This window comes from Pseudoalteromonas sp. 5Ae-yellow, assembly GCF_014077565.1.
In the GTDB taxonomy this organism is placed as follows: domain Bacteria; phylum Pseudomonadota; class Gammaproteobacteria; order Enterobacterales; family Alteromonadaceae; genus Pseudoalteromonas.
This window is the reverse complement of record NZ_JACGWD010000030.1, coordinates 1-46,994: the sequence shown is the minus strand read 5'-3', so window position 1 is coordinate 46,994 and position 46,994 is coordinate 1. Positions and strand designations below refer to the sequence as shown.

General features: G+C 38.7%; 40 protein-coding genes. 32 read left to right on the top strand and 8 right to left on the bottom strand.

Going from position 1 to position 46,994, the window contains the following annotated elements; genetic code table 11:
* Positions 1-131 precede the first annotated feature (131 nt).
* Positions 132-2,552 (bottom strand): TonB-dependent siderophore receptor, encoded by a 2,421-nt coding sequence (locus H4J63_RS09965; protein ID WP_138490081.1) that lies wholly within the window; start codon positions 2,550-2,552, stop codon positions 132-134.
* A 218-nt stretch (positions 2,553-2,770) separates the two neighbouring features.
* Positions 2,771-4,048: an amidohydrolase family protein gene (locus H4J63_RS09960; RefSeq protein ID WP_182196284.1), complete on the bottom strand. Its 1,278-nt coding sequence runs from the start codon at positions 4,046-4,048 to the stop codon at positions 2,771-2,773.
* Positions 4,049-4,202: 154 nt separating this feature from the next.
* On the opposite strand from H4J63_RS09960, the gene H4J63_RS09955 reads away from it, so the two are divergent.
* From H4J63_RS09955 to H4J63_RS20305, 19 genes are all read left to right on the top strand, one after another.
* Positions 4,203-6,044: a DUF885 family protein gene (locus H4J63_RS09955; RefSeq protein ID WP_182196281.1), complete on the top strand. Its 1,842-nt coding sequence runs from the start codon at positions 4,203-4,205 to the stop codon at positions 6,042-6,044.
* A 97-nt stretch (positions 6,045-6,141) separates the two neighbouring features.
* A complete protein-coding gene (locus H4J63_RS09950) occupies positions 6,142-6,654 on the top strand; it encodes a YcgN family cysteine cluster protein (RefSeq protein WP_004334734.1) in 513 nt (170 codons plus the stop codon).
* Positions 6,654-7,166: an RNA methyltransferase gene (locus H4J63_RS09945; RefSeq protein WP_182196279.1), complete on the top strand. Its 513-nt coding sequence runs from the start codon at positions 6,654-6,656 to the stop codon at positions 7,164-7,166. Before H4J63_RS09950 ends, H4J63_RS09945 begins: the two co-directional genes overlap by 1 nt.
* A 78-nt stretch (positions 7,167-7,244) precedes the next feature.
* Complete coding sequence (locus H4J63_RS09940) at positions 7,245-8,135, top strand: ABC transporter substrate-binding protein (protein ID WP_149603708.1); 891 nt, start codon at positions 7,245-7,247, stop codon at positions 8,133-8,135.
* 88 nt (positions 8,136-8,223) lie between these two features.
* Complete coding sequence (locus H4J63_RS09935; RefSeq protein ID WP_138490084.1) at positions 8,224-9,480, top strand: sugar MFS transporter; 1,257 nt, start codon at positions 8,224-8,226, stop codon at positions 9,478-9,480.
* 256 nt (positions 9,481-9,736) lie between these two features.
* Positions 9,737-11,626: a methyl-accepting chemotaxis protein gene (locus tag H4J63_RS09930; protein WP_004334742.1), complete on the top strand. Its 1,890-nt coding sequence runs from the start codon at positions 9,737-9,739 to the stop codon at positions 11,624-11,626.
* A gap of 5 nt (positions 11,627-11,631) precedes the next feature.
* Positions 11,632-12,714: a GGDEF domain-containing protein gene (locus H4J63_RS09925; protein ID WP_033020915.1), complete on the top strand. Its 1,083-nt coding sequence runs from the start codon at positions 11,632-11,634 to the stop codon at positions 12,712-12,714.
* A 13-nt stretch (positions 12,715-12,727) separates the two neighbouring features.
* On the top strand, positions 12,728-13,342 hold the full coding sequence (locus tag H4J63_RS09920; RefSeq protein WP_039487734.1) for a DsbA family protein: 615 nt from the start codon (positions 12,728-12,730) through the stop codon (positions 13,340-13,342).
* Between the two features lie 250 nt (positions 13,343-13,592).
* Positions 13,593-14,345, top strand: coding sequence for a DUF3450 domain-containing protein (locus H4J63_RS09915; RefSeq protein WP_004334751.1), 753 nt, complete (start codon positions 13,593-13,595; stop codon positions 14,343-14,345).
* Between the two features lie 10 nt (positions 14,346-14,355).
* Complete coding sequence (locus tag H4J63_RS09910; RefSeq protein ID WP_182196276.1) at positions 14,356-15,723, top strand: MotA/TolQ/ExbB proton channel family protein; 1,368 nt, start codon at positions 14,356-14,358, stop codon at positions 15,721-15,723.
* Between the two features lie 3 nt (positions 15,724-15,726).
* Entirely contained in the window at positions 15,727-16,254 is a 528-nt protein-coding gene (locus H4J63_RS09905) for a MotA/TolQ/ExbB proton channel family protein (RefSeq protein WP_024605227.1), read from the top strand.
* Positions 16,255-16,307: 53 nt separating this feature from the next.
* Entirely contained in the window at positions 16,308-16,721 is a 414-nt protein-coding gene (locus H4J63_RS09900; RefSeq protein ID WP_004334764.1) for a biopolymer transporter ExbD, read from the top strand.
* 12 nt (positions 16,722-16,733) lie between these two features.
* Positions 16,734-17,339, top strand: coding sequence for an energy transducer TonB (locus tag H4J63_RS09895; protein WP_024597386.1), 606 nt, complete (start codon positions 16,734-16,736; stop codon positions 17,337-17,339).
* Between the two features lie 45 nt (positions 17,340-17,384).
* The gene (locus H4J63_RS09890) at positions 17,385-18,713 is read left to right on the top strand and encodes a lipopolysaccharide assembly protein LapB (RefSeq protein WP_182196274.1); all 1,329 of its coding nucleotides are present in this window, start codon (positions 17,385-17,387) and stop codon (positions 18,711-18,713) included.
* 284 nt (positions 18,714-18,997) lie between these two features.
* Positions 18,998-23,086: a hypothetical protein gene (locus tag H4J63_RS09885; RefSeq protein WP_182196271.1), complete on the top strand. Its 4,089-nt coding sequence runs from the start codon at positions 18,998-19,000 to the stop codon at positions 23,084-23,086.
* A 64-nt stretch (positions 23,087-23,150) separates the two neighbouring features.
* A complete protein-coding gene (locus H4J63_RS09880; protein WP_182196268.1) occupies positions 23,151-25,853 on the top strand; it encodes a TonB-dependent receptor domain-containing protein in 2,703 nt (900 codons plus the stop codon).
* Between the two features lie 220 nt (positions 25,854-26,073).
* A complete protein-coding gene (gene asd, locus H4J63_RS09875) occupies positions 26,074-27,213 on the top strand; it encodes an aspartate-semialdehyde dehydrogenase (protein ID WP_024598173.1) in 1,140 nt (379 codons plus the stop codon).
* Between the two features lie 339 nt (positions 27,214-27,552).
* Positions 27,553-28,254: a hypothetical protein gene (locus tag H4J63_RS20310; protein ID WP_241763415.1), complete on the top strand. Its 702-nt coding sequence runs from the start codon at positions 27,553-27,555 to the stop codon at positions 28,252-28,254.
* A gap of 41 nt (positions 28,255-28,295) precedes the next feature.
* Positions 28,296-29,441, top strand: coding sequence for a bifunctional diguanylate cyclase/phosphodiesterase (locus H4J63_RS20305; RefSeq protein WP_241763416.1), 1,146 nt, complete (start codon positions 28,296-28,298; stop codon positions 29,439-29,441).
* A gap of 233 nt (positions 29,442-29,674) precedes the next feature.
* On the opposite strand, the gene H4J63_RS09865 is transcribed toward H4J63_RS20305, so the two are convergent.
* The gene (locus H4J63_RS09865; RefSeq protein ID WP_182196266.1) at positions 29,675-30,850 is read right to left on the bottom strand and encodes a GGDEF domain-containing protein; all 1,176 of its coding nucleotides are present in this window, start codon (positions 30,848-30,850) and stop codon (positions 29,675-29,677) included.
* A gap of 489 nt (positions 30,851-31,339) precedes the next feature.
* On the opposite strand from H4J63_RS09865, the gene H4J63_RS09860 reads away from it, so the two are divergent.
* Positions 31,340-32,464: a DUF748 domain-containing protein gene (locus H4J63_RS09860; protein ID WP_182196263.1), complete on the top strand. Its 1,125-nt coding sequence runs from the start codon at positions 31,340-31,342 to the stop codon at positions 32,462-32,464.
* Positions 32,465-32,551: 87 nt separating this feature from the next.
* On the opposite strand, the gene H4J63_RS09855 is transcribed toward H4J63_RS09860, so the two are convergent.
* The gene (locus H4J63_RS09855; RefSeq protein WP_182196261.1) at positions 32,552-33,361 is read right to left on the bottom strand and encodes an ion transporter; all 810 of its coding nucleotides are present in this window, start codon (positions 33,359-33,361) and stop codon (positions 32,552-32,554) included.
* A gap of 100 nt (positions 33,362-33,461) precedes the next feature.
* Here H4J63_RS09855 and H4J63_RS09850 point away from each other — a divergent pair, with 100 nt between their 5' ends.
* The 5 genes from H4J63_RS09850 to H4J63_RS09830 all read left to right on the top strand — a co-directional run bounded on the left by H4J63_RS09850 (position 33,462) and on the right by H4J63_RS09830 (position 35,658).
* Positions 33,462-33,674 carry a hypothetical protein gene (locus H4J63_RS09850; protein WP_004334789.1) on the top strand — a complete coding sequence of 71 codons (213 nt, stop codon included), beginning with the start codon at positions 33,462-33,464 and terminating at the stop codon, positions 33,672-33,674.
* A gap of 15 nt (positions 33,675-33,689) precedes the next feature.
* Entirely contained in the window at positions 33,690-33,962 is a 273-nt protein-coding gene (locus H4J63_RS09845) for a hypothetical protein (RefSeq protein WP_182196258.1), read from the top strand.
* 77 nt (positions 33,963-34,039) lie between these two features.
* On the top strand, positions 34,040-34,231 hold the full coding sequence (locus tag H4J63_RS09840) for a YwbE family protein (protein WP_004334795.1): 192 nt from the start codon (positions 34,040-34,042) through the stop codon (positions 34,229-34,231).
* On the top strand, positions 34,231-34,749 hold the full coding sequence (locus tag H4J63_RS09835; protein WP_004334799.1) for a DUF4240 domain-containing protein: 519 nt from the start codon (positions 34,231-34,233) through the stop codon (positions 34,747-34,749). Before H4J63_RS09840 ends, H4J63_RS09835 begins: the two co-directional genes overlap by 1 nt.
* 447 nt (positions 34,750-35,196) lie before the next feature.
* Positions 35,197-35,658 carry a hypothetical protein gene (locus H4J63_RS09830; RefSeq protein ID WP_010552920.1) on the top strand — a complete coding sequence of 154 codons (462 nt, stop codon included), beginning with the start codon at positions 35,197-35,199 and terminating at the stop codon, positions 35,656-35,658.
* A gap of 20 nt (positions 35,659-35,678) precedes the next feature.
* On the opposite strand, the gene H4J63_RS09825 is transcribed toward H4J63_RS09830, so the two are convergent.
* The 3 genes from H4J63_RS09825 to H4J63_RS09815 form a co-directional block, all read right to left on the bottom strand.
* Complete coding sequence (locus H4J63_RS09825) at positions 35,679-36,938, bottom strand: Y-family DNA polymerase (protein WP_182196254.1); 1,260 nt, start codon at positions 36,936-36,938, stop codon at positions 35,679-35,681.
* A complete protein-coding gene (locus tag H4J63_RS09820) occupies positions 36,926-37,339 on the bottom strand; it encodes a S24 family peptidase (protein WP_004334808.1) in 414 nt (137 codons plus the stop codon). Before H4J63_RS09820 ends, H4J63_RS09825 begins: the two co-directional genes overlap by 13 nt.
* 81 nt (positions 37,340-37,420) lie before the next feature.
* A complete protein-coding gene (locus tag H4J63_RS09815; protein ID WP_024605139.1) occupies positions 37,421-37,840 on the bottom strand; it encodes a MarR family winged helix-turn-helix transcriptional regulator in 420 nt (139 codons plus the stop codon).
* Positions 37,841-38,135: 295 nt separating this feature from the next.
* On the opposite strand from H4J63_RS09815, the gene H4J63_RS09810 reads away from it, so the two are divergent.
* The 3 genes from H4J63_RS09810 (at position 38,136) to H4J63_RS09800 (ending at position 41,307) form a co-directional block, all read left to right on the top strand.
* Positions 38,136-38,879 (top strand): siderophore-interacting protein, encoded by a 744-nt coding sequence (locus tag H4J63_RS09810; protein ID WP_182196251.1) that lies wholly within the window; start codon positions 38,136-38,138, stop codon positions 38,877-38,879.
* 141 nt (positions 38,880-39,020) lie between these two features.
* Complete coding sequence (locus H4J63_RS09805; RefSeq protein WP_024605141.1) at positions 39,021-40,010, top strand: LLM class flavin-dependent oxidoreductase; 990 nt, start codon at positions 39,021-39,023, stop codon at positions 40,008-40,010.
* 283 nt (positions 40,011-40,293) lie between these two features.
* Complete coding sequence (locus H4J63_RS09800) at positions 40,294-41,307, top strand: patatin family protein (RefSeq protein WP_004334895.1); 1,014 nt, start codon at positions 40,294-40,296, stop codon at positions 41,305-41,307.
* Between the two features lie 229 nt (positions 41,308-41,536).
* On the opposite strand, the gene H4J63_RS09795 is transcribed toward H4J63_RS09800, so the two are convergent.
* Positions 41,537-41,968, bottom strand: coding sequence for an Lrp/AsnC family transcriptional regulator (locus H4J63_RS09795; RefSeq protein WP_004334897.1), 432 nt, complete (start codon positions 41,966-41,968; stop codon positions 41,537-41,539).
* 171 nt (positions 41,969-42,139) lie between these two features.
* Between H4J63_RS09795 and H4J63_RS09790 the strand changes: the two genes are divergently transcribed.
* From H4J63_RS09790 to H4J63_RS09775, 4 genes are all read left to right on the top strand, one after another.
* Positions 42,140-43,213 (top strand): ornithine cyclodeaminase, encoded by a 1,074-nt coding sequence (locus H4J63_RS09790; RefSeq protein WP_024597587.1) that lies wholly within the window; start codon positions 42,140-42,142, stop codon positions 43,211-43,213.
* A complete protein-coding gene (ctlX, locus tag H4J63_RS09785; protein ID WP_182196248.1) occupies positions 43,210-44,121 on the top strand; it encodes a citrulline utilization hydrolase CtlX in 912 nt (303 codons plus the stop codon). The genes H4J63_RS09790 and ctlX overlap by 4 nt, the downstream gene beginning before the upstream one ends.
* A 126-nt stretch (positions 44,122-44,247) precedes the next feature.
* Entirely contained in the window at positions 44,248-45,654 is a 1,407-nt protein-coding gene (locus tag H4J63_RS09780; RefSeq protein ID WP_182196246.1) for a sodium:alanine symporter family protein, read from the top strand.
* Positions 45,655-45,783: 129 nt separating this feature from the next.
* The gene (locus tag H4J63_RS09775) at positions 45,784-46,815 is read left to right on the top strand and encodes a patatin-like phospholipase family protein (RefSeq protein WP_182196243.1); all 1,032 of its coding nucleotides are present in this window, start codon (positions 45,784-45,786) and stop codon (positions 46,813-46,815) included.
* Positions 46,816-46,994: the final 179 nt, after the last annotated feature.

Sequence of the window (46,994 nt, the reverse complement as noted above, 5' to 3'; positions counted from 1 at the left end):
AATCTTTTTGCTATGTCTAAACCAATTGTTGTAATCTTCATTTTGGTCTTCTCCCTTTGATTATTGTAACCACTTTAATCATGGCACATAGATGCCGTATAGGGAGGAGACCATTACATCAGGTTAACAAGTTAAAGAGTGTAACTAAAACTTAGTTTTGCATTACGCTCTTCCCCTGGCATACCACCTAAAAACATCGCTTTTGAATAATACTTTTTGTTGAACAAGTTATTTAAGTTTAACTGCATATGCCATTTATCAGTTGTATACGATACAGCTGTATCGTAAGTCGTATAGCTTGGTACATAACCATCAGGAATCGAGAATGAACTTGAATTAGTACTTCTGTTATCTACAAATGTAATACCACCACTTATATTTACAGCTTCAGGTAAATTAAACATATCTGCGTAGTAGGTTACCCACGTACTTGCTGTTACGTAAGGCACACCTTTTTGGCGTGTGTCGTAACTACTGCTGTTAGGATTACTTTTGTCACGTGCATCTTGATAAATACCATTTACGTTTACTTTCCATTTATCGTTCAAGTAAGCATTTAAATCAAGCTCAACACCTTTTGTTTGCTCTTTACCATCATAATAGCTTTCAGGTACATCTGAGCTTGATGTTAAAGCGTCATAAAGCGGGTTTGCGTATTCTAAATTAGTACGAGAGCTTTCAAATATAACAACAGATGCGAGTAGTTGGTCATCAAATGCTTTAAATCTAAAGCCTAGGTCGTTACTTATAGACTCTGAATCTTCTCGGTCAGCTTCGTTACCTGCCACAGAGCCTAATACACTATACGCTGTACGTCCTTTTGAATGATTTACAAATACAGATAAATCTTCAGATGGCTGATACGTTGCACCAAGGTTATACGTTAAGCCAGAATCTGATGTACTCGCTTCAGGTGTTGGCTCTGCACGGCTAGAACTGTAACGCTCATCAACACCAAAGTGCTCATAAGTTTGCTCAATTCGGTTATATGCCACACCAATACGCGTTGTAAGTTCTTCAGTTATGTAACCAACATGTTGAATGCCTAAGCCCCATGCTTGTACTTTTTTATTGTAGTCACTTGTTTTAAGCGGATCGTAATCTTCAAAGTTACCGGTTGGCCAATTTGGTTCTCTTATATCGTAAATATACGGCAAAGAACCTTGGTACGTTACATCACCATCATTGTTTGTGAGTACGTAATCTTGATCCCATATTGAGAATTGTTTAAAACGAATATCTCTATCTTCGTAGTTGGCGTTAACTAGTAATTCGTTATCTACGTCGCCTAACATAAAGTCATAACGTAAATCTAAGAAGTACTGCCACGATTTCTCATCTGCTTCTACTTGGCGGTATTCTTGGCGGCGTGCTGCATACGGGTATAGTACACCGTCTTCAACTAATGGAGCACGAGGGTCGTTATTAATTATTCCATCGCGTGTTGAATAGACGTAGTTATATGCACCTGTTTGGCGCGCAAAACTTGATGTGTAGTTACGGTACTGTAGCTGCTGGTTTAAAAACAAATCGTCAGTAATGTAATAGTTATGCGTTAATTTAAAACGCAACTCTTCACCTTCGTTAGCATCAGCCATTGGTGAAATAATACCATTTGTGCCAAAGCTATAAGGTGTTAAGCCATCAGATGCAGATAATGAATTAGCAAGTTGGTCGCGTTGTGCATCACTTAACTGTACGCCGCTTCCTGTTGGATCGTTTACTAAATCGGCACCGGTTACTTCACCCGCGCTTAAACCATTTGCAGTTTCTGCATTGTAAATACGAATAGGGTGACCAATAGAATCAACCGCTATTTCATCTTTTATATAGGCTGCAGAAAGCATGATGTTTTGTCTGTCATTAAGCACGTATTTAAGCGAGGTATAAATTTCGTCGCGATCCTCTTTTAAATCGCGAAATCCGTCACTTGACGCTGTTTTAGCCATAACACGATAAGCTAAATCATCTGTTATAGCGTTAGTGCTATCAAACGATAATGAATAGCTATCCCACTGGCCAAGCTCAGCCGATACTTTGTGTTTTTCTTCAAACTCTGGCTTTTTTTCAATTAGGTTAATTACGCCACCTGCGCTACCAATGCCATATAAACCTGTTGCAGGGCCTTTTAAAACCTCAACAGATTCAACATTTGTAAGTGAACGAGTTGGGTTAAATGTATTACCCAGGCCTGCACCACCGTACATACCATCGTAGGTGTAGTTTGCATCTAAACCACGAATTACTAAGTTATCACCAATACCGTAATTATTACCTGCTTGTGTTAAGCCACTTACGTTTCTAACTAAATCTTGTAAGCTATCTACACCTTGAGATTCAATCAGTTCTCGGTCAATAATTACAACCGGTGCAGGTGTTTCCATTAAAGACATGTCTGATTTAGTAGCAAGACCAGAGCTCATCACCACGCGGTTTTGCTTTTCGTATACGCTGATGCGTTCAATATCAGCATCAACTTGTGTATTTTGGGCAAATGCCATATTTGCATTTAAACAAGCAAGAGTAATAAGAGAGTACTTAAACGTTTTCATAGAGTGATAACTATTCGCGTTATTGAATTTGCGCGAATGATAATGGTTATTGTTTTTAAAGTGAATAGAAAGTTCATTTTATTTGATTAAATAAAACTGTTCGGATAATTAATAGACAAAAGCGAGTCTAATAGGGGGACGGTGTCCCTTTTATGGCATATTCAATATGGGTGAGAGTTTTATTAAGGCTGAGTAAACTCAGCCTTAATAGTGTGTATTTACAACTGGTTTTTATAAACAACACCTGCTTTCATTACAAAAGGTACTGCCTCTAAGGTTTTAATACTTTTAAGAGGATTTGCTTTTACCGCAATTATATCAGCTGCAAATCCGGTTTTAATTTGTCCTAACTGAGTATCCATTTTTAATAACTTAGCGCTATTAATAGTGGATGCTTGAATGGCTTGTAGTTCTGTCATGCCAAATTCAACCATGCGGCTAAACTGTTTTGCATTATCTCCGTGCGGGTAAATTGCTGCATCGGTACCGAACACCATTTTAACACCCGCTTTTACAGCACGGCTAAAGCTATCACGTTGCCTTTTAGACACTTGGCGCTCTTTATTTAGGTTTTCTTCGTCTACGCCGTTTTGCTCGCCATAAGTTAGCGTATATTCGGTGTTATAAATATCCATAGAAAGCCAAGTTCCATGCTCTTTGGCAAGTGCTATCGCTTCGTCATCTAAAAAGCTGGCGTGCTCTACGCTATCAACACCCGCTTTAATGGCCGTTTTAATCCCGCTTGTGCCGTGTGCATGGGCAGCTACTGGTAAATCTCGCATATGGGCTTCATCAACAATGGCTTTCATTTCTTCAAAAGAATACTGCTGTGCACCTACTTTAGTCCCTTTTGAAAATACTCCACCTGTGGCGCAAAACTTAATAGCATTTGCCCCGTATTTAATATTTTCGCGTACTTTTATACGCGCAGCCCATGGACCGTCTGCGACGCCACTTGAAGTATATTTAAGCTCAGGAGGTAGGCGGTTGTTATCACAGTGCCCGCCAGTAATGCCGAGTGATGGGCCTGCAGCCCAAATACGAGGGCCAACTATGTCACCCGCATTTATGCCGTCACGCACCGCTATAACGCTGTAACCTTCTGCGCCAACATTACGTACTGTTGTAAATCCAGCTTCTAAGGTTTTTTTAGCAAAATGAGCCGCTTTAATCGCCATTCTAGGTACTGATTGACCCAAGCGTTCACTGCGCGGAACCGTAGGGTCGCTTGTTAGATGCACATGCATATCCATTAAACCTGGCATAAGGGTTAAATCAGGGAGTTGAATATGTTTATCATCTTTAGACAGCGTTGGTTTTTTATTTTGTTCAATGTTTGTAATTACGCCATCATCAATAGTAATTAAAGGGGATTTAATTAGCTTGCCATCTTCAACATCAACCATGGCTTTAGCCGATAGGTATGTAACTGCATGGGTATTAAATGTGGTTAAGCAAAGTAAGGCAATAGAGGTGCTGAGTAGTTGTTTTTTCATTTTATTTTTCTTTTAAATCATATTTGAATTAATAGAAATGTAACAAGTTCAGATAAAAGTGCAAATTTAATACGATGAATGCAATCTATCGTAATTTCTTTATTAAGCACGGTTTAATGCGCATAATTAAGAAACGATATTAAAAAGGATTAACATGAAATCAATTAAATTAGCATTAGTTGCCAGTGGCGTTATGTTTGCTTTAAGTGGCTGTATGAATACTGAGCTTAGTACACAGACTAATACCAGTACACAGTTAAACACAGTTAACGCATCGGCAGGTATTGTTTCAGAGCTTTCAGCAGAGCAACAGCTCGATGTACTTGTTGCACAGTATTACGATGAATCGCTCACATATAGCCCTATCAGCGCAACGTACAATGGTCGTAACGAGTTTAACGATCAATTTACGCCTGAGATTTCAAAAGAAAATAGAGCTAAAAAAGCGGCTTTTTATAAAAAATATCAACAGCGTTTAAACTTTATAGATAAAGCACAGTTAACAGGGCAGTCGCTTTTAAGTTTTGAAATATTAGAGCGCGACCTTGCACTTAAATTAGAAGGCATGCAGTTTCCTGATTATTTACTACCAATAAATCAAATGGCGGGTGCGCATAACACCTTTGCAGGTTTTGGTTCAGGTCAAAGTGCTCAGCCGTTTAATACCGTTGAAGATTACACCGCTTTTATCTCGCGTAGCGAAGGTTTTGTAAAGTGGCTTGCCAGTGTAGAGCGTTCAATGGCGCAAGGCATTAAACTAGGTATTACGTTACCAAAACCACTTGCTGAAAAATTACAGCCACAATTTGCAGCTCATGTAGTTAAAAATGCCGAAGATTCATTATTTTGGGGACCAATTAAAAAATTACCAGAATCGTTTAGCGCACAGCAAAAGCAAAAAATTACAGCGCAGTATCGTCAATTGATTATGCAGCACTTAGTACCGGCTTATAAAAGCATGAGCGACTTTTTAGCTAATCAGTATATTCCTAATAGTCGAGAAAGCGTAGGTTACAGTGACTTACCAAACGGTAAAGCGTGGTACGAATACCAAATTAAGAAAAACACAACGCTTAGCTTATCTGCAGACGAAATTCATGACATTGGTTTAAGTGAAGTGTCGCGCATTTTAAGCGAAATGAAAAAAGTAAAAGAAACCGTAGGCTTTAAAGGTGAGTTATCAGAATTTTTTGATCATTTACGTGATTCAGATGAATTTTACTACGACACGCCTGAGGAGTTAATTGCGGCATATGAAAACGTTAAGAAAAAAATAGATGCGCGTTTGCCTCTACTTTTTAACATAGCCCCCAAAGCACCTTACGTTGTAAAAGCAGTTGAAGCATACAGAGCGCAGTCGGCAGCAGGTGCATCCTATGCATCTCCGGCGCCTGATGGCTCTCGTCCTGGTATTTTTTATATCAATGCTTATAACTTAAAAGCGCAGCCTAAATTTTTACTCGAAACTTTATCGATTCACGAAGCAGCCCCGGGTCATCACTTTCAAATAGCACTTCAGCAAGAAATTGAGGGCTTACCTGATTTTCGTAAATTTGGTGGTTATACCGTGTTTGCAGAAGGTTGGGCGCTTTACGCAGAAAGCTTAGGCAAAGAGCTAGGCTTATTTACCGACCCTTATATGTGGTATGGACGTTTATCGGATGAGCAATTACGCGCAATGCGTTTAGTGCTTGATACCGGTTTTCATGCAAAAGGGTGGACGCGTCAACAAGGTATAGATTACATGCTTGCAAATTCATCTATGGCCAAGAGTGATGTAATTGCAGAGGTTGAGCGATATATTGCATGGCCAGGACAAGCGCTTTCTTACAAGTTAGGGCAATTTAAAATTCAAGAATTACGTGATTTTTCTAAAAAACAACTGGGTGATAAATTTGATATTAAAGCGTTTCACACGCAAATATTAATTGATGGCGCATTGCCAATGCCAATTCTAGAGGAAAAAATTAAGCGTTGGGTTAAATCTCAAAGCTAATTTGTAGCGCAAAGCCAGTACTTTGAAAGGGTATTGGCTTTGCGCCATTTACAGCAATACGGTAGAATGCGCGCTCTTTAGGGGGCACGAGTAAACTATGTTTGATCAACAATTAGCAAATACACAATTTTGGCTTAAAAAAAGCTTAAGCGACATGAGTCAAAACGAATGGGAAGCCATTTGTGATGGATGCGGAAAATGTTGTTTAAATACGTTTATTGATAGCGAAGATGAAGACGAATTTACCGCCACCGATCAGTTACGCGAAGGTGAGCAATTAATATTTACTAATATTGTATGTCAGTATCTTGATAACAACACCTGTGGTTGTAGCGAATATGAAAACCGCCAAACGCTTGTTCCTTCTTGTGTAAAACTCACAAAAGAAAACCTTAAAGACATCTTTTTTATGCCACAAAGCTGCAGTTACCGTCGTTTACATGAAGGTCGTGGTTTGGCTTCTTGGCATCCGTTATTAAATAATGGTGATAAAACAAAGATGCATGAGCTAGGTATTTCTGTAAAAGACAAAACAGTAAAAGATTGCGATGTAAAGCTCGACGACTTTGATTTGTACATTGCAGAATGGCCAACAAAGGACGTAGATTAATGAGTAAACAACAAGCCGTAATTGGTTTAATCAATCCTAAAAGCCCGACTAATGTTGGTGGTGTATTGCGAGCAGCTGGCTGTTATGACGCTAAACAAGTTTTTTTTACAGGCAATCGCTACTTAAATGCCAAAAAATTCCATACAGATACAAAAAATGTAGTGGAGCGTATTCCTTTAACCGAAACAGATAATTTAGAAGCAATAAAGCCACAAGGCGCAAAGGTTGTGGTTATTGAGCTTATTGAAGGTGCAACACCTTTACCTGAGTTTAAACATCCTGAAAATGCATTTTATGTATTTGGGCCCGAAGATGGTTCTGTATCAAAAGACGTCTTAAAGTGGTGCGATGAGGTTGTTTATATTCCAACTATTGGCTGTATGAATTTAGCGGCAACCTGTAATGTAGTTTTGTATGACCGCTTGGCTAAATTAGGCGGCGTTGAGAGTAGTGACGATACTATTATTAGCTCTCGTGATACAAACAATAAAATGAGGTGGCAAAAAAGCTGATTAGTTAAGGTTTATTTGTGCAAAAGTGTTAGTAGTAGCTAAACTTAAAAACACTATTAATCACAAATAGATACTAAAATGCGCTGGTTTTATTTTATATTATTGCTAACAACTAGTAATAGTTTTGCTGAAACATCGGTTGAGTATTTTCAAAACGGTACTCAACACACTTTAAATGGGCATTCCCATAAATCAGGGGTGCTCTATGAAGCTAAAAACTCCAAACAAACACTTCATCTAGCCACACTCGATTGGCCTCCCTATATTGGTAATAATGTATGTAATAAAGGCTGGGTTTATCAATTTTCAATTGCCTTGTTAAATAGTAAGGGCTACAGCGTATATATTGAATTTTTGCCTTGGGCAAGAGCGGTAAGAAATGTAGAACTAGGCAGGGCTGACATACTAATGCCTGAATACTTTATAGAAGATACAGCCCCCTCCGATTACGTTGATGGTAAAACACGTCGAGAATTACTCGGCTTATCTAATTCGTTTAAAGGTGGCGAAATTGCTTTTTTAAAAAGGAAAGGCGATACAGACCATTTCACAGGAAACTTAAAATCACTTAAAGGGCAAAAGATTGGTGTTGTTCGAGGGTATCAAAATACGCCAGAGTTTGATGCCATGATGGACAATGGCGAGTTTGAAGTTATCACCTCTGTTGATGATTTACAGCTTGTTAAGCTACTGACTGCTAAACGTGTTGATTTGGTTATAGGCGATCCTCAAGCTTTGAAATCATCTGTGGCTTACTCCTCTTTAACTAAACCTGAAAAACAGTCTTTGCTTTCTTCCATTGAGCAAGAAAGCATTCCTTTGCAATATAACTCGTTATATTTTGCCATTAGTAAGCGTGCGCATAATTGGCTTTTAGTATTAGAGGATATAAACGAAGGGCTTTATCAGTTTAATAACAGTGGCGAAATTGACCGAATTATTAGTGCGACCAACACGCAATGTGAATAACGTTACTGGAACGTTCCATAAGTGCGCTGACTAATTTATATTTAAACATGTAAAATCGTTTTCAACTTGTTAATGGAGTGAAAACGACGTGAGTGAAATAAATACAAACCAATCATTCGCGGTCAACGAACAGCCAAATAAAAATTATCTGTTTCCACTGACTGCAATGACGACCCTATTTTTTTTATGGGGTTTTATTACTGTTTTAAACGATGTACTAATACCACGCTTAAAAGGCGTATTTGATTTGAGCTTTTTTGAAGCGATGCTAGTACAGTTTTGCTTTTTTGGGGCTTACTTTATTGTTTCTATTCCTGCGGGGCTTTTAGTTAAGCAATTTGGTTACAAAAAAGGGATTTTAACTGGTTTAATTGTGGCTTCAATGGGGTGTATGTTGTTTTACCCTGCTGTTGTAGTACATGAATATTGGCTATTTTTAGGCGCTTTATTTGTACTTGCTGCAGGCGTAACAGTACTTCAGGTTTCTGCCAATCCTTATGTTGCTGCTCTTGGCAGCGAAAAAACAGCTTCTTCTCGTCTAAATTTAGCACAAGCACTTAATGCGCTTGGTACTACCGTTGGGCCTTATGTTGGTGGTTTATTATTTTTCGGTACGGCAGGTAGTTTAGCCGCATCGGCAGCAACTGCTGAATCTGTAAAAGTGCCTTATTTAATGCTTGCGGGCGCTTTATTACTTATCGCTATTGTATTTGCCTTTATAAAGCTTCCAGAAATTGAAGCCCACAAAGAGGAAAATAATACAGCAATTGAATCTCGTTCGTTATTGCAAGCACCGCACTTAACTATGGGTGTACTTGCTATATTTTGCTACGTAGGCGGGGAAGTTGCCATTGGCAGCTTTTTAGTTAACTACTTTGGTGAGGCGCACATAGCAGGGCTTGAAGAGCATACTGCGGCCGCACTTATTAGTTATTACTGGGGCGGGGCAATGGTAGGGCGTTTTATAGGCTCTGTATTATTACAAAAGATTGCACCTTCTAAAGCTATAGCGTTTAATGCATTTAGTATTATTGCGCTATTATTGATCACTATTTTTACTCAAGGTGACGTAGCTTTATACTCAGTATTGGCTATTGGTTTATTTAACTCAATTATGTTCCCGACTATATTTTCAGTTGCAATCGAGCGACTAGGATCATTGACGAGCAAAGGTTCTGGCTGGTTATGTTTAGCAATTGTTGGTGGTGCACTTGTACCATTACTGCAAGGGTTTATAGCTGATACAGTAAATATACAGCAAAGCTTTTTTGTTCCAATGTTATGTTATGTATTTATTGCATGGTATGGTTTAAATGTTGTTCGCTTAGCAAATAAGTGGAAATAACAGACTATACAAGAGTGACTGAATACGTATTCAGTCACTTATAAAGCTACATTTAATAGGAACGTTCCATAAAAAATAAATCTAGTCATTAATTATTTTAATATTAGCCAGTTACCCACCAAAGCCTTTTGTTTTACAATCCTTCATTCTTATTTTTCATCAATAACCTAACTGTAAGTCTCTTTTACTAGGACATTTAGCTAAATTTTTGCTAAAACAGTAAGGCTAATAACGATAAATAATAAAAAGGATGTATATGCTTAACTCGTTGAAATTTACTTCCAAAGTGACTATTGCAGCCTCTTTAATTTTGGTTTTGGTGCTAGGGTTATTTACTTTTAATAACTACATTGCGATGCGCAAGCAAACCGAGCAGCAGTTAAGCCTGGTATTGCAACAAAATTCCGAATCTGTTTCACAAAATATAGCGAGTTGGTTAAATGCAAAGTTGGCGATTGTAATATCAATTGCTAAAACCCATAAAGCTAATGATTCTAAAGCACTCACCCTTTCACAATTAAATACAGCAGAGCTTGCTGGAAGCTTTAAAAATACGTATATAGGTAAATCCAGCGGCACGTTTATATTAAACGATCAATCAGTCGTTTTACCTCCAGATTTTGATGCGACTTCTCGCCCTTGGTATAAATTAGTCGAAAACAAATCAAATACCGCTTTTACAACTCCTTATATTGATGTAACCACTAACGAGCTTACAATTTCAGCGGTAGTACCCATACTCCAAAATGGTCAGTTTAGCGGCGTTGCAGGTGCCGATATTGATATGCAGACCGTGACAAAAATTATCAACGATATTGACTTTTTAGGACTCGGTTATGGTTTTTTACTCGATAATAAAGGTCAAGTGTTAAGCCATCCAAATGCTCAGTTAAACTTAAAAAATACATCTGACATCTTTGGCACCAATACGCCTTTACAAAGTGAGTTTACCCAGTACGAGATAAACGGAGAGTCTAAGCTTATTTCGTTTACAAAAATTAGTGGTATTGAAAACGTAGATTGGTACCTAGGTGTTGTTATAGACAAAGATAAAGCGTATGCCAGTGTCTCTAATTTTGGCCAAACCGCAGCTGTTTTTATGGTGATAGGAATTATCACTATTATAATTATGATGCAGCTTTTATTACGCTATTTAATGCAGCCAATGAATCGTTTAAACGATGCTATTAAAGATATAGCACAAGGTGAGGGCGATTTAACAAGGCGTTTAACCGTTGAAAACGATGATGAATTTGGCGATTTAAGCTATTCATTTAATATTTTCATCGAAAAAATTCAGCATTCAATAGAACAAGTAAAAGAGTCTACAAAGCAATTAGATACAGCTATTGAGAGCTTGGTATCACAAACACATTCTTCGCTGTCTATGTATGATGATCAAAGTAAACGAACCGATAGCGTTGCTGCGGCTATCAACCAGTTTTCTGCCACATCAATGGATATTTCAAGTAACGCAGAGAGTGCATCGCAGCTTGCTAAAAATGCAGATGAACATTCAACACAAAACCAAGAAGCATTAAGCCACAGTGTTGCAACTATCCACCAGCTCTCGGGTAATATGGAAAAAGCTCAGCAAACTATAAACAGTTTAAATGCGCATACAGCCAGTATTGGCCAAGTGCTTGAAGTTATTAAAGGTGTAAGTGAGCAGACGAATTTATTGGCACTTAATGCCGCAATTGAGGCTGCTAGAGCAGGAGAGGCGGGACGCGGTTTTGCCGTTGTAGCAGATGAAGTTCGCCAATTAGCGCACCGCACTCAACAGTCAACGCAAGAGATTGAAGACACGGTTAGTCAGTTGCAAAAAGGCTCAAACCTTGCGGTAGAGCTTATGAAAACAAGCCTTGAAGGCAGTGAAAAAAGCGTGCAACAAGCCGATGCTGTTGGCAATTTAATGAGCCATGTTATACAAGCGATTCAACAAATTAACGATGCAAATCACTCTGTGGCCACTGCAACAGATGAGCAAAACCAAGTTGTTAAGTTATTAGATACAGATATTCAAACAATTAATTCGCTTTGTATACAAGGCAAGGCCAACTTAAATGACACGCTTGACGAATGTACCAAACTAAAACAACAGTTTAGTGCTTTAGAAAATATGGTTCAAAAGTTTAAAGTATAAAATTAATGACTAAAAAAAATGTGAATAAACCAAATTGGCTCAGTCTAATAAATATCGACAGTGTTTATAGCTCAGACATGCAACGCAAAGCGTTTTCTTTATTTACCATGATTGGGATTTCAATTGTGGTGATCGCAGTATTAGTGTTTTTTAATTATAAGCTTTATTCGCCACTACTAACCGCTTCATTAATTATCGTTAACATTACAAATATAAGCTGTTCTATCTATTTTATAAAAACGGGTAATCTGCAAGTTGTGGCATTAATAAGTATGAGCATTGTGTGCATGATGTTTGTTGCACTTGTTTATACCGGCGGTAAAGATAATACCGCGCTATATTGGCTAATGTTTTATCCTGTCGTAACGTTTGCATCTTTAGGGGTTAGATTAGGTGCTTGGTTAGGCTGTACCTTACTGTTTTCTTGTATTGTTATTTTATACGGCCCTGACTTTGGTCAAGTTAGCTATGGCAACGTAGAAAAAACACGTTTTATAGCGTCCTTTTCTATGGTGTTTTTATTCTCATTTATTGGTGAGTATTTTAGGCATAAAAGCCACATGGCTATTGCCGATATTACGCTAGAGCAAAAACAAGATGCTTATACTGACCCCCTTACTGGCATAGCAAATAGACGTTTTATTACCTCTCATTTTTTAAAGCTTGCTCAAACACGCCCAGAGCAGTACTTACCTTTTTCAATATTGTTAATTGATTTAGATAATTTTAAATCTTTAAACGATACGCATGGCCACGATTTTGGTGATACGGTATTGATAGAATTTACCAAACTTCTTGAGTCTCAATTTTTGGCAACTGCGTTAAAGGCCCGTTATGGCGGTGAGGAATTTGTTGTTATTTTACCGCAGCTCACTGCCTCTACAGCCACTGTAATTGCGAACAAATTTCGAGAAGCCGTGGCAGGTCATGTTATATTTACTGATGACAAGCAGCGTATTTCAATCACCTGTAGCATTGGTATTTCCCAAGTAAATAAAGTAACTGATTATGATGATTCATTAAAGCAAGCTGATGAAGCTCTTTATAGTGCAAAGGCTGCTGGTCGCAATAGAGTCGTCTCAAACTAGTTGAAGGATTAATATGTCTCAAAGTAAGTTAATATATGTCCATGACCCAATGTGTAGTTGGTGTTGGGGTTACTCACCAACCTGGCTTAAGCTAAAATCAGAGCTTGCTGGTAAAGTGGCAATAGAATATAAAGTAGGTGGCCTAGCACCCGATAGCCAAGACCCAATGCCACAAAATATGAAAGAGATGCTTGAGGGGACTTGGCATAAAATTTCAGCTCAGTTAGGTACGCAATTTAATTATGATTTTTGGCGCAATTGCCAGCCAAGGCGTTCAACGTATCCCGCATGTAGAGCCGCTCTTATAGCGCGTAAAGCGGGTAAAGAAGCTCAAATGGTGGCTGCTATTCAACACGCTTATTACCTAAACGCACAAAACCCGTCTGATGAAAGTACATTAATTAGTTTGGCTGAAAAAATTGGCTTAAATAAAGATGAGTTTTCGGAGCAGCTAACATCAAGCGAGCTTAATGAGGAGCTCAAAGCGGAGTTATCCTTTGTTCGCACTTTACCAATTCAAGGTTTTCCCTCACTAGTGCTTATTAAAGATAATAAAGCTTACCCTATAGAAATTAATTATACCGATTGGCACTATTGCCTTAATCAAATTAATTCAATTTTGGATTAACCACCTTCTTCCATCTTCTTAATAGGGGTATTTGGCCAGCAAGTCCCCTTATTCGCGTTAAAACCTCCTCGTAAGTCTTAATTGTTACCATTGTCATAAAAGCGACTTTTTTGCGCAACATCCTTGTCATGTTTCACCTATAAACTCCTGCTCATTGAATTATTAAGTCATAAATTATTTATATAACAAAGTTTATGACCTAAAAAAACAAACTAGCAAATCCGCTAACTAACGAGTAAAGGTGTATGCGATGAAAGGCGTTAAACCATTAATCTTAGCTGGTATTGTGGCCGCAAGTGCAGCAGTACACGCAAACGATTTAGATAAGGTTATTGATAAAAGCAGTGAAATTAATAAATCAGCTGCGCAATCACAAACAAAAATAGACAAGATTGCAGATTCAATGCAAGGACGTTTACAGCAATTTAAAACCCTCAATAAAGAGATTGATGGTTTAGCTGTATACAACGCCCAGCTAACTAAACAATTAAATAATCAAATAGAAGAGATGGAATCTTTAAACCTGTCAATGGATCAGGTTTCTATTATTGAACGTCAAATTACGCCGCTAATGCTTAGAATGATTGAAGGTCTTGAGCAGTTTGTATCTTTAGATATTCCATTTTTAGCTGATGAGCGCACTAAGCGCGTTACGTCTTTAAAAGAAATGATGAATCGTGCTGATATTAACTCAAGTGAAAAATTCCGCCGTGTACTTGAAGCGTATCAAGTAGAAGTAGACTACGGGCGCACTATTGAAGCTTATACCGCACTTTTAAATGTGGATGACAAAGAGCGTGAAGTTGATTTTTTACGCATTGGCCGTTTAGAGCTTATTTACTTAACACGCGATGGCAAAAAAGCAGGTAGTTGGAATGCAGATACAAAGTCATTTGAAGCATTACCAGACTCTACAATAAGCCAAATTAATAAAGGTTTACGCATTGCGCGTAAACAACTTGCCCCAGATATGTTAACTCTGCCAGTACATGCAGCAGAATAAGAGGTTGAAAATGAAATTGTTTACTCAAATGACAAAAATAGCTCTTTTTGCTGCAAGCCTAAGCATTACTGGTGCAAGTATAGCGGCAGAGCCAATGAACTTAGATTCATTACTTAAAACGCTTGAAAATGGTAAATCAGCTCAAAGCGAGCAAAATAAACAACGTGAACAAGAGTTTGCTGCTCGCCAAAGTGAGCAAGTACAAATGCTTAAAAATACCCAAGCAAAGCGCAATCAAATGCTGGTGGAATCTGAACGTCTAGAAACGCAATTTGAAGAAAACGAAGTAAAACTTGCTAACTTAACAGACACGCTTTCTAAACGCATGGGTTCGCTTAAAGAGTTGTTTGGCGTTCTTCAACAAGTTGCAGGGGATTCTAGTAATAAATTTGCGACATCAATAGTATCTGCTCAGATTGCTGGGCGCAGTACGTTTATGGATGACCTTGCTCAAAAGATGGGCTCAACTTCAAAACTTGCGTCAATAGAAGATATTGAAAAAGTATGGTTTGAATTACAACGCGAAATGACCGAGCAAGGTAAAGTAAGTCGTTTTAACGCAAGTGTTATTGTTGAAGGCGGTACTAAAGCACAGCAAGAAGTTGTGCGAGTGGGCGCATTTAACCTCGTATCAAACGGCAAGTATTTAGAGTTTAATCCTTCGACTAATTCTTTGAGTGAATTAACTCGCCAACCTGTATCGCGCTTTACTGCAACAGCAGAAGAGCTACAAAGCACTAAAAGTGGCGTGGTGCAATTTGCACTTGACCCAACAGGTGGCTCTATACTTGGTTTATTAGTACAAGCACCGGATACCCAAGAGCGTGTTCATCAAGGTGGCACAGTGGGTTATGTGATTTTAGGCGTAGGTGTTATTGCACTTCTTATATCACTTGAGCGTTTTTTCTCATTATTGATTATGGGCGGTAAAATTCGTCGTCAACTTAAAGATACAGTTGCACGTGATGACAATCCGCTTGGACGCGTAATGAAAGTAAAAGATCAATTTCCAAGTGTTTCACACGACACACTGGAGCTTAAACTAAGTGAAGCTATTTTACGTGAAATGCCAAAAGTGACGCGTAATTTAACACTTATCAAAATCATCTCTGTTGTTGCGCCACTACTAGGTTTATTAGGTACGGTAACCGGCATGATCAACACATTCCAAGCAATCACCTTATTTGGTACTGGGGATCCTAAATTAATGGCGGGTGGTATTTCTCAAGCACTAGTAACAACGGTATTGGGCTTAGTGGTCGCCATACCAACGGTATTTTTATACACCTTACTTAATACGCGCGCTAAAAATATCTTGTTAACTATCCAAGAGCAGAGCGCCGGTATTATTGCAGAGCGTAGCGAGAAGGGAGCATAAACCATGGTGCTATTGATTGATTCAATCAATGCTATCCGTGATTTTCTCGACACTGGTGGCCAAGTACTCTTGGTCATCGGGGTGTTAATCTTCGCGATGTGGTTATTGATACTCGAGCGATTTATTTACTTTTTCAACGGTTTTCGAAGCTATAAACAGGGTGTGAAAACCGATTGGATTAACCGTTCAGAACGTAATAGCTGGAATGCAGAGCAAATACGCGAAGCGATGATATCGCGAGCAGGTATGCGCTTAAACACCAATCTTTCTTTGATTAATGTGATGGTTGCTTTGTGCCCACTACTTGGTTTGTTAGGCACTGTAACGGGCATGATAGAAGTGTTTGATGTAATGGCAATTACCGGCACAGGGAGTGCGCGTTCAATGGCATCAGGGGTATCTAAAGCAACTATCCCGACAATGGCAGGCATGGTAGGTGCGTTATCTGGGGTATTTGCCTCAACGTACTTACAACGAAAAGCTAAGCGCGAAGTAGAACTACTACAAGACAGCATGGTTTTAGACCATTAAGCAAAATTTTGATAAGCGGCTTATATAAAGTCGCTCATCCTAGGAGAATAAAAATGAGAGCCCCGTTAGGAAACCTATTTCAAGAAGACGAAGCTGAAGAAATAAACATGACCCCAATGCTAGACGTTGTATTTATCATGCTTATTTTCTTTATTGTAACTGCCTCTTTTGTTAAAGAAGCCGGTATTGATGTAAACCGTCCAGAAGCCGCAACAGCAGTTAAAAAAGAGCGTGCTAATATTTTAGTGGCTATTTCTGATACAGGCGAGATTTGGATTAATAAACGTCAAATTGATGTACGCGCAGTACAAGCCAATATCGAGCGTTTAAAAGCAGAAAATCCACAAGGTAGCGTTGTGATTCAAGCGGATAAAAAAGCCACTACCGAAATGTTAATTAAGGTGATGGATGCCTCACGCGCGGCGGGCGCATTTGATGTATCAATTGCCGCACAAGATGCGTCTTAAGGGCTAGTTATGTTGCGATATTTAGTTGCATTAGTGATAGCCGGTGTAGTGACCTTTATGTTGTTTTTAGGCATGCAGGCACTGATCACTGGCGGTGAAGGCGCTATGACGGATCCGGTTAAGGGTAACGTACTTGATTTTGTTCGCTTGAAAAAAGAAGAAACCGTACAAAAAAAAGAGCGTAAGCCACAAAAGCCACCAACACCAAAAGAGCCGCCACCACCAATGGAATCACCGCAAATGCAAAATAGTGATGCTACAGCAAATGCGAACAACTTTGACTTTGGTGCCAATGTAGATGCGGATGTAAATTTAGCCGGCGGGTTAGCACTTGAAACAAGTGATGGTGAATACTTACCGATTGTAAAGGTGGCCCCTGTTTATCCGCGCCGTGCGTTATCACGTGGCATAGAAGGCTACGTTATTGTTGAATTTACAGTAACTAAACAAGGCACTGTACGCGACCCACAAGTAGTAAAAGCAGAGCCTGAGTCACTTTTTGATAGAGCCGCGATGGATGCAGCCCTTAAATTTAAATATAAACCGCGCGTAGTAAACGGTGAAGCCGTGGAAGTTGCGGGTGTTCAGAACAAAATATCTTTCCAAATTAGCGGTTAATTTAGTAATTAACCACGAGTAAACGGACAGAAATGCGAGGCGATTATGAAATTACTACCTACAGCTAAACTTTTAAAGTTAACACTATTTTGTACCGCTGCGATCAGTACAAGTATTGTTGCACCAAGTGCTCTAAGCCTAATTCCAGGTCTAAATGTAGCTACTGCATATGCAGAGCAAGAACAAAAAACGAAACGTGTACCAGCACTGCGTGAAAAGGTTTATAGCCAGCTTGCTCGTGCTCAAAAACTTGCAGACGATGGTGATGTTAAAGGTGGACTTGAAGCGCTTGATAGCATTCAAGAGCGAGCTGCAAGCATGAACTCGTACGAAGTGGCAATGATGCATAACTTTTACGGGTTTATTTATTACAACGAAAACGACTTACCAAAAGCGATTGCCTCGTTTGAAAAAGTGGTAGCAGAGGAAGCAATTCCAGAGTCACTTCGTTTAAGCACTACATTTAGCTTGGCTCAACTGGCTATGGCTAATAGTGATTACACTAAAGTTATCTCTTTTTTAGATGACTGGGACAGTATTAACACTCAGCCTAAAACAGAAGGCTACTACTTGTTAAGAGCTCAAACATACTATCAGTTAAAAGATTATAAAAAAGGGCTTGAGTACATATCTCAAGTGATTGCTTTAAGCGACAGCGAAGGTAAAGCCCCTAAAGAAAACTGGTTAGTACTACAGCGTGCAATGTATTACTCGCTTAATCAAACTGACAAAGTTGTTGAAGTGCTTGAGCGCATGGTAAAGCTTTATAATAAGCCTGAGTATTGGGTGCAGTTATCGGGTATGTATGGTGAAACAGGTAGGGAGAAACAACAGTTGGCGGTAATTGAAGCGGCTTACCAGCAAGGATTTTTAACCTCTAAATCTGATTTACGCCAATTAGCGCAAGTGTATTTATACAATGGTTTAGCGTTTAAAGCTGCAAAAGTGATGAGCGATGCCATTGATAAAGATATTGCTGAAAAAACAGCAAAAAACTACGCTTTTGTTGCCGAGGCGATGATCCAAGCTAAAGAAGATGAAAAATCTATTACCTACTTTGCAAAAGCTGCTGATTTATCTGAGCACGGTAAATACGATCAACGTTTAGCCGAAGTATTTGTTAATACAGAGCAATATGAAGAAGCCGCCGATGCAGCGCGTAAAGCACTTGATAAAGGTGGTCTTGATTTTGAATCAAATGCATTTGTTGCACTGGGTATGGCGCAGTACAACATGCAAAATTTTGATGCATCAATTTTAGCGTTTGAGCAGGCAGAAAAACATAAAAAATCTCAGCGTTTAGCACAGCAGTGGATCAAATATGTAAAGCGCGAAAAAGTGCATGCAGAAACATTAAGAACGGCACTGCTTTAAGCTTTAGTAATAACGTTTAAATATAATTTCATAATCGCAAATCCAAACCACACTATTTTTAGTGTGGTTTTTTTATGTTTTTAATAAATTAACTACTTGAATTTTATGTAAATAACTTTGTCATCTTATGTTTATTAAAGTGTAACTGTAATGTCATATAGCTACCGTAAGGTAGGCGCTGCTGATAACTCAAGTGACCTTAAAGCATTACTTAATGTTTTAAGGTGACTTGAGTTTATTTAAAGCACTTAACAAAATAATTAAATACTTTAACGGAGTGAACAATGAAATTATCTGACTTATTTAAAGTTAGTTTGATTGCAACTGCAGTATCTTTAGCGGGTTGTGGTGGTGACTTAGTAGTATCTGAAGGCGACACAACAATAAATGAAGGCGACACAGTTACTAATGTTGTTGAAGGTGGCAGTGGTACAGTAGATGAAACATCATCGCGTGATGATTCGCAAAATGCAACTACGGGTTTCCCTGCTGATATCGACAATGCACTTGTTCAAGGCTTAGCAACGGATGTATCAAGTGAATTTCCAGCAATAACAGATAAACCAGTGTATCGCTTAAGTGCTGATACAACATTGATTGCTGATGTTTCACTAACTAATGATGCACATTGGATTGTGAGTGGTCGTACTGCTGTGGGTAATGACCGCGCAGATATTACAACGCTTTATATTCAGCAAGGTACAACGATTATTGGTGAGTCAGGGGATGACTTTTTAGTTGTGCGTCGTGGTTCACAAATTGAATCAGTCGGCACTGCAAGCCAGCCAATTACGATGACATCAATTCAAGATGTTACGGGTAGCGAGACAGCAATTGGCCAATGGGGTGGTTTGGTATTACTTGGTAATGCACCTGCAAACTCATGTGGAGACCAACAAGGTGAAGCAACAGCAGACGAACTTGCTAACTGTGGCGTGTCAGCTGAAGGTGATGCAGGTCAGTTCGGTGGAAATATCAGTGATGATAATTCAGGTACTCTAAAATATGTACTTGTTAAGCAAGCAGGTAAAACGCTTGGTAATGGTGATGAGTTAAATGGTATTACATTTGCCGGTGTTGGCTCTGCAACTACGGTTGATTATATCCAGGTTCATGAAAACCTTGATGACGGTATCGAGTTTTTTGGTGGTACGGTTAATGTAAGTAATGTAGTGCTGACTAACATTGGTGATGATTCACTTGATTGGTCTTTTGGTTGGACGGGTTCGGCTACTAATGTTTACATTCAACAAGCCGCTAACGTAGGCGATAACGCTATTGAAGCTGATAACTCTGAGTTTGATTCAAGCGCCACGCCATTAACACTGCCTACTATATCTAACGTAACAATCGTCGGTGCAGAAGGTAATAATGGTATTCGTCTACGCGCTGGTACTGCGGGCGCTCTTAAAAATGTATTTGTAACGGGTCCTGCTACTTACGAAAACTGTTTACGTGTAGGGTCTGATTCAGTTCCTCGCGCTGAAGATGGCACACTAACGATTGTAAACTCTATTGTGGCGTGTCAAACAACGGCAAATAATTTTGGTAGTGAAGTAATTAACGGTGGCGACGTACAATCTTGGTTTGAAGGACAAGATGGTAACCAAGTACTTACGCCTGCAGAGCTTATGCTTGCTGATGACGGTTACACGCCACTTGCTGGTTCACCGCTTATCGCAAATGGTCAAATTGGTGCTTTTGATGGTTCAACTAATTGGATGGAAGGTTGGACTGTCGGTATTAATGGCGGCTTCCCTACTGATATTGATAACGCGCTTGCACAAGGCTTAGCATTAGATGTTTCTAGTGAATTTCCAGCAATTACAGATAAACCAGTATACCGTTTAACTGAAGATACAACGTTCACAGCAGATGTAACGCTTACTAACGATGCACATTGGATTTTAAATGGTCGTACTGCAGTTGGTAATGACCGTGCAGATGCAACTATATTATATGTTCAAGCGGGTACAACGCTAATTGGTGAAACAGGTGATGACTTTTTAGTTGTACGTCGTGGTTCACAAATTAATGCCAATGGTAATGCAACTGCGCCAATCACTATGACATCTATTCAAGATGTAACAGGCGCTGAAACAACGATTGGTCAATGGGGCGGCTTAGTATTATTAGGTAATGCACCCGCTAACTCGTGTGGCGATCAAACCGGTGAAACGACAGCTGAAGAATTAGCTAACTGTGGTGTATCAGCTGAGGGTGACGCTGGTCAGTTTGGTGGTGATATTATCGATGATAACTCAGGTGTTCTTCGTTATATTGTTGTTAAACATGCAGGTAAAACGCTGGGTAATGGCGATGAACTTAACGGTATCTCATTTGCAGGTGTTGGTTCACAAACGAAAGTTGAATACATTCAAATTCACCAAAACCTAGATGATGGTGTTGAGTTTTTTGGTGGCACAGTTAATGTTCGTAACATTGTACTAACTGATATTGGCGACGATGCATTCGATTGGTCATTTGGTTGGTCGGGTCGTGCACAAAATATCTATATTCAACAAAGTTCAGTTGAGGGTGATAACGCAATAGAAGCTGATAACTCAGAATTCGATTCAAATGCGACACCATTGACTAAACCACTAATTTCTAACGTAACAATTGTAGGTGCTGATGGTACTAACGGTGTTCGTTTACGTGCAGGGACAGCGGGCGTTCTACGAAATGTTGTTATAACGGGCCCTGAAGGTTACTCAAACTGTTTACGTGTAGGCTCAGACTCTGCTGCTAATGCAGAATCGGGTGAGTTGTCTATCGAAAACTCAGCTGTTGCATGTAGTGAAGATAATAACTTTGGTTCACAAGCAATTGGTAGTGGCAATGTGCAGTCTTGGTTTGAAGGTCAAACGGGCAACTTAACGCTTACGGCTTCAGCACTTAATTTAGCGACAGACGGCTTTACACCAAAATCGGGTTCACCTTTATTAGGTGCTGGTGGGGATTCATCTGAGCTTGACTCGTTCTTTACCAAAACAGATTACATCGGCGCATTCGATGGCGATAATAATTGGATGGATGGTTGGACAGTTGCTATTACACCAAGCTTTCCTGACGATATTGCTAATGCATTAGCACAAGGACTTGCAACAGATGTTTCTGCTAGCTTCCCTACAATTACAGACAAACCTGTATATCAATTAACCTCTGATGTTGTATTTACATCTGATGTAACACTGACTAACGATGCGCATTGGATTTTAAAAGGACGTACAGCCGTTGGTAATGACCGCGCTGACAACACAACACTTTATGTTCAGTTTGGTACAACATTAATTGGTGAGTCGGGTGATGACTTCTTAGTTGTTCGCCGTGGTTCTAAAATTGAAGCGGTAGGCAGTGTAAATCAACCAATTACTATGACGTCAATCCAGGATATGACGGGAGGCGAAACTACGATTGGTCAATGGGGCGGTTTAGTATTATTGGGTAATGCACCTGCTAACTCATGTGGCGACCAACAAGGTGAAGCTACCGCAGAAGAACTTGCCAGTTGTGGTGTGTCTGCTGAAGGTGACGCAGGCCAGTTCGGTGGTAATGACCCTGAAGATAATTCAGGTACGCTAAAGTATGTTGCAGTTAAGCAAGCGGGTAAAACGCTGGGTAATGGCGATGAACTTAACGGTATTACACTTGCGGGTGTTGGTCGTCAGACTGAACTAGATTACATTCACGTTCATGAAAATCTAGACGATGGTGTTGAATTTTTTGGTGGTACTGCAAATATTAGTCACCTTGTTTTAACAAGCATAGGCGATGATTCACTTGATTGGTCGTTCGGTTGGACGGGTAAAGCGCAATATGTACTGATTAAACAATCAGACTCTGAGGGCGACAATGCAATTGAAGCTGATAACTCTGAGTTTGATTCAAGTGCAACGCCACTAACAATGCCAACTATCTCTAACGTAACAATTATTGGTAATGTTGGTGTAAATGGTATCCGCTTACGTGCAGGTACTGCGGGTATGCTTAAAAACGTAGTGGTTACAGGTGGTGCAGACTATTCAAACTGTTTACGAGTAGGCTCTGATTCAGCGCCGCGAGCAGAGGACGGTACATTAACTGTTACTCACTCCATCGTTGCGTGTGAAACCGCTAACAACTTTGGTACCCAAGCAATTGGTACAGGTAATGTTGAATCTTGGTTCTTAGGACAAACAGGTAATTCAGTTCAAGTAGCCGCTGACCTTGGGCTAGCAGATAATGGCTATATGCCAACTGCTGAGTCGTTATTACTTGGTAATGGCTTTGATTCATCAAGCTTAGATAGTTACTTTGATTCTGTAGATTACATTGGTGCGATGGATGCACAAACAGACTGGACAGCAGGTTGGGTAAAAGTAGGCCTTTAACCCAAACCACATTATAGCCGAGCGAAAGCTCGGCTAATGTCTTGTTTTGTTTCGGAGTATAAAAATGAAATCTTTTAAACCCTCTACACTTGCTTTATCAAAGTTAAACTACGCTGTAATGGCTGCGTTACTTGGTTTATCAGTAAATACAGCTACGGCTGCTGAGCAGCAAGTAGAAGAGCAAGAAATAGAAGAAGTTGTTGCTGTAGGGCAACGATTAAAGGGCAGTGCGGGTGCTGTACTGCAAGAACGTCAAAACCAAGCGTTTGTTGCTGATATTATGGGTGCAGACCAAATATCACGTACTGGTGATGGCGATGCTGCCTCTGCACTTCGCCGTGTTACTGGTTTAACGTTAGTCGATGGCAAATTTATTTATGTGCGTGGTTTAGGTGAACGCTATTCTAGTACTCAGCTAAATAGCATGTATGTACCAAGCCCTGATCCTACTCGCTCAGTGGTTCCTTTGGATTTATTTCCATCTGAAATTATTGAAAGCTTGAGTGTACAAAAGTCATTTTCACCGGATATGCCAGCTCATTTTGGTGGTGGTAATGTAAATATTCGCACTAAATCAATTCCTTCTGACTTTTTATTAAAAGTACAAGTGGGTACATCGTACAATACTTCTAATAGCGATACCGGTTACTTTTACAGTGGCGGTGATGATGACTGGATGGGTCGAGATGATGGTTCGCGAGCATTATCGGATGTGTTTACTACTGCGCTTACCAGTGATGCTGGTCTTGAGGGCAATATAAACACTACGTTAGCTGAGCGTAAAAACCTGATTCAATCGCTTGATTGGGATGTAGGTATTTCAGAAAAGGATGTTGACCCTGCTATGAACTTCTCTATTGCCTTAGGTGATAGATTTGAAAGTGAGGTCGGTACTTTTGGTGTGCTTGCAGCCGTATCTTACGATAACGAGTGGGAAGTAGTTCAAGAGCAAAGCGGCTCAAGCCTTGGTAGCTTAGGCTGTGAAGACAAATGTTTTGCCCAGTATTACGATGGTACATCGACTGAGCAAAATGTACGTTGGAGCGGCACATTAAATTTAGGATATGAGTTAAACTCAAACCATAAGTTTGAGCTTACTAATATTGCACTTCATGACATGAGTGACCGCGTACGTAACCGCGATTACTTTGATGCAAATGAAACCGAAGAAGGTGTCACCGAATTACGCCGAGTAGATATTACGTACGAAGAGCGCGAAATGTTTTCGACTCAGCTTAAGGGGACGCACAACTTTCCAGAGCTAAATAATTTATTTTTTGATTGGTATGGCGGTTTAAGTCGAGCAAACCGTAATGCACCAGGTGGTTTAGATGTTGTTTATCAGCAAAACTTAGTTGATGGCGTGCTTGAATCTGAACAACTGCAAGATGTGGCTGCAACAAATATCACCCGTGAGTATCAAGTATTACACGACGATGTTGAAACATTTGGTTGGAATATGGGTATGCCTTTTTATGGTGACGGCTATGAGCTTGAGTTAAAAATAGGCGGCGATTTTTCAGAGAAAAAACGTGATGCAAGTAATGTGAAGTTTGGCATTACGCACCGTGGTATAAGCGATGAGTACTCGTTCGGCTCTAACGTAAGCGATATTTTTGCTGATGAAAACACGGCGAATGACGCTTTTTATGCAAGTGTAACAGGCTCAGGTATTTTTGATGACGGCACCACTGATGGTGATAAGTACAGTGCAGCGCATAAATTAGATGCTTATTATTTTATGGCGGATTACTTCTATCAAAACACTTGGCGTTTTACTGGTGGCGTTCGATGGGAAGATTTTTCTCAAGTATCAGTCGGTTATGAAGCGCATACTAATTTCTTTGAAAATACGTTACAAGAAATCCAAGATGTAGCTATTAATGAAGATAACTTTTTTCCTTCTTTAGCTGTTACGTACATCATGGATGAAGAAATGCAATTTCGCTTAAATTTAAGTGAAACAACCATTCGCCCTGATCTACGTGATGTAAGCTCTTCTTTCTTTGTTGACCCGTTAACTGAGTTTCTGGTGAGAGGATCACCTAGTTTACAAAGTTCTAATTTAAAAAATGTAGATTTTAGGTTTGAATGGTATATGCCATCAGGTAATAACCTTTCTGTTGCATTGTTTTATAAAGACATTGAAAACCCAATTGAAATGGTTGAGCTTGCGGGCGTAGGTGGTGCATCTCCACAGTTATTAACAGCAAATGCTCAGTCGGGTAAATTGTCGGGTATTGAAGTTGATTTTTTAACTGACTTTGGCTTTATAAATAAAGATTGGTCTTCAGCATTTTTGTCAGGCAACGTTACGCTATCTGACTCAAGTGTTAATTTGGGGATTAATGATTCAGACGGTGTTGACTCACTGTTTGAAACACAGCTTAAAGAAGCCCTTGAGGCCGATACGGTATCGAATATTGTAACTAACAATGAGCGTCGTTTAGTTGGTCATTCTGAGTGGGTTGCAAACTTACAAATGGGCTATGACTCGAATGATGGGTTTCATTCTACTTCATTAATTTATAATGTGTTTGGTCCTCGTATAATTGTACCTGGTACACGTGGAAATGAAGATGCAGAAGAAAAGTCGTTTCACTCAGTTGATTTAGTTTATTCTTACTTCCCTAACTTTAACTCTAAAGTTAATTTTAAGGTTAAGAATATGCTTGGCCAAGAAAAAGAAATTGAACAAGAAGGTCTTACCCTTTGGGGACAAGACACCGGCACTGAGTTTAGTTTAAGTTATAGCTATGAGTTTTAAGCTTTATTTAAAATAAAACTCAAGGAATGAAATAGTAAACTTCACTATCTATTAGCTCTGTATTTTAATACAGAGCTTTTTTGTGTTTATGCTCAGTATGAAAAATATTTAAGTTCTGTTTTATTCACTAGTTTTAGCCGTCTACGAGTGTTAGTTTAGCGTTAATGAAAATTAAATCTCACGCAATGAATTTAATTTTTAATGTATTAAGGCATCTTTTATGAATCAAACAGTGGAACAAACAATGAAAAAAGTAGGATTAGTCGGTTGGCGTGGCATGGTTGGCTCTGTGTTATTAGAACGTATGCAGCAGCAAAGTGATTTTGCCCATATCGACACCACCTTTTTCACCACCTCACAAGCGGGTCAACTAGGCCCAGATATAGCAGGCGACGCAAAACCATTACTAGATGCAAGTGACATTAGCGAACTTGCTAAAATGGATATTATTGTTACTTGCCAAGGCGGTGACTACACCAATGCGGTATATCCAAAACTTCGAGAGTCGGGTTGGGATGGTTACTGGATTGATGCAGCTTCAGCGCTGCGTATGAGTGAGGACAGCATTATAATGCTTGATCCCGTAAACAAAGATGTTATTGAACAAGGCTTAGAGCAAGGCGTTAAAACCTTTGTGGGCGGTAACTGTACTGTATCGCTGATGCTACTTGCATTAGGTGGTTTATTTGAGCAAGACCTAATTGAATGGGTAAGCCCAATGACTTACCAAGCGGCGTCGGGCGCTGGTGCACGAAATATGAAAGAGCTTATTGCACAAATGGGCGCTATTCATGCAAGTGTTGCAGATAAACTAGATAACCCAAGCTCTGCTATTTTAGAAATTGATAAAATAGTAAGTGAAACAATGGCGTCAAAAGACTTACCACAAGACCAATTTGGTGTGCCATTAGCGGGCAGTTTAATCCCGTGGATTGACGTACCTATGCCAAGCGGTCAGTCTAAAGAAGAATGGAAAGCGCAAGTTGAAGCGAACAAAATTTTAGGTTCTTCAAAGCAACCAGTGCCTATTGACGGTTTATGTGTACGTATTGGCGCTATGCGTTGTCATTCACAAGCGATGACCATTAAATTACGTGAAGATATTAGCGTAGAAAAAATTGAAGAAATTTTAGCGTCTCATAACGAGTGGGTTAAGGTTATTCCTAACGAGCGTGAAATTAGCGCAACAGACTTAACACCCGTTAAAGTAACAGGCACTTTAACAATTCCTGTTGGCCGTATTCGTAAATTAGCGATGGGGCCAAAATACATCAGCGCATTTACAGTAGGCGATCAGCTTTTGTGGGGAGCGGCAGAGCCACTTCGTCGTATGCTACGCATAATTGTTGATGGTGAGTAATACCAATTCGCAATAATACTTAATCAATTTGAGGGGTTAAATCTGACGCTAACTACGTTAAATATTTCTGATATAGAACAACTAAATAACGAAATCTTTGCCTTGTTATCGACACGATTTTTCTTCCCTCAAAATAGATCACTTAATTAAGCGAATTGGTATAATATATAATTAGTATTAACAAAAGGGGTTGGCAATTTGCCAGCCCTTTTTAGTTTAATGGCTTATAAAACCGCTTAAGAGGCTTAAACAATACTTTTTTATGAATGTTCACTGTTGTTTATTATTGAACTTAAGTAAACTGTTTACATTGTGCAACAGCCTATTCAAGTAACATTAATGACCTCTCATATAAATAACTTTGCCAATAAGCGATTAGCATTTGTTAGCTCCTATTTTAGTTCTGCAATTGCTATAAACACGGTTGTTTCTTGTTTTCTTATTTTTAGCAGTATTAACCACAGCGCCTCGCAAGAAAAAATTTACTGGCTTTTTACGTTATCATTTATTTCATTACTTCGAATAGCCAGCCATGTATTTGTTAACAACACCCATGCTTTTAAATATCATCTGTATTTTATAGGTTTATTATTAACAGCCGTAACTTGGGCTGCTTTCCCCATTTTGTTTTATGAAAATATGCCAATGCAGGAGAAGTTTGTATCACTCGTTGTTTTTAGCTCCCTTGCTGGTGGCGGTGTAAATGTTTTAGCTTCTGATATTCGTTCCTCCTTGTCGTATATAACCTGTTTACTGGTTCCTTTTAGTATTTTATTACTTTTACAGCCTATTGAAGATGAGAATGTACTAGGTATTTTAGGGCTCGTTTTATGGTTTATTTTGTGTTTTGTTACCGCTGTACGTTCTGCTAAAGATGTAAAGTCATCAATTAATGATGAACTTAAGTTAGATCAATTTATTGAAAACTTAGAAAACGAAGTGCAACTTCGTACCGAACAAATAATCCTTTTAGAGCAAAAAGATAATTTAACTAAATTGTTTAACAGGGGAGCTTTGTTTCTAATGTTGAACTTGATTTAGCCAATCAAAATGATGATATTAAAGCCGTTTTATTTTTAGATATGGATGACTTTAAAATCATCAACGATAAATACGGTCACGATTTTGGTGACTTTGTTCTGGCCCAAACAGGTAAACGATTAGTTGAAACACAAACTCAGGGCGATTTTATTGCTTGTCGTTGGGGAGGGGATGAGTTTATTTTTTATTCTCGTAGTAACACCGAAGACGAACTTTTTGACTGTGTTTTTAGATTAGTTAAAACTTTAACGAAAACAGTAAGCATGGATAGCTATCAAGTAAACCCTTCTTTTAAGGTTGGGCTGTATTTTACGCGTGAAAACTTTAATCTTGAAGACGCGATTAAATACGCTGATGTTGCTATGTATGAAGGTAAGAAAAGCCGTAATGAAATATCGGTATTTGACGAGCGAATGCATGAATCGCTTAAAAGAGAAGAAGTACTTCGCAGCTCAATTAAAGAGTGCGTAGAAAAAGGTGACTTTCATCTGTGTTATCAACCTATTGTTGATATAAGTACAAATGAAATAACCACGTTTGAAGTACTACTTCGTTGGCAGTTTAATGATGAATTTATTCCCCCTTCAGAATTTATAGATATTGCAGAGCGATATGGGAAAATTAATATATTAGGTGAATTTGTACTAGAGCAAGCCATCGCGAGTTTAAGTAAGTTAAACGCTGTGAATAGTAAGATTGGATTGTCGATTAATGTGTCGGTGTTGCAACTAGAAAACCATAATTTTTTAGATTTTTTAGTTGCTCTTCTAAATAGATATGCTGTTAAACCATACAATGTGCATTTAGAAATAACAGAAACAGTGATGATTAAAAATTTACCGTATTTGTCAAAAGTGATTACGGCCATAAAAAATACCGGTGTGCGTATCTCTATTGATGATTTTGGTACTGGGTTTTCTTCTATATCGGTTTTAAAAGAGCTATCAGTTGATTACATTAAAATAGATAAATCTTATATTGATAATATTTGTGAGTGCTCAAAAGACAAAAGTATTGTATCTGCGGTAACTAACATGTCGCATATGATTGGTTGCCAAGTAATAGCGGAGGGCGTAGAAAACCCCGCTCAGCTAACGTTATTACAAAGCTTACAAATTGATAAGTATCAAGGTTTTATATTCAGTAAACCAGTTAGATTTGCCGATGCGCTTAAACTTATTAGTTAGAGCGCTGGCTTTTCAGGCACAAAGTTTGTTTTATCTAGGTTCGATTTAAGCGTGCCGTGCGTTTCTGGCTCGCTGCGAGCGGTAACTTCTTTTGTGTTATTCTATTAGCTTACATTCATATGAAAATAACTTAAAACGGAGCAGTCCGCCTCGTTTTTTTAATGCTATTTGCCTAAAGATGCTGCCGAAAATTCAACCTAAAAAGATAGGTAGGCCTTAGTAATAATGAACTTTTATTGACTTAATTCGCTTATATGAACTACCTGATTACGCCCTCCATTTTTAGCATGATAGAGTGCTTTATCTGCCTCATTTATTGCGCTTTCAATTGCGCTTTCAATTGCGGTTTTATTGCATTTAATATTTATTACGCCAAAACTTGCCGTAACATTAATTATTTTATCATTAAAATGAATCGGACTACTGGCGAGTGCGTTTCTTAGTTTTTCGGGGAATGCTTTAGCTGTAGGCTCGTCGTTACGTGCTATTAATAAGGTAAATTCTTCGCCACCAATTCGGCCAAACAAATCATCTGGATTTATGCAGTCTTGCATTATTTTCGCCGCTTCTACTAACACCACATCACCTCCTGCATGTCCAAACTCATCGTTTATTTTTTTAAATTTATCTATATCCCAATAAATTAAGCTTACGTACTTATAATTATTAAGTTTATCTTTTAGTTGCTCTTGGCTTTTATTATAAAACCCACGCCTATTTAAGCAGCCCGTAAGTACATCAGTCATTGCAAGATGGTTCATTTTTTCGGCTAAATCAGACGCCATTATGAATATCATAAATACGGCCATGCCGACATGAGCAGCAGGGACAGTCATAAAATTAATTAATGTATATAGCGCTATATATTCTTCATTCACTTGGCTGCCTTGCAGTAATGCTATGCTTGCTGCAACAAATAAAAGTAATCCACATAGCGAATAAGTGATACTAGCGCCTATTTCAGCAGGGAGTGATTTTTGCTTATGCCTGAAAATAATAACCGCACTTAGTATCAGTAAGATCACATCGTAATACACATACAACGACATAAATAAGCCAACATGCACATTTATGACTGTAAAATAATAAACAGCAGCAAGAGTTACTATTGCCGAGATGATTAAATAGCGAATTTTTATACTCGAATTTACCCTAATGCAATGCCCCCATGTACCAAGTAGCACAGAGCCTACTGAGAAGCTGCTTCCTAACATCAAATATAGTGTATGAGAGTCAAATAATGGTTCTGCTGATATTGTTGCCCATTGGCATGCCGAGAGTGCGAATGCGATTGTCCAAAGCATGGCATATTGCTTTTTACCTAACGTAAACCACGACATTAAAAATATGACAGACCAAATAACACTGGTTAAAAATAGGGTAACTAATATATAAAAAACAGGGTTCATGTATTTTTATTCTTGTTTGCGTTAATTTTACTTTAGTAGATGAAAGCGGTTTATTCGGATCAATGCAGGTTATTAGTTGGCAAAACTATAGATAGATAAGCATGGGAATCACTTCATTAAGCGGTGTATTTGAATAGTGGTATATCCTTTGCTGTAGTGATTGTAGTTTAAAGTTTTAAGCTTATATGGCTTTGCTCTATCTGTAATTTTATACCTAACAGGTACTTAAGTTACAAATATTAGTAATTTTTACACGTTTATTTATGTACTTAATTAAAAAGTTTAACTAATTAGAGCCTGTTTATCTTTCGAGGTTAAATGTGCAGCTGTACGTTTGGTTTTTAGGCAAGGTTGAGTCTATGTTGTGTGGTTGTTCTTCATAAATAGGCGATAACGCAGCATTAATGCCAAACATACGCAGCCCCTAAATAGAACAAATTTTAATCCTTAAAGGTCAATAGGCCCTGGTTTTTAGCAAAGGAAGTTAGAATGCATTTTTCATTTACAACATTTCACGCCAAATATTTTAAAGGTGTAATAGCGCTGATTGTATTGCTTATATTAATGCGAATAGCTGCGCCTTATGTAGTTCAATACTACGTAAATTATCAGCTAAAACATACGCAAGGTGTTACGGGGCATGTTGGTGATGTAGATTTGTTTTTATATCGCGGTGCCTATGCAATTGACGACGTTGAAATTTACGCTGTTGATGCAACTTCAGCTCCGAAGCCTTTACTGAGTATTCAAACTCTTGATTTTTCACTCGCGTGGTTAGCCCTTTTAAAGGGCAATTTAGTAACAAACATGGCCTTTACGCGTCCTGAAATAGTTATTTACGATAAAGACCCCAATGCTTCTGAGCAAAATAAACAAGTAAAAGACGAAACTACCTGGGTAGGGCTCGCCAATAATTTAGTACTGTTCTCTATTGATACCTTAACAATTGAGCAAGGCAAATTAACTTTAGTTAACTCAACTAATAGTGGTGAAAAACCCACTTTTATATCAAATATTAACGCTCGAATTGAAAATATAACCAACGCGCAGAACCTATCAAAAACACTAGTGACTACTCTAAGCGTAGAAGGTGCATTAATGGGGGAGGCCGGATTAAAGCTTGATGGCAAATTAGATCCCTTTAGCAAACAAGCCAATTTTGATTTTAACGCAGAGGTACAGCGTTTCTCTGTTAAAAACCTCGATACTGTATTTAAGGTATACACGCCTTTTGATATTGAAGCGGGTGGCATTGATGGCGCTATGGAACTTGTAGCTAAAGATAATAACTTAAATGGTTATGTAAAAGCGGGCGTTCAAAACTTGAGTGTGTTCTCGTGGCGCGAAGATATAGAAAAAGATGACGACGGCATATTTACGGCCATATTTGAAGGCAGTGTTGATTTACTGGGCTCTATACTCGAAAACGATGAGTCAAAACTTGTTGCTGCACGTATTCCTATAGAGGGACAACTAGATAATACGGATGTTTCGACTTTTCAAGCTGTGATTTCGGTATTAGAAAACGCATTTTTTGATGCGTTTAAAATGAAAGTAGATAACGTTATTTCTTTTGAAGATACGGATGAAAAACCTGATAACGAGGAAAATTAAAGCTCTTTGGTAATTCTATTTCAATTAGATCTTTAAATTGCACCCACTTTTTAAACTTTAAGTGGGTGCTTTAGTACTCTTATCAGATTAGTTTTTGCGGTTACTCAATAGCTCTTTAAGCTCAGCAATTTGGGATTGTAGTTCGTTTACTTGCCCTTGCGTTGCAGGTAATGAGCTGTCGTCTGCGAGCTCTTCTCGCGCTTTGCGGTGCTCCTCACTCATAACTTCTAAAATGGCACCTACCATCATATTTAAAAATACAAATGCGGTTAAAAATATAAACGTAAGGTAATAAATCCAGCTTAATTCGTACACCGCCATTGTTTCGTACATTATGTCGGTCCAATCTTCAAACGTTGCTATTCTAAACAAGGTAAGCATTGATATTGAGACGTCTTGCCAAAGTACGGGGTTGATTTCAGCAAACATCATGCTACCCATTGCAGCGTATATATAAAAAATAACAAACATTAACAGGGCTATATAACCCATTTGCGGAATGGCTTTGAGCAATGAGTTAACCAATAAGCGCAGCTCTGGGATCATCGAAACCAATCGTAACACTCTAAATATGCGCAACAGCCTAGCAATTAACATTGTAGAGCCAGCAGCAGGGTATAAACTGCCCAATACTATGATAGTGTCAAATATATTCCATCCCTTAGAAAAGAAGTCTTTAATGCCTTTACTTGCAACAAAGCGGATTATTAGTTCAATTAAAAAGAATGCAGTAATGCCAACGTCCATCCAATTTAGAGCAAGCTCTACGGTAGGATGTAGTGAGTAAGTGTGTGCACCTACTGTAAGGGCAGAAACAATAATTACAGCTATAACAAATGATTGAAATATCTTGCTTTTGTCTATACGCTGAAACAACTTTTGTAACTGCGACATCATAGTAATAGATCCTTTGGATATTAAGATTTTATGGCGCTAATATACAATAGTATCGTAATAATTTAACGCTTTTTCGATATAGAAAGTGTAAGGAAATTTAATGTTTATCAATAAACTAAAAAGCAGCGCATTACTTATTATTGGATCATGTGTTTTGGCTGGCTGCAGCTCTGATGCACGTTTTCATGAATTACAATCGGCGCGCCTTGATGAGTGTAACTATAAAGCTGACAAAGAATATTACGAATGCCTAGATAAACAAGACTCTAACTACGAAGAGTTTAAAAAACAGCAACAAGCCCAGACTAAATAAGTAACCTTTATATTTATGACTAAAACTCAAAAACAGCGCGATAAGCAAATTCGCTTAGCGCTTACTAATGCATGCGAAGCAATTAAAGAAATGGTAATTGGTTTTGATTATCTAACGCATACAGTTGATTTAAATAACGAAGTAAACACGTTAAAAGTACAATGTTACTTTATTGATGAGGTAGCCCGTGAAGATGCAAAACCGCAACTTGATGAGTTAACGCAGATTATACTTAGCCAGCTAGCAGCTATTAAGTTGAACGCAAAACCAGCACACATCTCATTTTAAGCCAATTAACAGCGGTTTAGTTGGTATGACATCACATGGACGTTATAATTAGATAAATTATTTTTAGGGTTTAAATTATGGCTGTTCCTTCGCGTTCGCAAATTTCACCAGGTACCACAGTAAATATTGTATTAAAAGAAGATCAACGCAGCGGCACATTAACAGAAGGTGTTGTTGAGCGCCTTTTAACAAAATCACCAAATCACCCACACGGTATTAAAGTACGTTTAGAAGATGGTCAAGTTGGCCGAGTAAAAGAGATTTTATAATGGCAACGTTAACAGAGCAGGCTTTTTGGGATTTAGTAACAACGCCGGATTTAGGGCTCGATCCGCAAAGTGTGAGCGATAACCTAAAAACTAAACTTAATGATTTAAGCGATCAGCACCTTATTGATTTTGATAAACACTTTGGCATACATATGCGTAAATGTTTTACCTGGGATTTGTTTGGTGCCGCTTTTGTGATGGCTGGATGTAACGACGATTACGGTTTTAGCGAGTTTAGATGTTGGTTAATTTCGCGCGGTAAAACAGTATTCGAAAACGCTTTAGAAAATGCTGATTCGTTAGCGCAGTGTACACCTGTTTATTACTTAAACGAGCAGCCTTATCCGTACATTGATGAGTATGATTTAATAGCCGGTTTATTATTTGAAGAACGCAGCGAAGACGAATTACCGTTTATCCCATCTGGCAGTGATGAACCTAAAGGTAAACGTTTTAAAGACAAACCTAAGTTTTTAAAGCAAAGCTACCCTTTATTATTTGCAAAGTACTGGCAATAAAATAAATACCAATTCGTATAACGAGTTAAACAATCTAATGAGTTCAATTTACCCTTACAATTAAGCGCATTGGTATAAATCGTTTTGTTGTTTAAGTACGTATTAAATAAAGTGCTTAACAACAAAATGGTTTGTAATGAGTATCTAGGGCATGTTTACCTTTGGTAGTTGAATTTGTTCAATCCAAGAAGGATTTAATCGCGGCGCGAGATTTGTAAACTAGTGGGCTCGACAACTGCTCCTGCGTTATTCTAATGGCTTACATCCATGTAAGAATAATAAAAACCGAGCAAAGCTTCCGCGTCCTACTCACGGGCTTGCTCCTGTAATACGACTTCTCTCCTTTTATAGTAAATCTCTGTTATAGTTGTTAAAAGTTATAAAAGCTAAGTGATTAGGCATTTTGCTATTATTTAACACGCTGACTCACGAGGATATACCCACGAAATGAAATATTTAACACTCGCTTTATTAACTGTCGCTTTTACAAGTGCAAATGCTTTTTCTGAGCCGAGCAATAAAACACGATTTATACCGTTTTTAAAGTCAAAATTGGGGGCATACGAAGTTGTGTCGACCAATTCAGGGTTATGCGTTAATAGCGATTTGAGTTTAACAGACGAAAGTGATTTAAGTGCAGGTTTTAAACTTGGAGAGCAAATTGTATTTGGATCGCTCCACAATGGTACTCGCACTATTAAAAAACCAAACTTTTGTTTTATAACCAGTACGCTTAAATACAAAAGTGATGGCCTTGAAAACGGTTTAAGAATGAGCCGTTGTGAAAACCCTGCAAACGAAAAAACAATCAGTCAAAGTATCAAATTTTTAGCTGATAACACACTAAAATACACGTTAAGCGAACCTAGTGTAGAGTGCACATTTAAAAAAGCAGACGAGAGCAAATAAAGCATCTACTAAGTAGTAAATCATTCGCAGTATATTTTAGGAATATCGCGCCAACGTGTAGTGTACTGCGGCGATAAAAAATCACGGTTCATGTGCCATCGGTCATTTAATTTACTGCTTGCAAGGCTTAGCATCCCTTTTCCGTATCGATTATTGATTGTATCTAGGCATTGCATAAGCTTTGGATTATCAGGGCTTTTATTAAATAAGTCATTTTGCTGAAACTGTTCTGATATTAGCTCTACCGCACCCACACCACATTTATAAAACCGTATACCGGGTTGGTAAATCTTATTAAATACCTCAGATACAGCATTAGCCATCACGCAGGTGTCGTTAGTGGGTGAGGGGAACTTATACACAAAAGACTTTTTATAATATCTATTTTCGTGCACGCCACTGGCTGCAAAAATATAAAGCTGGTGAGTGAGCGAGTGTTGCGCTCTTAATTTATTAGCCACTGTGGTTACATGGTTAATTAGCGCTGTTTTAAGTGCTGTTGGCTCACATATGCGCTCTCCAAAACTACGGGTTGAATAAATCTCCCGCTTATCTTGTCGTACATCATCCCAGTTTAAACATGTTATCCCGTTAAGCTCGCTTACTGTGCGTTCAACAACCACACTAAATGCACGGCGCATTGCTCTAGGGTTTTGCTGAGCAAGATCCCAGGCGGTGTGTATATTCATTATTTTAAGTTTTTTAGCTAGCCGGCGGCCTATTCCCCACACATCTTCGCAGCTCATTCTTTGTAAAATAGCTTGGCGAGTTTGTTCGCTATTTATTACTGCAACACCATTAAAACCACTGAGCTTTTTAGCGGCATGGTTAGCGGCTTTTGCTAAAGTAGGGGTCGGGCCAAAACCTACACCTACAGGAAGCTTTGTTTCGCGCCATACTGTGCGCCTTATTGTATGACCGTATTCATGCCAGTCTTTAATTAATGATGTGTAGCCATCAAAGTGCAAAAACGATTCATCAATACTGTATATGTGCTGTGTATCGCAAAAGCGAGCGATGATATTCATCATTTTGTCGCTTAAATCAGCATAAAGCTCGTAATTGCTAGAGCGAATAACAACGTTGTTTTGCTCAAGTAAATGCTTAACTTTAAAGTACGGGCCAAATTTAGGAATATTTAAGCGCCGAGCAATAGGGCAAATAGCGCATACACAGCCATCGTTATTGGTAAGTACAACCACGGGTTTTGATCGAATAGCAGGGTCAAATACTTTTTCGGCACTGGCATAAAACGACACAGCATCAACTAAGGCATACATTTTAGTAACTCTGGGCTTTGCCTGTGCATTCTTATTGATAGCGTTACTACGCCTTCGAGCTGAAACTCGTCTGCAGAGGTGAGTTGTACAGGCTTATGTAAAGAAGACGCTGAAAGCAGCCGCGCATTGGTTTTATCAAGCAGTTTGCATACAAAAAGACCATTTAAGTTAGCAACAATAACGTCACCATTTTCTGCAGGCTCTGCACGGTCGATAACTAATAAGTCCCCTTCAAAAATTCCGACTTCTTGCATAGAGTTACCCGATGCTAGGCCAATGAAGGTAGCATTTGGGTGCTTTATTAAAAGCTCATCAAGGGTTACACCTAGCTCGGTGTACTGCGCTGCGGGCGATTCAAAACCACACACGCCTGCTTCTATATAAATGGGAATGACAAACATAACACAACCTAAAACGCATATACTGTATAAGTGTACAGTATATGCGTTTTGTGTAAGTTATGCCAAGAAATGTATAACCGATCAATCCATATTTTTGATCATTTGCTGTGCGATATCTAAAAAGTCTTTGATTTGCTGAGGGTTTAAGTTTTTACACATTTGATTATTTATTTTCTGCTCTGAGGCTAATAACTTATCAAAAAGAACTTTACCTTGCTCTGTGAGCGACAAAATAAAGCAGCGCTTATCGTGCTCACTTGCCTGTTTATTTATTAAATTTAAGCCAATAAGATCTTTAATTAAACGTGCTATTTGCGCTTTGTCGCGCTGCGTTTTAGTAACAATATCGTTAGCCGTACAGTTATTTACGCTCGCAATAATATGTATGCAGCGTACGTGCATAGCATTAATACCAAGTTCGCCTGCGTTAATTGCTTCACGAATTGTAACGCGGTAATTTTGCATCAATTCAAATAGCGTATTTGATAAAGGTGTATTCATAAAACTCTCAATATAGTTGACAAAGTCAATTAATTTGTTATAGTTGATTTTATCAACCAACGGGGCGTTGTGCAATGTCTGCTTTTATAGCAGCCAATTATTATACCAATCTGCTTATATATGGGGTCTATTTAACGTTAAGAAAATTACGCTAGAACTAGGCTAAAATTTTTGTATCTAGTTGTTCTAAATAAAAAATTTTTAACAACGTTATAGTGCAATTTAATTCGTTAAATTGATCAAAGATTTATGCAAGTTGGTATTAAAGTCCAAGTTTTGTAAAACGAGGTAATGCATGGGTAAACAAATTCGCAAAGCTAACATATTAAGTACGCAGCAAATCACACCACACCTACAACGCATTGTTGTAGGCTCTGATGATTTTAACGACTTAACCTCACAGCACATTGGTAACTATGTAAAAGTACTGATCCCAAAAAATGGTGAAGTAGATTTTAACTTAAAAACAGCGTGTATGCGATCTTACACAATAAGGCATGTAGATGCACAAACAGGCGCGTTAACACTTGATTTTGTTATAAATATGCACCAAGGTCCGGCAACTGACTGGGCTAAAATTGCAAAAGTAGGTGATGAGGTAGGTATTGCAGGCCCAGGCCCTAAAAAGCTAGGTAATTATGGGCATTCGCATTATGTGTTGCTAGGGGATTTAACATCGGTAAATGCAATAAAGGGGTATATACAGCAATTACCTTTATTTTCAAAAATTGATGCCTTTGTACATGTACCCACCGAAAAAGACATTATTGATTTAGAAACAAGCCGCGATGTTAATTGGCTTGTTACCGACAATGCTGACGAAGCGCTACTTAGCGCGCTTCAAAATTTGCACATTACAGCAGAGCCTCCCATTGTATTTATGGCATTGGAAGCTGGGCTTGTTCGTAAAGCAAAGACATTGTTAACAGAGCAATTTAATATACCACGCGGTAGTATTGTTTCCTCAGGGTATTGGAAAAAAGGCGTGGATTCAGAAGGCTATAAAGAGCTGCGCCAACGTGATGCACAGCTTGCTTGAATACCTTAGAGCAAAATAACATATACCTATTTTGCTTTAATACCACTGCGTAACTTGAATTGACCTAATAGCAGACCCATTTAAGTGTTTTATGCTAATGATGTAATACATTGTTAGCATGCATTTTTAGGAGCTACTATTTTGTTGAATTCCATTCCTTTTTCGTTATTAGAACTTGCCCCCATGATTAAAGGGGACAGCGTTACTAACACTCTTCATAAAAGTACTAAATACGCCCAACGTGCAGATGATCTTGGCTTTAACCGTTTTTGGCTTGCTGAGCATCATAATATGCCAGGTATAATTTGTGCGGCCACTTCAATTTTGGTTGGTCACATTGCAGGTAATACCAAAAAGATACGCGTTGGGTCAGGCGGTATTATGCTGCCAAACCACTCCCCATTAGTTGTTGCTGAACAATTTGGTACATTAGAGAGCTTATATCCTGGGCGAATAGATTTAGGACTAGGGCGTGCCCCAGGTAGCGACCCCGTAACGAGTCGTGCACTAAATAACGATATGAGCCGTGCAGAAAACTTCCCAGGTGAAGTAACTGAGCTGCAAACATTGTTAGGTCCTTACAATGGTACGCATCCTATACGTGCTATACCGGGGGAGGACACAAACGTTCCGATTTGGTTATTAGGCTCGAGTTTATTTAGCGCGCAACTAGCGGCGCAAAAAGGGTTACCGTACGTATTTGCAGGGCATTTTGCACCGCGCTTTGTACACGATGCAATAGCGTTGTATAAGCGCGAATTTAAAGCATCAAGCGTACTTGATAAGCCATACGTAATGCTTGCACTGCCTTTAGTGGCTGCAGATACCGACGATGAAGCGCAATACTTGTCGACTACTTCTAAGCAACGTGTACTCGAACTTATACGCGGTAATGAGCTGTGGCTAAAACCACCTGTTGAAAGCATGGACGGGTTATGGAGCGAACAAGAGCGCGCCCATGTAGAGAACTTTTTAAGCCTAAGCGTAGTAGGCGGACATGTAAGTATTAAACACAAGTTAGAGATTATAGCTAAACAGCTAGAAGTTGATGAGTTTATATTTACCAATGATGTATTCGATAGTGAAAAACGCCACCGTGCACTCGAAATTTTAATGGAAATAAAACACTAAAATATAGTTAGTTAAGCAAGCGTACACTCTGGGCTTGTTAATATACAGACATCATCAAAAGTTAAACTTTTTTAACTCATTTTATTAACTTTAAGTGATGTCTGTATTTGTTATTTAAATATTAAAAGTAAATTTGATTTCTATTTTTAGTACATATTTTGCTTTATATACCGTTCTGTTTTTTCAATTGAACTGATTTAAATAATCAATTTTAAGATATCACTTTTGTTTTTTATAATGTAGCTATTAAACCAGACATCATAAAATTAAAGGCAGGTACACCGTGAACTCTCTAAACACCGCAACAGCTAATTCAGTTAACAAAACAGCGCAGCCAAAAGTTGCACTGATTGCTGAAGGTGGCGGACAGCGAGGGATATTTACAGCCGGTGTACTGGATGCGTGGTTAGAGCAAAGCTACGACCCATTTGATTTATTTATTGGCACTTCTGCAGGTTCGCAAAACCTAACTAGCTACTTAGCTCGTCAAAAAGGCTATGCTAAACGCCTAATTAGAGGGCTTTCGCGTAACAAGCGTTTTTTTCAGCTTGGTCGTGGGTTAATGGGTAAGCACATAGTTGACCTAGATTGGTACTTTGACAAAACGACTGAAGTAAAAAGAGCCATAGATTTTAAAACGGCAAAAACCAGTTTAGGTGAGCGTGAACTGCTTATTACAGCAACAAATGCACGAGACAGAAAGCCGTATTATTTATCACCAACAGGTGAAGATAATCAATGGCGTGATCTTTTAAAGGCGTCAAGCGCACTGCCATTTTTGTACAAACAAGGCGTAAAATTGACCCCTTGGTTAGATGCAAAAGCAGCGAACGAAGCTCACTTGGTCGAAGAGAAAACACAAGCTGATTTTTATCTCGATGGCGGCTTAGCAGCACCATTGCCTGTACGTGAAGCTTACAACCGAGGTGCACGTAAAATTGTGGTAATAAGAACGGTTGACGCTAACTTTCAAGCGCAATCTGCATGGGTACAAAAGCTAAGAACATTTGCTATAGCATCGGGTTATTGTCCAAAAACATTAGACTACTTAATACAGCACGAGAAGGCTTATTTAGATGAGCTTGAGTTTATTGCAAATCCACCAGATGATGTAGAAATAATCCAAATTTTTGCAAACGAAAAACTGCATAGCAAATTATTAGGTAGCTCTAATAACGATTTACGCTTTGATCATAAATTAGGCTTGGCTGCAGGTCGATCTTATTTAGCACAGCAAAGCCAATTCGAGATCAGCAACACGCATAACTATACGCAAAGCGAATATAGTTACAATTAAACCAAATTCTTGTACCTAGATTGCAAATAGTACTGCAACTTAAAATTGCAGTACTATTCTTCATTTAAATGACACCCACCTAAATTTGTATGTTTATTAACCCCTAGATTCTGGCGCTTCAATTCTTTAAAACTATAAATGGGTGTCATTCTAAATTTTTAAATTAGCTAAAATTATTGTGAACACTTAAATAATATAAATGGGTGTCATTTTAAACCTAAAAATAAACCTAAGTTGATGAGAGTAATATGCTCGTTTCACTATTTAAAATACCGTCTATTTCTCTTACTTGCCTAAGTACTCCATCAAACTCACTTAAATTCGCGGCCTGTATCTCTGCTACCAAATCCCAAGCACCATTGGTAGTGTGCAATTTTGTAAGTTCGGGTATACCACGCATAGTTTTAATAACTTGAGAAGTTGATTTACCAATCACTTCCACCATCATAATTGCACGAACGGCTTCGGTTTCTATGTGTTCATGCACCCTTATGGTAAAGCCTAAAATAGCGCCTGAGCTCACTAATCGATCTAATCTATTTTGCACTGTCCCGCGTGACACATTTAAAGAACTTGCTAAAGCAGAGATAGAGGCGCGACCGTCTTTTCGTAATTCAGCAATTAAAGCGTTATCAAGGGAATCGTAAATATAGGGAGTCATAAATCAAACCTTTTAGAGCATGGCCTACTAAAATACACAATTTGTATATACCTGCATAGCAAAGTGATAAAAATTAATAAAATTTGTATAACTAATTGCCATATTAAATAGCATGCGGCCTCGCTAAACTTGTTTTAAATTAACTAATACATTTATTTAAGAGGTTTCAACATGAGTCATTTTATAGCACAGCCAAAACAAGGCGTTCCGTTTGTTAGCGTTCAGGCAATGGCTAAGCTTATAAATAGCTTAGGTATCGAAAACGTTTTGTTAGAGCTAACACATAAATTAGAAACCGACTTTGCCCGTTGGAAAGAGTTTGATAAATCACCTCGCTATGCAGCACACTCACCAGAGGGTGTAATAGAGCTAATGCCTGTGAGTGATGGCCAGATGTTCAGCTGTAAATATGTAAACGGTCACCCAAAAAACACCTTTCGAGAACTTCAAACAGTCGCTGCATTTGGTATTTTAGCCGATGTAGATAGTGGTTATCCGGTAATGATCAGCGAAATGTGCCTACTAACAGCGCTACGTACAGCGGCTACATCGGCGCTGGTGGCTAAGTATTTAGCACCAAAAAACTCAACAACACTTACATTAATTGGTAATGGGGCACAGTCTGAGTTTCAGGCACTGGCATTTAAAGCTGTATTGGGCATAACACATATTCGTTTATACGATATAGATGCAAACGCGTCTAAAAAAGCATTTACTAATTTAAGTGCTTACGGGTTAAACGTAACTATTTGTAATAGCGCACAGGAAGCTGTGCAAGGTGCGCACGTTATTACAACCTGCACTGCCGATAAAACCAATGCTACAATTTTAACAAACGACATGATCCCACAAGGTGTGCACATTAATGCAATAGGTGGCGATTGCCCAGGTAAAACAGAGTTAGATGCTAAATTACTCGAGCGCGCTAATGTATTTGTAGAGTACGAGCCACAAACTCGAATAGAGGGCGAAATACAACAAATGAGTGAAAGCTTTGTTGTAACTGAGTTTCATAAAGTCGTTAATAAGCAATCGCTTGGCCGTACTAGCCAAGACGAGTTAACTATTTTTGATGGTGTAGGCTTTGCGAGCGAAGACTTTACAGCGCTTGTATTTATACGCGATCAACTTATTAAAAGCGGTGAATTTACATTGCTCGATTTAATTACACAGCAAGCCGATCCGCGCAACTTGTTTTCGGTACTTAATACAGAGCAAACATCAGCACAAGAGCACGTAGCATGAGCCACGTAAATCAAGCTCCGAGTGCGGTTGTTATGGTACGTCCGCATCACTTTACGTCTAACCCACAAACAATGCTCGACAATGCATTTCAAAGTGAATGCTTAGCACCAAATCAAAGTGAACAAGCATATAACGAAGTCACAAATGCAGTAAAATTATTAAAAAATGAAGGGGTAAAAGTTCACCTTTTTGAAGATGAGCAAACACAGACTCCCGACTCTGTGTTTCCAAATAACTGGTTTTCTACTCATCAAAGTGGGGAATTAATAATCTACCCAATGTTTGTAGAAAACAGAAGGTTAGAATATCGAAAAGATATTATTGATTTTTTAACGGATCACTATAAAGTGACGGTTGTGACTGATTATGCGCATTTAGCGAAAGAAGATTCATTCCTGGAAGGTACGGGCTCACTGGTTCTCGATCATCAATATAAACTGGCTTATGCAGCAAAATCTAAAAGAACAACTCAATCGGTTGTTAATACAGTTTGTAATTTGCTCGCATTAAAACCCGTTATATTTAATGCATATGATGAAAAAGGTACAGCGGTATATCACACTAATGTATTAATGTGCGTTGCAACTGAGTTTGTAATGGTTGGCTTAAACATGGTGCCAAGTGAGGAGCGTAAAGCGCTAGTTACTCATTTTTTACAAAGCCACCACGAAGTAATTGATTTATCACTCGATCAAATTAATCAATTTTGTGGTAACGCCATAGAGTTACAAGGTGACAATGGCCGTATTTTAGCGTTATCGCAAACAGCATTTAATGCGCTCACAACAGCACAAATAGCAGCCATACAAAAAACGGCTAAGCTTGTACCGTTACCGATTCCTACCATTGAGTCGGCTGGTGGATCAGTTAGATGCATGATTGCAGGAGTTCATTTGCAAAACAAATAATGTATAGTTTTAAGGCAGCAAAAAGTATGGCTGCCTTATTAGTACAAAATTTAAGTCGATGTCGTAAGCAAAAGGCGTTATATCCGCAACAGGATACTAATATAAAAATATAAGAAGGAATTAGCAATGTTCGATACCGTCGTCAAAAGCGTAAACAACCTTTTGTGGGGAGAAGGTCAGGTACTTATTTATATACTCTTGTTTACAGGGATATGGTTTTCAGTACGACTAAAAGCAATTCAAATACTTAAATTTAAACATATGTTTAGCCTTTTAAAAGGCAGTAGCAAATGTAAAAAAGACGACATTTCATCATTCCAAGCATTGTGTACAGGGCTTTGCGCACGAGTAGGCACTGGTAATTTAGCCGGTGTGGCTGTGGCAATTTCACTTGGCGGCAGCGGTGCAATATTTTGGATGTGGGTAATAGCCATACTGGGTATGGCTACAGGCTTTGCTGAAAGCGTACTTGGGCAAGTATATAAAGTGCGAGATAGTGGCGGCGAGTTTAGAGGCGGCCCTGCGTATTATATTCAACAAGGTTTGGGTAGTCGAGCATTCGCAATTGTGTTTGCCGCGTGTTTGTTTTTAGGTTACGGCTTTACGTTTAGCGCAATGCAAACTAACACAATTACCGACGCACTTAATTACGCGTTTGAAGTTCCTACATTTTATTCAGGCCTGGTTATTACCGTACTAGCCGGCTCAATTATACTCGGTGGCTTTAAAGCAATTGCCCGATTTGCAGAGCGTGTTGTGCCAATAATGGGCATTGTGTTTGTACTTGCAGCCCTAATTATTACTATTATAAATTTCACGCAAGTACCTGCCATGCTTAAAGATATATTTTTATCGGCGTTTGGTTTACAAGAAGCTGGGGCTGGTGCAATGGGCGCAGCCATTAAAAACGGTATACAACGTGGTTTATATTCTAATGAGGCCGGTGCAGGTAGTGTGCCGCATGCTTCAGCAAGTGCCAGCCCAATTCCTAATCACCCTGTAACGCAAGGTTACATACAAATGCTAGGCGTATTTTTCGATACAATAGTACTGTGTAGCTGTACCGCGGTGATCATTTTATTAGCCGATATAGACATAAGCGGCGAAATGGAAGGCATTCGTTTAACACAAAGCGCCATGACTGCTCACTTAGCACAAGGTGGTGTTTACTTTGTAGCAGCCGCTATTACCTTATTTGCTTTTACATCGGTAGTGGCAAACTACGCCTATGCAGAGAGCAACTTGCACTTATTTAAACTCGACAACAAAGTAGGGCGCGGTATTTACACTTTGCTTTATTTATCAATGATGTTGTGGGGCGCGTCGGCCACTTTAAAAGAAGTCTGGGATTTAGCCGATATTGCCTTAGGGTTAATGACAGTGGTTAACGTTATCGCTATTATACTGTTAACGCCGACTATTTTGTCTGTTACGAGCGATTACCACGCACAAAGAGACAAAGGTTTAGAGCCCGAATTTAAAGTAAAAGATGTAAAGGTACAGGGCAAATGCGAAGGCGGCATTTGGGACTAACTCAAGCACACTTAACTATAAAAAGCGGTTTTATGGCAACATAAAACCGCTTTTTATTTTGCATAAGTATTCACTTTCAGTGTTGTAAAAATAACTGAAAAAACCAAAATTAAAGGCATAATTTTTTAAATGATCGAGATTCACGCAGGGAAAACAGCGGCTAAAATTATTAACGAACAGGGCTTTAAACCTGAACTTTTCACCTCTTTTTTAGGTGCAAGTGGCGGTCCTAAATGGTTTACATTATTTGGCTTAGATAAATATATTTTTGGTGAATTTTTTAAAAACCGTACCCAACCACTTAATTTAATTGGCTCATCTGCCGGCGCTTTTCGCTCTGCGTGTTTTGCACAAAACGATCCCGTTGCTGCCATTGAGCGATTAGCAAAATCGTATTCGCAAACTAGGTACTCAAGTAATAAACCAACACCAAGTGAAATCACAATAAAAGCGCGCGCATTACTTGAAGATGTTTTTGGCGATAACGGCGTAACCGAAATTATAAATAACCCAATATTTAAAGCGCACTTTATAGTGGCAAAATCGAATGGCTTTATTGCTAGCGAAAATAAATTAATACAGTTAATGGGTTTATCAAAAAGTTATATGTTAAACCGCGTTAACCGAAAATTATTAGGCTCGCAATATGAGCGTTTTATATTTGGCCCAGCAACAAGTGACTTATCAATTACCGACAGCTACAATTTTAAAACGCAAAACATAGCGCTTACTCAAAATAATTTAAAAGATGCATTACTTGCATCGGGTTCAATACCGCTTGTTATGCAAGGTATAAAAAATATTGCAGGCTCGCCGCAAGGAATATATCGCGACGGCGGAATTATCGATTACCACTTTGATTTAAAAATTAATAACCCAGGCTTAATTTTATATCCGCATTTTAATAGCGAGCCAAAAGCAGGGTGGTTCGATAAAAATTTAAAACGCAAAGTATCACCTCTTAATTACGATAACGTGGTTATGATTACTCCATCAAAAGAATTTGTAACAAGTTTACCGTACGGAAAAATCCCAGACAGAAACGACTTTACCGATCTTGATGCAGACACGCGTATTAAATATTGGAATATAGTTTTTAGTGAAACAGAAAGGCTAGCTGAAGCGTTTGATAAAAAGTTAAAAAATGTTATTAATTTTTAAAAATAAAATATAGTTTTATTAGTTGCTATAAGAAGTCAGTTAACATAATTAATGAGGGCGTTCAGAATTCTGTGTCAGCCTAAGTTGCTAAATATCTAGCACACCATCTAACCTACCTTCGAAGTGGATGGCCAATTGCGACAATGTCAGATTCCAATTATGGATTGGCATTGTCCATT

Excerpts from the sequence above, each read along its gene's own strand:
- H4J63_RS09965 (WP_138490081.1), bottom strand. The coding sequence starts at position 2,552 with ATGAAAACGTTTAAGTACTCTCTTATTACTCTTGCTTGTTTAAATGCA.
- H4J63_RS09960 (WP_182196284.1), bottom strand. The coding sequence starts at position 4,048 with ATGAAAAAACAACTACTCAGCACCTCTATTGCCTTACTTTGCTTAACC.
- H4J63_RS09955 (WP_182196281.1), top strand. The coding sequence starts at position 4,203 with ATGAAATCAATTAAATTAGCATTAGTTGCCAGTGGCGTTATGTTTGCT.
- H4J63_RS09950 (WP_004334734.1), top strand. The coding sequence starts at position 6,142 with ATGTTTGATCAACAATTAGCAAATACACAATTTTGGCTTAAAAAAAGC.
- H4J63_RS09945 (WP_182196279.1), top strand. The coding sequence starts at position 6,654 with ATGAGTAAACAACAAGCCGTAATTGGTTTAATCAATCCTAAAAGCCCG.
- H4J63_RS09940 (WP_149603708.1), top strand. The coding sequence starts at position 7,245 with ATGCGCTGGTTTTATTTTATATTATTGCTAACAACTAGTAATAGTTTT.
- H4J63_RS09930 (WP_004334742.1), top strand. The coding sequence starts at position 9,737 with ATGCTTAACTCGTTGAAATTTACTTCCAAAGTGACTATTGCAGCCTCT.
- H4J63_RS09925 (WP_033020915.1), top strand. The coding sequence starts at position 11,632 with ATGACTAAAAAAAATGTGAATAAACCAAATTGGCTCAGTCTAATAAAT.
- H4J63_RS09920 (WP_039487734.1), top strand. The coding sequence starts at position 12,728 with ATGTCTCAAAGTAAGTTAATATATGTCCATGACCCAATGTGTAGTTGG.
- H4J63_RS09915 (WP_004334751.1), top strand. The coding sequence starts at position 13,593 with ATGAAAGGCGTTAAACCATTAATCTTAGCTGGTATTGTGGCCGCAAGT.
- H4J63_RS09910 (WP_182196276.1), top strand. The coding sequence starts at position 14,356 with ATGAAATTGTTTACTCAAATGACAAAAATAGCTCTTTTTGCTGCAAGC.
- H4J63_RS09905 (WP_024605227.1), top strand. The coding sequence starts at position 15,727 with ATGGTGCTATTGATTGATTCAATCAATGCTATCCGTGATTTTCTCGAC.
- H4J63_RS09900 (WP_004334764.1), top strand. The coding sequence starts at position 16,308 with ATGAGAGCCCCGTTAGGAAACCTATTTCAAGAAGACGAAGCTGAAGAA.
- H4J63_RS09890 (WP_182196274.1), top strand. The coding sequence starts at position 17,385 with ATGAAATTACTACCTACAGCTAAACTTTTAAAGTTAACACTATTTTGT.
- H4J63_RS09885 (WP_182196271.1), top strand. The coding sequence starts at position 18,998 with ATGAAATTATCTGACTTATTTAAAGTTAGTTTGATTGCAACTGCAGTA.
- H4J63_RS09880 (WP_182196268.1), top strand. The coding sequence starts at position 23,151 with ATGAAATCTTTTAAACCCTCTACACTTGCTTTATCAAAGTTAAACTAC.
- asd (WP_024598173.1), top strand. The coding sequence starts at position 26,074 with ATGAATCAAACAGTGGAACAAACAATGAAAAAAGTAGGATTAGTCGGT.
- H4J63_RS20310 (WP_241763415.1), top strand. The coding sequence starts at position 27,553 with ATGACCTCTCATATAAATAACTTTGCCAATAAGCGATTAGCATTTGTT.
- H4J63_RS20305 (WP_241763416.1), top strand. The coding sequence starts at position 28,296 with ATGGATGACTTTAAAATCATCAACGATAAATACGGTCACGATTTTGGT.
- H4J63_RS09865 (WP_182196266.1), bottom strand. The coding sequence starts at position 30,850 with ATGAACCCTGTTTTTTATATATTAGTTACCCTATTTTTAACCAGTGTT.
- H4J63_RS09860 (WP_182196263.1), top strand. The coding sequence starts at position 31,340 with ATGCATTTTTCATTTACAACATTTCACGCCAAATATTTTAAAGGTGTA.
- H4J63_RS09855 (WP_182196261.1), bottom strand. The coding sequence starts at position 33,361 with ATGATGTCGCAGTTACAAAAGTTGTTTCAGCGTATAGACAAAAGCAAG.
- H4J63_RS09850 (WP_004334789.1), top strand. The coding sequence starts at position 33,462 with ATGTTTATCAATAAACTAAAAAGCAGCGCATTACTTATTATTGGATCA.
- H4J63_RS09845 (WP_182196258.1), top strand. The coding sequence starts at position 33,690 with ATGACTAAAACTCAAAAACAGCGCGATAAGCAAATTCGCTTAGCGCTT.
- H4J63_RS09840 (WP_004334795.1), top strand. The coding sequence starts at position 34,040 with ATGGCTGTTCCTTCGCGTTCGCAAATTTCACCAGGTACCACAGTAAAT.
- H4J63_RS09835 (WP_004334799.1), top strand. The coding sequence starts at position 34,231 with ATGGCAACGTTAACAGAGCAGGCTTTTTGGGATTTAGTAACAACGCCG.
- H4J63_RS09830 (WP_010552920.1), top strand. The coding sequence starts at position 35,197 with ATGAAATATTTAACACTCGCTTTATTAACTGTCGCTTTTACAAGTGCA.
- H4J63_RS09825 (WP_182196254.1), bottom strand. The coding sequence starts at position 36,938 with ATGTATGCCTTAGTTGATGCTGTGTCGTTTTATGCCAGTGCCGAAAAA.
- H4J63_RS09820 (WP_004334808.1), bottom strand. The coding sequence starts at position 37,339 with ATGTTTGTCATTCCCATTTATATAGAAGCAGGCGTGTGTGGTTTTGAA.
- H4J63_RS09815 (WP_024605139.1), bottom strand. The coding sequence starts at position 37,840 with ATGAATACACCTTTATCAAATACGCTATTTGAATTGATGCAAAATTAC.
- H4J63_RS09810 (WP_182196251.1), top strand. The coding sequence starts at position 38,136 with ATGGGTAAACAAATTCGCAAAGCTAACATATTAAGTACGCAGCAAATC.
- H4J63_RS09795 (WP_004334897.1), bottom strand. The coding sequence starts at position 41,968 with ATGACTCCCTATATTTACGATTCCCTTGATAACGCTTTAATTGCTGAA.
- H4J63_RS09790 (WP_024597587.1), top strand. The coding sequence starts at position 42,140 with ATGAGTCATTTTATAGCACAGCCAAAACAAGGCGTTCCGTTTGTTAGC.
- ctlX (WP_182196248.1), top strand. The coding sequence starts at position 43,210 with ATGAGCCACGTAAATCAAGCTCCGAGTGCGGTTGTTATGGTACGTCCG.
- H4J63_RS09780 (WP_182196246.1), top strand. The coding sequence starts at position 44,248 with ATGTTCGATACCGTCGTCAAAAGCGTAAACAACCTTTTGTGGGGAGAA.
- H4J63_RS09775 (WP_182196243.1), top strand. The coding sequence starts at position 45,784 with ATGATCGAGATTCACGCAGGGAAAACAGCGGCTAAAATTATTAACGAA.